This window comes from Streptomyces sp. NPDC090077, from assembly GCF_044747545.1.
In the GTDB taxonomy this organism is placed as follows: domain Bacteria; phylum Actinomycetota; class Actinomycetes; order Streptomycetales; family Streptomycetaceae; genus Streptomyces.
Genome location: NZ_JBIVEG010000020.1, coordinates 1 through 55,273, shown reverse-complemented (window position 1 = coordinate 55,273; position 55,273 = coordinate 1). Strand labels below are relative to the sequence as shown.

The 55,273-nt window shown below is 73.3% G+C and carries 50 protein-coding genes (1 of these 50 cut by a window edge); 18 read left to right on the top strand and 32 right to left on the bottom strand.

Translation table 11 applies throughout. The features are described from left to right. On the top strand, nt 1–238 hold the 3' portion of the coding sequence (locus ACIPW5_RS27720) for an SHOCT domain-containing protein (protein ID WP_401250284.1). Its footprint begins 221 nt before the window's first position; only the last 238 of its 459 coding nucleotides appear in the window; the start codon falls outside the window, past its left edge; the stop codon is at nt 236–238. A 505-nt stretch (nt 239–743) separates the two neighbouring features. Here ACIPW5_RS27720 and ACIPW5_RS27715 read toward each other — a convergent pair. The 8 genes from ACIPW5_RS27715 to ACIPW5_RS27680 all read right to left on the bottom strand — a co-directional run bounded on the left by ACIPW5_RS27715 (nt 744) and on the right by ACIPW5_RS27680 (nt 5,513). Continuing rightward, nucleotides 744–1,250 carry a GNAT family N-acetyltransferase gene (locus tag ACIPW5_RS27715; protein ID WP_401250282.1) on the bottom strand — a complete coding sequence of 169 codons (507 nt, stop codon included), beginning with the start codon at nt 1,248–1,250 and terminating at the stop codon, nt 744–746. A gap of 55 nt (nt 1,251–1,305) precedes the next feature. Further along, nucleotides 1,306–1,920 (bottom strand): hypothetical protein, encoded by a 615-nt coding sequence (locus ACIPW5_RS27710; RefSeq protein WP_401250279.1) that lies wholly within the window; start codon nt 1,918–1,920, stop codon nt 1,306–1,308. Between the two features lie 31 nt (nt 1,921–1,951). Then, entirely contained in the window at nt 1,952–2,158 is a 207-nt protein-coding gene (locus tag ACIPW5_RS27705) for a hypothetical protein (RefSeq protein ID WP_401250276.1), read from the bottom strand. Continuing rightward, the gene (locus tag ACIPW5_RS27700) at nt 2,151–2,282 is read right to left on the bottom strand and encodes a hypothetical protein (RefSeq protein WP_401250273.1); all 132 of its coding nucleotides are present in this window, start codon (nt 2,280–2,282) and stop codon (nt 2,151–2,153) included. Before ACIPW5_RS27700 ends, ACIPW5_RS27705 begins: the two co-directional genes overlap by 8 nt. A gap of 111 nt (nt 2,283–2,393) precedes the next feature. Beyond that, nucleotides 2,394–3,578: a helix-turn-helix domain-containing protein gene (locus ACIPW5_RS27695; RefSeq protein WP_401250270.1), complete on the bottom strand. Its 1,185-nt coding sequence runs from the start codon at nt 3,576–3,578 to the stop codon at nt 2,394–2,396. Nucleotides 3,579–4,166: 588 nt separating this feature from the next. Then, nucleotides 4,167–4,445, bottom strand: coding sequence for an SHOCT domain-containing protein (locus ACIPW5_RS27690; protein ID WP_401250268.1), 279 nt, complete (start codon nt 4,443–4,445; stop codon nt 4,167–4,169). Between the two features lie 81 nt (nt 4,446–4,526). Then, nucleotides 4,527–4,952 (bottom strand): DUF6325 family protein, encoded by a 426-nt coding sequence (locus tag ACIPW5_RS27685; RefSeq protein ID WP_401250486.1) that lies wholly within the window; start codon nt 4,950–4,952, stop codon nt 4,527–4,529. 195 nt (nt 4,953–5,147) lie between these two features. Continuing rightward, nucleotides 5,148–5,513 (bottom strand): amphi-Trp domain-containing protein, encoded by a 366-nt coding sequence (locus tag ACIPW5_RS27680; protein ID WP_401250265.1) that lies wholly within the window; start codon nt 5,511–5,513, stop codon nt 5,148–5,150. A gap of 296 nt (nt 5,514–5,809) precedes the next feature. Here ACIPW5_RS27680 and ACIPW5_RS27675 point away from each other — a divergent pair, with 296 nt between their 5' ends. The 4 genes from ACIPW5_RS27675 to ACIPW5_RS27660 all read left to right on the top strand — a co-directional run bounded on the left by ACIPW5_RS27675 (nt 5,810) and on the right by ACIPW5_RS27660 (nt 10,433). Beyond that, nucleotides 5,810–6,250, top strand: a complete 441-nt coding sequence (locus tag ACIPW5_RS27675; protein ID WP_401250262.1) for a hypothetical protein — start codon at nt 5,810–5,812, stop codon at nt 6,248–6,250. 89 nt (nt 6,251–6,339) lie between these two features. Beyond that, on the top strand, nt 6,340–7,308 hold the full coding sequence (locus ACIPW5_RS27670) for a CinY protein (RefSeq protein WP_401250259.1): 969 nt from the start codon (nt 6,340–6,342) through the stop codon (nt 7,306–7,308). A 96-nt stretch (nt 7,309–7,404) separates the two neighbouring features. Continuing rightward, nucleotides 7,405–8,505, top strand: a complete 1,101-nt coding sequence (locus tag ACIPW5_RS27665) for a glutamate--cysteine ligase (RefSeq protein ID WP_401250256.1) — start codon at nt 7,405–7,407, stop codon at nt 8,503–8,505. A gap of 620 nt (nt 8,506–9,125) precedes the next feature. Next, nucleotides 9,126–10,433 carry an NlpC/P60 family protein gene (locus tag ACIPW5_RS27660; RefSeq protein WP_401250253.1) on the top strand — a complete coding sequence of 436 codons (1,308 nt, stop codon included), beginning with the start codon at nt 9,126–9,128 and terminating at the stop codon, nt 10,431–10,433. Here ACIPW5_RS27660 and ACIPW5_RS27655 read toward each other — a convergent pair. The 5 genes from ACIPW5_RS27655 to ACIPW5_RS27635 are packed head-to-tail and all read right to left on the bottom strand — an operon-like array spanning nt 10,337 to nt 16,137. Further along, entirely contained in the window at nt 10,337–11,620 is a 1,284-nt protein-coding gene (locus ACIPW5_RS27655) for a styrene monooxygenase/indole monooxygenase family protein (RefSeq protein WP_401250250.1), read from the bottom strand. The two genes, ACIPW5_RS27660 and ACIPW5_RS27655, sit on opposite strands and share 97 nt — an antisense overlap. A gap of 33 nt (nt 11,621–11,653) precedes the next feature. After that, nucleotides 11,654–12,301, bottom strand: a complete 648-nt coding sequence (locus ACIPW5_RS27650; protein WP_401250247.1) for a GTP-binding protein — start codon at nt 12,299–12,301, stop codon at nt 11,654–11,656. Next, the gene (locus ACIPW5_RS27645) at nt 12,282–12,665 is read right to left on the bottom strand and encodes a DUF742 domain-containing protein (protein ID WP_361605209.1); all 384 of its coding nucleotides are present in this window, start codon (nt 12,663–12,665) and stop codon (nt 12,282–12,284) included. Before ACIPW5_RS27645 ends, ACIPW5_RS27650 begins: the two co-directional genes overlap by 20 nt. After that, entirely contained in the window at nt 12,662–13,138 is a 477-nt protein-coding gene (locus ACIPW5_RS27640) for a roadblock/LC7 domain-containing protein (protein WP_401250245.1), read from the bottom strand. The genes ACIPW5_RS27645 and ACIPW5_RS27640 overlap by 4 nt, the downstream gene beginning before the upstream one ends. Continuing rightward, nucleotides 13,135–16,137, bottom strand: a complete 3,003-nt coding sequence (locus tag ACIPW5_RS27635; RefSeq protein WP_401250242.1) for a nitrate- and nitrite sensing domain-containing protein — start codon at nt 16,135–16,137, stop codon at nt 13,135–13,137. The genes ACIPW5_RS27640 and ACIPW5_RS27635 overlap by 4 nt, the downstream gene beginning before the upstream one ends. A 378-nt stretch (nt 16,138–16,515) precedes the next feature. On the opposite strand from ACIPW5_RS27635, the gene ACIPW5_RS27630 reads away from it, so the two are divergent. Next, the gene (locus ACIPW5_RS27630; protein ID WP_401250240.1) at nt 16,516–17,289 is read left to right on the top strand and encodes a hypothetical protein; all 774 of its coding nucleotides are present in this window, start codon (nt 16,516–16,518) and stop codon (nt 17,287–17,289) included. 42 nt (nt 17,290–17,331) lie between these two features. Here the strand turns inward: ACIPW5_RS27630 and ACIPW5_RS27625 are convergent, their stop codons facing one another. Both ACIPW5_RS27625 and lon read right to left on the bottom strand, forming a co-directional pair. Beyond that, complete coding sequence (locus ACIPW5_RS27625; protein WP_050779716.1) at nt 17,332–17,772, bottom strand: MarR family winged helix-turn-helix transcriptional regulator; 441 nt, start codon at nt 17,770–17,772, stop codon at nt 17,332–17,334. 136 nt (nt 17,773–17,908) lie between these two features. Then, nucleotides 17,909–20,305 carry an endopeptidase La gene (lon, locus tag ACIPW5_RS27620; RefSeq protein ID WP_401250237.1) on the bottom strand — a complete coding sequence of 799 codons (2,397 nt, stop codon included), beginning with the start codon at nt 20,303–20,305 and terminating at the stop codon, nt 17,909–17,911. A gap of 125 nt (nt 20,306–20,430) precedes the next feature. Between lon and ACIPW5_RS27615 the strand changes: the two genes are divergently transcribed. After that, entirely contained in the window at nt 20,431–20,823 is a 393-nt protein-coding gene (locus ACIPW5_RS27615; protein ID WP_401250235.1) for a RidA family protein, read from the top strand. Here ACIPW5_RS27615 and ACIPW5_RS27610 read toward each other — a convergent pair. The 3 genes from ACIPW5_RS27610 to ACIPW5_RS27600 form a co-directional block, all read right to left on the bottom strand. Beyond that, nucleotides 20,820–21,584 carry a DUF4097 family beta strand repeat-containing protein gene (locus ACIPW5_RS27610; protein WP_401250232.1) on the bottom strand — a complete coding sequence of 255 codons (765 nt, stop codon included), beginning with the start codon at nt 21,582–21,584 and terminating at the stop codon, nt 20,820–20,822. The two genes, ACIPW5_RS27615 and ACIPW5_RS27610, sit on opposite strands and share 4 nt — an antisense overlap. 124 nt (nt 21,585–21,708) lie before the next feature. After that, nucleotides 21,709–22,545, bottom strand: a complete 837-nt coding sequence (locus ACIPW5_RS27605; RefSeq protein ID WP_401250230.1) for a sulfurtransferase — start codon at nt 22,543–22,545, stop codon at nt 21,709–21,711. Nucleotides 22,546–22,801: 256 nt separating this feature from the next. After that, nucleotides 22,802–24,202: a hypothetical protein gene (locus ACIPW5_RS27600; protein WP_401250227.1), complete on the bottom strand. Its 1,401-nt coding sequence runs from the start codon at nt 24,200–24,202 to the stop codon at nt 22,802–22,804. A gap of 36 nt (nt 24,203–24,238) precedes the next feature. On the opposite strand from ACIPW5_RS27600, the gene ACIPW5_RS27595 reads away from it, so the two are divergent. The 4 genes from ACIPW5_RS27595 (at nt 24,239) to ACIPW5_RS27580 (ending at nt 30,898) form a co-directional block, all read left to right on the top strand. After that, nucleotides 24,239–24,826, top strand: a complete 588-nt coding sequence (locus ACIPW5_RS27595) for a hypothetical protein (RefSeq protein ID WP_401250224.1) — start codon at nt 24,239–24,241, stop codon at nt 24,824–24,826. A 106-nt stretch (nt 24,827–24,932) separates the two neighbouring features. Beyond that, on the top strand, nt 24,933–25,673 hold the full coding sequence (locus ACIPW5_RS27590) for a response regulator transcription factor (RefSeq protein ID WP_401250222.1): 741 nt from the start codon (nt 24,933–24,935) through the stop codon (nt 25,671–25,673). Continuing rightward, nucleotides 25,670–26,761, top strand: a complete 1,092-nt coding sequence (locus ACIPW5_RS27585) for an ATP-binding protein (protein ID WP_401250219.1) — start codon at nt 25,670–25,672, stop codon at nt 26,759–26,761. Before ACIPW5_RS27590 ends, ACIPW5_RS27585 begins: the two co-directional genes overlap by 4 nt. Nucleotides 26,762–27,019: 258 nt before the next feature. Beyond that, entirely contained in the window at nt 27,020–30,898 is a 3,879-nt protein-coding gene (locus ACIPW5_RS27580; RefSeq protein ID WP_401250216.1) for a multifunctional oxoglutarate decarboxylase/oxoglutarate dehydrogenase thiamine pyrophosphate-binding subunit/dihydrolipoyllysine-residue succinyltransferase subunit, read from the top strand. Between the two features lie 94 nt (nt 30,899–30,992). Here the strand turns inward: ACIPW5_RS27580 and fxsT are convergent, their stop codons facing one another. The 7 genes from fxsT to ACIPW5_RS27545 form a co-directional block, all read right to left on the bottom strand. Further along, nucleotides 30,993–33,998: an FxSxx-COOH system tetratricopeptide repeat protein gene (fxsT, locus tag ACIPW5_RS27575; protein ID WP_401250213.1), complete on the bottom strand. Its 3,006-nt coding sequence runs from the start codon at nt 33,996–33,998 to the stop codon at nt 30,993–30,995. A 79-nt stretch (nt 33,999–34,077) separates the two neighbouring features. Further along, a complete protein-coding gene (locus ACIPW5_RS27570; RefSeq protein ID WP_401250211.1) occupies nt 34,078–35,394 on the bottom strand; it encodes an HEXXH motif domain-containing protein in 1,317 nt (438 codons plus the stop codon). Further along, nucleotides 35,391–36,659, bottom strand: a complete 1,269-nt coding sequence (locus ACIPW5_RS27565) for an FxsB family cyclophane-forming radical SAM/SPASM peptide maturase (RefSeq protein WP_401250209.1) — start codon at nt 36,657–36,659, stop codon at nt 35,391–35,393. Before ACIPW5_RS27565 ends, ACIPW5_RS27570 begins: the two co-directional genes overlap by 4 nt. Before the next feature lie 97 nt (nt 36,660–36,756). Continuing rightward, the gene (gene fxsA / locus ACIPW5_RS27560; protein WP_401250206.1) at nt 36,757–36,966 is read right to left on the bottom strand and encodes an FxSxx-COOH cyclophane-containing RiPP peptide; all 210 of its coding nucleotides are present in this window, start codon (nt 36,964–36,966) and stop codon (nt 36,757–36,759) included. Nucleotides 36,967–37,033: 67 nt separating this feature from the next. Further along, nucleotides 37,034–40,384: an SAV_2336 N-terminal domain-related protein gene (locus ACIPW5_RS27555; protein ID WP_401250203.1), complete on the bottom strand. Its 3,351-nt coding sequence runs from the start codon at nt 40,382–40,384 to the stop codon at nt 37,034–37,036. A 6-nt stretch (nt 40,385–40,390) separates the two neighbouring features. After that, nucleotides 40,391–41,407 carry an AAA family ATPase gene (locus ACIPW5_RS27550; RefSeq protein WP_401250200.1) on the bottom strand — a complete coding sequence of 339 codons (1,017 nt, stop codon included), beginning with the start codon at nt 41,405–41,407 and terminating at the stop codon, nt 40,391–40,393. A gap of 106 nt (nt 41,408–41,513) precedes the next feature. Continuing rightward, the gene (locus tag ACIPW5_RS27545) at nt 41,514–43,577 is read right to left on the bottom strand and encodes a trypsin-like peptidase domain-containing protein (protein ID WP_401250198.1); all 2,064 of its coding nucleotides are present in this window, start codon (nt 43,575–43,577) and stop codon (nt 41,514–41,516) included. A gap of 143 nt (nt 43,578–43,720) precedes the next feature. Here ACIPW5_RS27545 and ACIPW5_RS27540 point away from each other — a divergent pair, with 143 nt between their 5' ends. After that, a complete protein-coding gene (locus tag ACIPW5_RS27540; protein ID WP_007266501.1) occupies nt 43,721–43,906 on the top strand; it encodes a DUF6104 family protein in 186 nt (61 codons plus the stop codon). Nucleotides 43,907–43,990: 84 nt separating this feature from the next. On the opposite strand, the gene sodN is transcribed toward ACIPW5_RS27540, so the two are convergent. Then, nucleotides 43,991–44,386: a superoxide dismutase, Ni gene (sodN, locus tag ACIPW5_RS27535; protein WP_007266490.1), complete on the bottom strand. Its 396-nt coding sequence runs from the start codon at nt 44,384–44,386 to the stop codon at nt 43,991–43,993. A gap of 174 nt (nt 44,387–44,560) precedes the next feature. Here sodN and sodX point away from each other — a divergent pair, with 174 nt between their 5' ends. After that, entirely contained in the window at nt 44,561–44,983 is a 423-nt protein-coding gene (gene sodX, locus ACIPW5_RS27530) for a nickel-type superoxide dismutase maturation protease (RefSeq protein ID WP_401250194.1), read from the top strand. Here sodX and ACIPW5_RS27525 read toward each other — a convergent pair. Next, nucleotides 44,887–45,516, bottom strand: coding sequence for a CGNR zinc finger domain-containing protein (locus ACIPW5_RS27525; RefSeq protein ID WP_401250192.1), 630 nt, complete (start codon nt 45,514–45,516; stop codon nt 44,887–44,889). The two genes, sodX and ACIPW5_RS27525, sit on opposite strands and share 97 nt — an antisense overlap. Before the next feature lie 90 nt (nt 45,517–45,606). On the opposite strand from ACIPW5_RS27525, the gene ACIPW5_RS27520 reads away from it, so the two are divergent. After that, nucleotides 45,607–46,377: a methyltransferase domain-containing protein gene (locus ACIPW5_RS27520; RefSeq protein ID WP_401250189.1), complete on the top strand. Its 771-nt coding sequence runs from the start codon at nt 45,607–45,609 to the stop codon at nt 46,375–46,377. 69 nt (nt 46,378–46,446) lie between these two features. On the opposite strand, the gene ACIPW5_RS27515 is transcribed toward ACIPW5_RS27520, so the two are convergent. The 3 genes from ACIPW5_RS27515 to ACIPW5_RS27505 are packed head-to-tail and all read right to left on the bottom strand — an operon-like array spanning nt 46,447 to nt 49,138. Further along, nucleotides 46,447–47,199 carry an amino acid ABC transporter ATP-binding protein gene (locus ACIPW5_RS27515; RefSeq protein ID WP_401250483.1) on the bottom strand — a complete coding sequence of 251 codons (753 nt, stop codon included), beginning with the start codon at nt 47,197–47,199 and terminating at the stop codon, nt 46,447–46,449. Nucleotides 47,200–47,210: 11 nt separating this feature from the next. Then, complete coding sequence (locus ACIPW5_RS27510) at nt 47,211–48,158, bottom strand: amino acid ABC transporter permease (protein ID WP_401250186.1); 948 nt, start codon at nt 48,156–48,158, stop codon at nt 47,211–47,213. A gap of 29 nt (nt 48,159–48,187) precedes the next feature. After that, nucleotides 48,188–49,138: an ABC transporter substrate-binding protein gene (locus ACIPW5_RS27505; RefSeq protein ID WP_401250184.1), complete on the bottom strand. Its 951-nt coding sequence runs from the start codon at nt 49,136–49,138 to the stop codon at nt 48,188–48,190. A 526-nt stretch (nt 49,139–49,664) separates the two neighbouring features. On the opposite strand from ACIPW5_RS27505, the gene ACIPW5_RS27500 reads away from it, so the two are divergent. From ACIPW5_RS27500 to ACIPW5_RS27485, 4 genes are all read left to right on the top strand, one after another. Then, nucleotides 49,665–50,867 carry an NADP-dependent malic enzyme gene (locus ACIPW5_RS27500; protein WP_007266483.1) on the top strand — a complete coding sequence of 401 codons (1,203 nt, stop codon included), beginning with the start codon at nt 49,665–49,667 and terminating at the stop codon, nt 50,865–50,867. Nucleotides 50,868–51,258: 391 nt separating this feature from the next. Beyond that, nucleotides 51,259–52,221, top strand: a complete 963-nt coding sequence (locus tag ACIPW5_RS27495) for a zinc-binding dehydrogenase (RefSeq protein ID WP_401250181.1) — start codon at nt 51,259–51,261, stop codon at nt 52,219–52,221. A 67-nt stretch (nt 52,222–52,288) separates the two neighbouring features. Next, on the top strand, nt 52,289–52,498 hold the full coding sequence (locus tag ACIPW5_RS27490) for a helix-turn-helix domain-containing protein (RefSeq protein ID WP_362467998.1): 210 nt from the start codon (nt 52,289–52,291) through the stop codon (nt 52,496–52,498). Beyond that, nucleotides 52,498–53,058, top strand: coding sequence for a Clp protease N-terminal domain-containing protein (locus ACIPW5_RS27485; protein WP_401250177.1), 561 nt, complete (start codon nt 52,498–52,500; stop codon nt 53,056–53,058). The genes ACIPW5_RS27490 and ACIPW5_RS27485 overlap by 1 nt, the downstream gene beginning before the upstream one ends. On the opposite strand, the gene ACIPW5_RS27480 is transcribed toward ACIPW5_RS27485, so the two are convergent. Both ACIPW5_RS27480 and ACIPW5_RS27475 read right to left on the bottom strand, forming a co-directional pair. Next, nucleotides 53,055–53,939 (bottom strand): helix-turn-helix transcriptional regulator, encoded by an 885-nt coding sequence (locus tag ACIPW5_RS27480; protein WP_401250175.1) that lies wholly within the window; start codon nt 53,937–53,939, stop codon nt 53,055–53,057. The genes ACIPW5_RS27485 and ACIPW5_RS27480 overlap by 4 nt on opposite strands. 1 nt (nt 53,940) lies before the next feature. Then, nucleotides 53,941–54,855: a DUF4097 family beta strand repeat-containing protein gene (locus ACIPW5_RS27475; protein WP_401250172.1), complete on the bottom strand. Its 915-nt coding sequence runs from the start codon at nt 54,853–54,855 to the stop codon at nt 53,941–53,943. Between the last annotated feature and the right edge of the window lie 418 nt (nt 54,856–55,273).

Genomic DNA, 55,273 nt, shown 5'->3' with positions numbered 1-55,273 from the left:
TCCGGGCACTGCCGCTGAGGGGGCAACGCAACCGGCTCCGGCGGAGACCCCCTCCGCCCCCGCCCCGGGAACCCCGACGGCTCCACCGCTGCCCGGCAGCCTGGTGACGGAGCTGACCCAACTGGCGGACCTGACCCGGGAGGGGCTGCTGACCCCGGAGGAGTTCACGCAGGCCAAGGCGCGGCTGCTGGGGGGCGAGGGCGGCAGCGTCGGCGGGGGTACGGGGGCGGAGTCCTAGCGGGGCGGTCTCAGGGAGGGTTGGGGGCTTCCCGTCAGTCCCATCGTCCTTCCGGTTCGTGCCGGTCCCTCAAGGGCGCTCCCTGCGGTCGCGTCGCTGCGCGATCGCCTACGGCGACCCTTGACCGACCGGCCCGAACCGGAAAGCCGAAAGACTGCCGGGAAACCCCCAAAGAAACGGTCACCGGGCAAAGGCTGGAGGGACAGGCCCGTCAGCGACGAGCGAGGGGCCGGGCGCCGGCCCACCGGGCATCCGGGCCCCATATCCCCGTTCCGGGACCAGAGGTGCGGCTTTACCTGCACGAAAAGTCGACCAGAGCAGCCCAGGGAGCCGACAGGCGCAACAGATCGCTACGCGCTCCTCCCGGCTTGGCGTCCAGCGACCGCCCGGGGCTGATACCCGCACCAAAAGTCGACCAGAGCAGCGCGGAAGCGCACGGGCGCGTCAGATCGCTACGCGCTTCTCTCGTCTCGGCGGCTGACGCCCGCACGGGTTGATGACCGAATCAGCGAGGGGTCGGGGACAGGGACTTCTGGAACCAGGCCACGTCCCAGAAGCGGTCGAACTTCCGGCCGACCTGTTCGAGGAGGCCGACCTGCCGGAAGCCGAGGCGTTCGTGGAGGCGTTGGGACGGCTGGTTGGGGACGGCGATCCCGGCGAGCGCCGTGTGGACGTCCTCCTGTGCCAGGGCCTCGAAGAGCGAGGTGTAGAGCAGGCCGCCGACCCCACGGCCGACGTGCTCGGGCGCCAGGTAGACGCTGGTCTCCACGGAGGTCGCGTAGGCCGGCTTGGGGCGGAAGGCGCTGCTCGTCGCGTAGCCGAGGAGCTTCCCGCCCTCCTCGGCCACGAGCAGGCGGTGCGGGCCGGACGGGGGGTGGGCCAGCAGCCACGGCCGCCGCTCATCGGGGGTGAAGGGCTCGACGTCGAAGGTGATCGGCGTCTCGATGACGTAGTGGTTGTAGATGCGGGTCAGCTCGTCGAGGTCGTCCTCGACACCGGGCCGGATTTCCATCGCCCGACGGTACGCGGGACTCGTTACGCCGCCGTTTCGGCCGCCTTGGGCGATCTCACGGGGATGACTTCTCGACGAACCGTCGGACCTGCTCCTGGACCGGCTCGTGGGCGGACACCGGCATACTGCACCAGCTGGACCCGCTGTCCGTCTGGCGGTGCATCGACACGTACGCGGACTCGCCCCGGCCGCCGACGAACACGCCGTCGTACTGGTTGGAGTCGGCGAGCAGCCGGCAGGCGGTGTCCACGGGCTCTTCCCAGCCGTGATCCGCGACGCTGCGGGCGAGCTCGGCGTCGTACTGGCGGGCGTCGAACACGGCCTCGGGCGGAACGGGGACCCGGATGTCGTCGGTGTTCTCCCAACCGCTCCACACCACGCGGTCCCCCTCGCGCCGGATCGTGACGAACACGCCCCCGCAGCAGGAGGTCACGCAGTCGTTGTCCGACAGCTCGACCCGCCTCGGCTCCTCGGCCGCCCACAACGGCCACGTCTCCGGGGACCCGAACCACTGCTCCTGACGGCAGCTCGCATCGCCGTCGGGGTGGATCTCTGCCAGAACGTCCCGCCCGTCGATGAAAGGGCGTACGCCCACCGAGTAGAACGCAGCCTGGGGATGTGGACGGTCGGGGCGAAGGGTGAGGACGTTCACGGACGGGAGCTGCTCCATCGCCCCATCATCGCCCAGGGATGTTTCGCCCTCAGGCGGGTTCTACGTTGGTGACGGCCGTGGTGAATTCCCGGCCGGAGGCGCCACGGATGTAGGCGAGCTCCATCCAGCGTTCGATGCCGGTGTCGGAGACGTTCTCGTTGATCACTGCCATGAGCACGCCTTCGACACCCGAAGCGATGTCGCGGACGGGTCGGCGGAGGAGGCGGTGCGGGACGTACTCGTAGCACTCACTCATCGGACGCCGCCTCGAACGTGCCGAGGAAGCGCTCCCACCCGGCCGAGGCCCGGTCGAGCAGATCCGTACTGGGTTCCGCCACCACAAGGGTGTGCGAGGTCTCGTCGCAGGCACAGCTGCACATGATGCGGCCACTCCCTACCGTCTTCAGCGGATGGTGTGACCAGGGTGAGGGCACAAAAGGGCCCCAACTATCACGCGTTGGTGATAGTTGGGGCCATGGTCTGGCGGAGCGTTATACGCCCAGCCAATTGCCATAGGACAGGAAGTTGTCGGGCAACTGACGGCGGGCGGCCTCCAGGCCGGTGTACGTGTCTCTCACCGTCTGGTGATAGCGCGCTTGCTGCGGCGCGGCCTTTCTGGCTCGCAGCAGATTCTCGAACGACGCCTCCAGGTCGCCGGTCCACAGTTGCGCCCGGGCGAGTTCGGCGTAGTGATGCGCCTTCCGAGACTTCGGCCAGTCGCCCGGAATCCGCACGGACCGCCCAGTCCTTGCCGCTTCTCCGTACTCGTCGAGTTCCGCCAGGACACTCACGCGGTGGACCTGCACGTTCGTCGGTCCGAAGGACAGGTAGTGCACTGTGGGGCTCTCCCCCGTGCCCTCCGCAATCCGTTCTGCCTCGGTCAAGTGGACTTCGGCGGTGGCATGGTCCTTCGAGCGGCCGGCCATGACCGCCGCACCGAGGTGCAGCTGCCCGGTGGCGACCTCGCGCTCGTGACCCGGGTCGGCCTGTTCCAGCAGGCTCATGCCGAGAGCGGTGAGGCGCTGCCCGGTGCGGTACTGACCGTCGCGGAGATAGCTGAGGGCACGCATGTACCGGTAGATGCCACCCAGTGTGGCGCTGGAGGCCCGCTCGGCCGCCCAGTCCATGCGAGCCAGCGCGATGGCCGCCAGATCGCCGTAGCCGAGCTTGGTGGCAACGTCGTACGCGGTGCGATACGTACTCGCCAGCAGTAGCCACCGCTCGTGTCCGGGTGCCGCATGCGCTGCCGTGGTGGCTTCCAGAATGAGGCCCGGGACGGCGGTGGCCACCTGCTTGATCTCCCCCGCACGGACGGCGACGAGAAGTGATTCGGCGTCGTCCGCCAGGAGTTGATACGGACGAGGAGAAACCTCCGGGTCCACCCCGAGGTCGTAGACGTCCAGGGCTTCGCGGATCGGCTGGACGAGGACGTCCAGTTGGTCTTCACGGAGTTCGGAAACGTAGGGCTGGCCGATGACCGTGGCGACGTCGACACGGAGTGCACGGGCTACCTGGGCGATGACGTACGGCGATGCGGGCTTCACGCCCTGCTCGGCCTTCGTCAGTGTGGAGTAGGGGACTTGAGAGAGCTCGGAGAGAGCCGTCTGCGTGAGGCCGCGCTCCAGGCGCAGGCGCTTGATGCGTCCGCCGGTGTGGTCGTGCGGGAGAGCGTGCATGCTGTGCTCCGTTCTGACTCGACACGAGAACAGTATCCGGACACGCCGAATCCGCCCGCCCTCCTTGACAGCGCGGAACGAGACTGCTCATCCACCCAACTCGCCTGCGGTGAACGGTGATCGACCTCCAGCACAACAGATCGGCCGCACCCGAACGCTTCCTCGACTGCCCTGATCGACCCTTCTGCGGGTATCAGCCACGGACAGCCGGCGGACGCTGAGAACCCGTTGTCCTATCGAACGTGATCGTCGATTCTCCGCTGGTGGGAGTGGGTTCCGGTCGGGTGAGGCAGGGATATCGGCCTCACCCGCAACCGCTCGATCGAACTCGGGGAGGTCGAAGGCCGGCTGGAGCGGCTGGTCATCGCGCGTGAGACGGTCGCCGAGGTCTTGAACGGAACCGCAGCGTCGCGCCCGGCGGACGGGCATCGGCCGCCCGATTTGACCGCCCCGCGCCCGGGGTCGGAGTTGATGGCGGCCCGGTTGCCGTGGATCACGGTGCCAGGGCGAACCGGCGCGTACGAGGGCGGCCGCCGCTTGGACCACACGTCTTCCCCGACTTCCCCGGAGCTGCGCCGCCGGTGTCCGTCAGGAGTTGAGGATGCGGTCCTTCTGCACCGCGAGCTCCGCCTCGGTGAGCACGCCCTGTTCCTTGAGGGCGGAGAGCTCTTTCAGTTGGGCGATCTTGTCGTCCATGCTTGGTGCGGCGGGCGGGGGTGGTGCGGCCGGCGCCGGCTGGGCGGCGGCTGCTTGTTCCTCCTGCTGTGCCCAGCGGCCGGCCTGGCGGCGTGAGACACGGTTGGAGACGGCCGTGGCGGTTCCGGCGATGGCGGCGGTGCGTACGACGCCGCGAAGTAGTCCGGGCATGGTTTCCTGCCTCTGTTTCAGGTGTTTGTCTCAGGCTCGTCGGCCTGCGGTCCGAGGGCGCGGTGCCCGGGACCGGCGGATTCAGGCCGCCGCGTCGTCGAGCGCGTCCAGCACCTCGATCAGGTCCTGAGTCGGCACCCGCCCACTCGCGATCATCCGCGCGTCCGCGCGGCGCAGGGCGGCGGCCAAGGGGGCCGCCCACAGGTTTTCGTAGAGGAGGACGGCCGCGGAGTCCCCCGGCTGGAGGAGGGAGCCGGCCTCGGAGATGTCGTCCTGGCCGAGCAGGCCCGAGGAGGCCCCTTCGAAGAAGGTGAGGTCGAGGCCGCCGTCGCCCGTGACGTCCGCGAGGGCCAGACCCCGCAACGAGCCGTCCTCCTCCTTGGTGAAGAAAGTCAGGTCGAGGATGCGGATGATGCCGCGGTCCACGAGATCGACCAGCAGCGGCATCCCCTCACCGGTCAATCGGCTGCCCGGGAACTCGACGACGAGGTAGTCGATGGGCCCCATCTCGTCGAGGCCGTTCTCTCTGGTCACGTCAGCTCCTCTCGTGCTTTCTCCGGCAGCCCGGCACGCCCGTAGCGGCGCGCCGGCGCCGGAGATCACCCCCGCGGGGTGAAGTGGGGGGCCGGGGGCGGGCGCATGCCCGGGGCCGGAACAGGGTGATGGCACAGGTGCCGGTGGATCGCCGGCCGGGACCGCCGCTCATGCGCGTTTCGCCGCCGAACGCCTGGGCTTGGCCGTTGCCGCGGCCTTCCTGGTCCGTGGGGACCGCGCCTGCCCCGCGGGAGCCGGTTCGGGCTCCTGCGCGCCCTCGTGCGCGGGGCCGGCGGCCGTACGGGGCCGGCCGGTGGTCCACTTCAGCTCGACCTCCAGCTCGATCTCGTCTCCGTCCACCTCGATCTCCACCTCGCTGCGGAGTTCGTCGGGGACTCGTAGGCTCAGCACGCCCGAGCCCAGGTCGATGTCGGTCTTCCCGCCGTCCCGCAGCGCCTGGGCGAGTGCCGCGAGCTGGTCGGCGGCCTCGGCACGGGACAGCGAGCGCTTCTGTTCGAACTTGAGGTCCGTCACGGCTTCCTCCAGGGCGGCGCGAGGGGACGCATCTGACCGAACGGACCAGACGCCTGCCATGTTCCGTCCTGGACCGGCATCCCGCACGGCCGGGCCCGGCCCCGACGCGGTACGGCCCCCAGGCGGCGAGCTGCCCGGCGCGTACGCTCCACGGGCTGCCGAGGGGTCCGTGCGCCCCGGGGTGACGGACGCACGAATCACCCGAACGGACGCGTCCGGGTGTTCGCCCCTCAGGGGCAGGGCGACCATGAGGCTGGCGCCCGCTCACGGCGCTCTGGCCGATGAAGGAGCTTCTCGTGGCACAGGCATCCCCTTCCACCTCTCCTGCCGGTAGCGGCCCGCACGACGGCCGAAATGCCTGGGCAGCGGGCGGCACCGTGTTCGCCGGTGTACTCCTCCTCGTCGACGGCGCACTCGGCGTGATCAAGGGCATCGCCGGCGTTGCCGAGGATGAGGTCTACGCGCGCCTGGGGGACTACGTCTTCGCATTCGACGTGACCGCCTGGGGCTGGATCCTCCTGATCCTCGGCATCATCATGTTCATCGTGGGCATCGGGCTCCTCAAGGGCATGTTGTGGGCCCGTGCGATGGGCGTGGTGCTGGCCGGCTTCAGCATCATCGTGAACTTCATGTGGCTGCCCTACGCACCCCTGTGGGCCATCATCTCGATCGGCATCGGCATCTTCGTGATCTGGGCCCTGTGCACGGACGGAAGCCGGTCGCGTTCCACCACCTGACCGTACGGGCCAGCCGTCCGGACGTGTGCCGCTGCAAGGCGCCGGCACACGCCCGGACCTCCCGGCCCTCCGGACGACGGGAGCATCGCGTGTCGTACCGTCTGCTGCCCGGCGGCCCGGTGCGGACGGCCGTAGCGGCCGGTCTCGTGATCGCCCTGGCCACCGCGGCGCCCCACCCCGCACACGCCTTCACCGGCGGCAACCACGAGGACATCACACGGGCGGCCCTGCCCTGGGAGCCGGCCACGCTGACCGCGATGGCCGACGCCCGCGACGGGGCGGTCAACGCCAACGACCACGGCGGATACTTCCTCATGGGCCCGCTGCACTGCGACAACGCCGACTACCTCGCCCCCAGCCACGCACGCGACTACCCGCGCAGCCGGGACGAGGCCACGACCGAACTCCTCGCCTGCATCCGCACCTCCGTGGCCCGTTTCCGCAGCGCGGTCCGGGCGGCAGACGGCCTCGTCGACGCGCGGGGCCGGGTCCGGGCGGACCAGAGCGCCCTGTCCACGCCGTGCACGTGGGACGAAGCACCCGAGCGTGCCAAGTGCGAGGTCCTGGAACAGCTCGGCCGCGGCTGGCACCAGATCCAGGACTTCTACGCACACTCCAACTGGACCGACCGCCCGGACCCCGGCCCCCTCGGCGTGACCAACCCTCCCGGACTCGCGCGCACCGGCGTCGCTCCCTTCCTCGACATCCGCCGCTACAGCACCATGAGCGACGCGGACTGGACCCGGGACGCGCGTGAGCGCATCCCGCCGGAGCTGACGACCGGCTGCTACTCCGACCTCGACTCCACCGGCGTCAAGGCGGCCGACTGCACGGGCCGCGTCGCCCACAACCGCGACCTGAACAAGGACACCGACGCCTCCCGCCGCTCCAGGACCGGTGACAACTTCGGCCGCGCCGTGTCCGGGGCCACCGCCGAGACCACGCGCCAGTGGGACGACTTCAAAGCCGCGCTGCTCACTGCCTATCCCGACCACCGGCGCGGCGAGCAGATGGTCTGCGCGCTCGTCCACGACGACCCGCAGGCGAGCTGCCCCTGACCGCAGCGGCGCCCGGAGGGGGCAATTTCGCTACCCCTTGCACTAACGGAGCCGCATTGCCGGGGGATCAGGGCGCCTCCGGGGTACCCACCCTGCATGATCACTGTTGGTGTCGAGGAGGAGTACCTGCTGGTCGACCCGGCGACGCTCCTTCCCACTCCGCTCGTGCAGGAGGTGCGCGCCACGGCCCGCCTGGCACCGATCGCGGACGCGGACGAGGTCCAGGACGAGCTGCTCCAAGCACAGATCGAAGTCGCCACCCCGGTGTGCACGGCGCTGGAGGAGGTGGGCGGCAATCTGCTGCGCCTGCGTCACGCGGTCGCCTCCGCCGCCCAGGCGAACGGCTGCCGTATCGCGATCACCGCCACCGCCCCGGTCAGGGGCCCCCTCCCCGTGCCCGTGACCAGCACGGCGAGGTACCTGAAGATGCGGGGGGACGCCCGGCTGCTGGTCGACGAACAGCTGATCTGCGGGATGCACATCCACGTGGGACTTCCCGACCGGGAGACCGGCGTGGCCGTGCTGAACCGGCTGCGCGTCTGGCTCCCGACGCTGCTGGCCATGTCCGCGAACGGGCCCCTGTGGGATGGAAGGGACACCGGCTACGCGAGCTGGCGCACCATCATCTTCGGCCGCTGGCCGGTCAGCGGCCCGCCACCGTACTTCGCGGGAGCCGCAGACTACGAGGCGCGGGCCGAAGCACTGCTCAATTCGGGGGTGATCCCCGACCGGGGACAGCTGTACTGGCAGGCCAGGCTCTCCGAACGCTACCCGACCCTCGAAATCCGCTGCTGTGACGTACAGCTGGAGGCGGACGATGCGGTGATGCTCGCCGGCGTCGTCCGGGGGCTCGCCGCGACCGCGATCGCCGAGGAGAAGGCCGGGACCGTTCCCCCGACGTGCAGCCAGGAGATGCTCCAGGCCGCTACGTGGCACGCGGCGAGACACGGCTTGAGCGGCACGCTGGTGGACCCGGCAGGTCGGATGCGCAGCAGCGGAGACGTGCTCAGCCTGCTGTTGCAGTACATCGGACCCGCACTGGAGGAGAACGGCGACCACCGAGAGGTGACCTCGCTCGTCCATCGGCTCCTGCGGGAGGGCACGGCGGCCGACCGCCAGCGCCTGGCACTGGCCGAGGCGGGTCTGCCGGCGGTCGCGGCCCTGATCGCTGCGGGAACCACGGACTGTGAGAAATGAGGAGCGCGTAGCGCTCTGACGCGCCCGTGCGCCTCCTGGTCGACCTGGTCGACTTTTGGTGCAGGTATCAGCCCCAGGCGGCCGCCGGACGCCGAGAAAAGAGAAGCGCGTAGCGATCTGACGCGGGTGGCCGCGCCCCTGGCCCCGGAACGGGGACCATGGGCTCGGATGCCCGGTGGGCCGGCGCCCGGCCCGTCGTCTCGTCACTGACGGGCCCGTCCCTGTGTCCTTTGCCCGGTGACCGTTTCTTTGGGGGTTTCCCGGCAGTCTTTCGGCTTTCCGGTTCGGGCCGGTCGGTCAAGGGTGGCCGAAGGCCATCGCGTAGCGACGCGACGAAGGAGCGCCCTTGAGGGACCGGTGCGAACCGGAAGGACGATGGACTGCCGGGAAACCCCCAACCCTCCCTGAGACCGCCCAACGGGATCCCGCCCACCCGGCCCCCGCCCCGCACCCAGGGAGGCGGGTGGGCAGGCGCCGATCGACCGACGGGGGTCGAGGGGGAGACAGCGGGCCCTCACTGCAAGCCCCTCCCCCAACCAGGTGACGCCCCCCGACCCGCCCCCCGCCCTCGGCGTCCCTCCGTCCTCCCCGTGGCAGCATCGGGCGGCGGAGGTGATTACATGACAAAACGACTGCTGCGCATCGTCTGCCTCGCCGCCGTCTTCGTCGCCGCGGGCCCCCCGGCCGGCGTCCGTGCCGAGCCGCTCCCCCGTCCCGGACCCGCCGTCGCCGAAGGCCCCCTCCCCGAAACCCGTACCGCGGCCACCGCCGCCACCACACCCACCGCACCCACCACACCCACCGCACCCACCGCACCCCCGCGCGGGGTAGGGGAGTTGCTCACCCGGCTCCAGGGCCTGTACCAGCAGGCCGAAGAGGCCAGCGAGGCCTACAACGCCGCCGAGGCCGCCCTCCGGGCCCGCCGGGCCGACGAGGAGCGGCTCGCCACCGCGCTCGGGCGCACGCGTTCCGCGCTGGACGCCGAGCGGGCCACCGCCGGGCGGCTCGCCCGGGAGCAGTACCAGGGGGCGCGCGGCGGCAGCCTCTCCCCGTACCTGCGGTTGCTGCTTTCGGGCGACCCCCAGCAGGCCGTCGACCAGCGCCGGCTCGCCGCCCGCGAGGGCGCCCGGCGGGCCGGGGTCGTGGCGCGGCTGGAGCGGGACCGGAAGCAGGCGGGGGCGCTCGCCGGGGCGGCCCGCAAGGCCCTGGACGAGCAGGAGGCGCTCGCCGCGCGGCAGAAGGAGGCCCGGGGCGAGGTGACGGGCCGGCTCAAGGAGGTCGAGCGGCTGCTGGCGGCGCTCACCCCCGAGGAGCTCGCCGGGCTCGGGGCGCGCGAGGCGGCCGTGACCGCCGGGGCGCAGCGCGCCCTGCTGGACTCGGGCCGGCTGCCCGCCCGTACGACCACGCCGACGGCGGCGGGCGGGGCGGCGCTGCGGTACGCGGCGGCGCAGATCGGGAAGCCGTACGTGTGGGGGGCCGAGGGTCCGGGTTCCTTCGACTGCTCGGGGCTGACCTCGCAGGCCTGGGAGCACGCCGGGCGGTCGATCCCGCGGACCAGTCAGGAGCAGTGGGCGCAGTTGCCCCGGGTGCCGCTGGACCGGCTGCGTCCGGGTGATCTGGTGGTCTACTTCCCGAAGGCCACGCACGTGGCCCTGTACATCGGGGACGGCAAGGTGATCCAGGCGCCCCGGCCGGGGGCCTCGGTGAAGGTGTCCCCGATCGCGGCGAACCCGCTGCTGGGGGCGGTCCGCCCGGATCCGGAGGGGGTTCCGCTGGCGGAGTTCACCCCGCCGCCGCTGCCCGTGGCCGCGGCGGCGGGGGACGATGCGGGCTACTCGTCCGAGGACGCACCCGACGACGAGGAGACCGACGGGGACACCGACGCGGCGGCCTCCGCCAGCCAGTCGGCGGTGTCCTCGGGGTCGTAGAAGTACGCGTCGAAGTCGGCCGGGTTGTCGAAGCCGTTGGCGAATCGGTTCGCCACCGGCGGGAGCTCCCCGGCCGCGCCGATCAGGTTCAGCACGTGCTCCGGCGGGACGCCGAGCATGGCGTTGGTCCACTGGGTGACCGGCTTGCCGGTGGTGAACCAGTACTTGTCGAAGGTGGCCTTCATCCACGCCTCGTCGAACGGCTTGTCGCCGTGCATGAGGATCGAGGAGAGGTACGAGGCCGCGCACTTGGCCGCCGCGTTCGAACCCTGCCCCGTGATCGGGTCGTTCGCCACGACCACGTCCGCGACGCCCAGCACCAGGCCGCCGCCGGGCAGGCGCCCGATGGGGTTGCGGACGACCGGCGCGTAGCGGCCGGAGAGGGTGCCGCCCGCGTCGGTCAGCTCGACCTTCGTCGCCCGCGCGTATTCCCACGGGGTGTACTTCTCCATGAGCTCCAGCGTCAGCGCCAGGTGCTCGCCGGGGTCGTTGACGCCCTTGAAGACGTCCAGCGGCCCGCCCGGCAGGCCCTCCCAGAACAGGATGTCGGCGCGGCCGGAGGTGGTCAGGGTCGGCATGACGAACAGTTCGCCGACGCCGGGGACCAGGTTGCAGCGCACGGCCTCGGTGTCCGGGTGCTCGCGGCGCGGTCCGAGGCCGTGGACGTAGGCGACGGCGAGGGCCCGCTGCGGGGTGTCGTAGGGGGAGCGTGCCGCGTCCCGGCCGAACATCGACACCAGCTCGCCCTTGCCGGCGGCGACGAGCACGAGGTCGTAGGTGCGGGAGAAGAAGTCGAGGTCGGCGACGGAGGCGCCGTGGACGACCAGCTGTCCGCCGCGCTGGGTGAAGGTGTCGAGCCAGCCGGACATCTTCACGCGCTGGTCCACGGACTGCGCGTACCCCTTGAGGCGGCCGAGCCAGTCGACGGCCCGGGAGCCGTCGGGGGCGGCCACGGAGACGCCCAGGCCCTGGATCTTCGGGGCCTGCTTCTCCCAGAAGTTCAGCTGGAGGTCCCGCTCGTGCTGGAGCGCCGTGTCGAACATGCACTGGGTGGACATGACCCGTCCGGTGCGGATCTCGTCCGCGGTCCGGTTGGACATGAGGGTGATCTCGTAGCCCTTGGCCTGGAGGCCGAGGGCGAGCTGGAGACCGGACTGGCCGGCCCCGACGACGAGTATCTTGCGCATCACGTTCTCGATTCGGGGGGAGGGGGAGCGGGCCTACTCGGGGGTGGCGTCCAGGGCGTGGCCCACCAGGGTGAGCAGGGACTCCACGACCGTGGCCCGGCGCCGCGCGTCCATGATCACGACGGGGACGTGCGGCGCGATGGTGAGCGCCTCCCGCACGTCCTCCACGTCGTAGGAGCGCGAGCCCTCGAAGTGGTTCACGGCGACCGCGTACGGCAGCCCGCAGGTCTCGAAGTAGTCGAGCGCGGGGAAGCAGTCGCGCAGCCGGCGCGTGTCGGCGAGCACCAGGCCGCCGATGGCCCCGCGGACGAGGTCGTCCCACATGAACCAGAACCGCTCCTGGCCGGGGGTTCCGTACACGTAGAGCACGAGGTCGTCGTCAAGGGTGATGCGACCGAAGTCCATCGCGACGGTGGTCGTGCTCTTGTCCGGGGTCCCGGTCAGGTCGTCGGTGGGGACGCTGGCCTGGGTCATCACCGCTTCGGTGCGCAGCGGGGTGATCTCGGAGACGGAGGACACGAAGGTGGTCTTGCCGACGCCGAAGCCGCCGGCGACGAGGACCTTGACGGCGACGGGGGCGCGCGAGCGGTCGTACTGCCAGGGCTGGACGGGCTCGTCGTCCACGAGGCCGGTCACGTCGGCGGCGGGGCCGGTGACGAAATCAGAGACGGCGGAGGCCACTGAGCACCCTTTCCAGCAGTGCGCGGTCGGGGCGGCCGGTGCCGTGGCCCGTGCCGTAGACGCGTATCCGGCCCTGGTCGGCGAGGTCGCTGACGAGGACGCGGACGACGCCGAGCGGCAGCTTCAGCAGTGCGGATATCTCGGCGATGGTGCGCATCCGGCGGCACACCTCGACGATGGCGCGCATCTCGGGCATGCGGTCGGGCGTCTTGGCCGGGCCGCTGTCGAGGGTGGCGACGAAGGTCTCCACCAGCAGCACCTGCGGGAAGCGGGTGCGGCCGCCCGTCAGGGAGTACGGGCGGACGCGGGCGGGGCGGCGGTCGGCGCCGCGTATCGGCAGCCGGTCGGAGGCCGTACTCCTCACGGGTTTTTCTCCATCGACTGGCGCAGCTCGCTGCGGACTTCGGGGGTCAGGACGTGGCCGGCGCGGCCGACGAAGAGGGCCATGTGGTAGGCGACGACGCTCATGTCGCAGTCGGGCGTGGCGTGCACGCCGAGCAGGGAGCCGTCGCTGATGGACATGACGAAGACGGAGCCGTTCTCCATGGCGACCATCGTCTGCTTGACCGTGCCGAACTCCATGAGGGCGGCCGCACCGGTGGTGAGGCTGCCGAGTCCGGACACGATGGTGGCGAGGTCGGCCGAGGCCCCGCGGGGGCCCTTGGGACGGTCACCCCGGTCGGCTTCCGCCGCCGGCTCGGAGGAGAGCAGCAGCAGCCCGTCCGAGGACACGACGGCCACGGAGTTGACCCCGGGCACCTCCTCGACCAGGTCGGTCAGCAGCCACTGCAGGTTGCGGGCCTGGGTGCTCAGTCCGTACGTACTGGGCGCGGTCATGTGCGTGCCTCCTGTGCGGTGTCCCCCTGGTCGGTGTGCCCCTGCCCCCGGTCCTGCGGGTCCTGCCGGTCCTGCGCGAGCTCCGCCGCGACGACCCGGCGCCCGTCCTGGGCGCCCTGGTAGAACCCGCCGAGCCGGCGGCGCAGTTCCTCGGCGTCGACCCGGCGCGGCTCGGGGCGTGCCGCTGCGGGGTTTCCGATGCCGGGGGCCGCCACGGAGCGCGGGGTCCGCTTGGGCAGGCCCTTGGCGGTGACGGTCGGGGCGGCGGGCTCGGCCATGGGCTCGGGGTGGCTGCCCTGGCGGGGGACGAAGCCGTCCTCCGCGTCGGCGGCCCGCCGGTGGGCGGACTGGTCGGCGTCGTGCGCCGGTCCGGTGTGTGCTGCGTCCTGTACGGGTGCGCCGGCCGCGGGTGCGTCCTCGGGGGCCGACGCGGTGAAGACCTGGTCGGCGGGGGGCGGGGGTGCGTCCTCGAAGGCCTCGGCGAGGGTGACGACCTTGGCGGGCTCCGCCTCGGCGGGGGCCTGCTCGTCCTGCGCGGCTTCGGCTTCGGCTTCGGGGGCGGCGGCCTCACCGGCGCGGGTGAAGGCACCGGCTCCGAAGGCCTCGGCCACCAGGGAGCCGGCGTCGAAGGTGTCGGACTCGTAGACCTCGGACCCGGCCTCGGGGGCTCCGGTTCCGGCGGCGTCCACGGCATCGGCGTCGGCTGCGGCCTCCGCTCCGTCCGTGTCGCCCGCCCCGTCCGTGTCGCCCGCCTCCGGGTCGAAGGCCTCGGCGAGGGTGACCACCTTGGCGGGCTCCGCGTCCGCGGGGGCCGCGTCGGCGGGCTCGGCCGGCTGCGCGTCCTGCCGGTCCTGCGCGTCCTGCTCGGCGGCCGGCGGGCGCAGTCGCGGCGGCAGGGTGTTCTCGTTGGCCTCGGCGATCACGCCGGGCAGCTGGAACGCGGGGGCGCCCGGCGTGGCCAGGGTGTGCACCGGGGAGGACGGCGGGGCGTCCGGGAGCAGCGCCTCGGGGACGACGACCAGGGCCTCCAGGCCGCCGTGCCGGCCGGCGCGCAGCTCGGCGGTGACGCCGTGGCGTGCCGCGAGGCGGCCGGCGACGTACAGGCCGAGTCCCAGGCCGTGCTCGGCCTCGGGTTCCTCGTCGTAGGCGTCGGGGGTGGAGAGGCGGGTGTTGAGGGAGGCCAGGCGGTCCTCGGTGACGCCGATGCCCTCGTCGACGACGGACAGGACCACGTCGCCGGCGTCGTTGAGCCAGCCGGACACCTTCACCTTGGCCTCGGGCGGGGAGAACGTGGTGGCGTTCTCCAGGAGCTCGGCGAGGACGTGCGAGATGTCGTCGGCGGCGTGCCCGGCGACCTGGGTGTAGGAGGGCATGGCGGCGAGGTCGACGCGCTCGTAGCGCTCGATCTCGCTGACGGCGGCCCGCATGACGTCGACCAGGGGGACGGGCAGGCTCTGGCCGTGGCCGTGTTCCTGTCCGGCGAGGACGAGCAGGTTCTCGTTGTGGCGGCGCATGACCGTCGCCAGGTGGTCCAGCTTGAAGAGGGTGGCGAGCCGGTCCGGGTCGCCCTCCTTGGACTCCAGCTCCTCGATGACGGCGAGCTGGCGCTCGACGAGGCCGAGGGTGCGCAGGGAGAGGGAGACGGAGGTCGTCGACATGATGCGGCGGTGCTCTTCGAGCCCGGCGCGCAGCTTGGCGAGTTCGTCCTCCAGGGCCTCGCGGCCGCCGGAGAGGGCTTCGTTGCGGCCGATGAGGCGTCGGCGGTCGGCGTCGAGCCCGGCGAGCTTGGTGTGCAGGCCGACGGTCTGCTCGCGGACGGCGTTGAGGTGGCGCACGACCTCGGCGAACTCGTCGTTGCGGCCGGTGAAGCGGACGGGTTCCTGCGAGCCCTCGGGGGTCGCGAGGCGTTCCGCTCCGCGGCGCAGCACCGAGAGGGGTCTGGTGAGGGAGCGGGCGACGGCCGTGGAGAAGCCGATGACGAAGAGGAAGAGGACGCCGAGTCCGGTGACCATCAGCTCCAGCCGGGTCACGTCGTCGTCGCGCAGCGTGGTGAAGGCGGTGGCACGGTCGCCGGCGAGGGTGGACTCCACCGAGCGCATCCGGTCGATGCGGGCGGTGAGGGTGGTGGCGAGGGCTGCGGCGTCGGTGGCCTTGCGCTCGGCCGGGGTCAGGGTGGACCGCTCGGTGAGGCGCTTGAGCTGGTCGTCGGCGGCCTTGACCTCGGGGCCGGTGACGGTGGCGGCGAGGGTCTGGCGGACGGCGGGACGGGCGGCGCGCGCGAAGTCGTCGAGGGCGGCCTGTTCGCGTACGCGGGAGCGCTGGGCGGCTCCGGTGAGCTCGTCGGCGACGGCGGAGTTCGGGGCCTGGTCGGCGCGGGGGACGGCCAGGGCGGCGAGGAGCAGTCCGCGGGTGGCCGAGGCCTGGTCCACGGCCTGGCCGAGGGGGGCCATGGGCCGGGTGACCGCGAGGGCGGCCTCGGCGCGGGGCGGGGTGAGCTCGGCGAGGCGGTCGCCGGGGGTGAGGAGTTCGGTGAGGAGTCCGGCGTAGGCCTGCTGGGCGGCGAGGGCGGTGCCCTTGCCGTCGACGGCTTCGGCGCGGACGGCCTTGACCTTGCCGAGGGCGCGGGCGAGTTCCGCGTCGGCCTCCGGCTGGAGTTCGGCGATCTGCCGGTCGGTGCGCGCGGTGCGCTCGTCGACGGGTGCCTTGGCGTTGCCGGGCCGGCCCTTGGCCGCGTATTCGACGACGGCGTCGCGCTCGTCGCCGAGGAGGTGGGCCAGCGTCAGGGCGTGCTGGGTCTGCTCCGCCAGGGTGACCAGGCGCTGGGAGTCGTTGAGTTCCCTCGTGGCGGAAACGACGGCGGGGGTGCCTGCCGCGAGGACGGTGAGTCCGGCGACTGCTACTCCGACGACCAGCCTGCTGCGGACGCGTACGCGCCGTCCTGCGTTGGCGGGTGCGTCGGCGCTGGCGGTGCCGTTCTTCCGAGACCGCTTCTTGGACACCGGTGCTCGCAATCCTGTACGTGTGCTCGTGCTCGTCTACTCGTGTGGCCGAGGTAACGGCCGGTCAACAAGTAAACGCCCCCTGCCCCCTCGTACCGCCTCAGACCTTCGCAGTGTGTTGGGAGGAGAGCCGCACATCGCCCACCCGGCCACTCGAAGGAGTGAACATCACGGAGGAGTGGCCGACCAACTCGGGCACCGCGCGCCAGGGGTCCGGCGTGGACGGGCGGTTGAAAGAACGCGGCGGGCTTTGGCAGTATGCCCGCCCACGTTTCGCGGGGAGCGGGTGTGCGGGGCTCCGGGCGGCCGGCTCCGCCCCTCCCGGCATTGGTATGGACCTTCCGGCCCCCAGGGGGCCCCGGCGGGCAGAATGTCCGCATGCGCATCGACCTGGCCTCCGAACCCGGCAACCCGGAACACCCCAACCAGGACTGGGTGTCGGCGTCGGCACCTGCATCGGGAGGCGGCGTCGTGGTCGTCCTGGACGGGGTGACCCCGCCGCGCGGGGACGACGGGTGCGTGCACGGAGTGCCCTGGTTCTCCACCCGGCTCGGCGGCCGATTGACCGAACTGTCCGGATCGCGGCGGGACATGCCCCTGGAGGGGGTCCTGGCCCGGGCCATCGCGGACACCGCCGACGCCCACCGCGAAACCTGTGACCTTTCTCACGTCCGCACCCCGCAGGCGACGGTGGTCGTGGTCCGGTGGGACACGGCGTACGTGGAGCACCTCGTGCTCTCGGACTCCGTACTCCTGCTCCGCGCCCCCGGCGGCGCGGTCACACCGGTGCTGGACGACCGGCTGGACCGGGTCCCGGACGCGGTGCGCGGCTCGGTGGCGGCGACCGACGCGCTGCGCAACGCCGAGGGGGGCTTCTTCACGGCGGCCGCGGATCCGGCGGTGGCGGCCCGGGCCGTCACCGGGCGCACCCCCCGCTCCGAGGTGCTGGCGGTGGCCGCGCTCACGGACGGGGCGAGCCGCTGGACGGACACGTTCGGGGAGGGCGACTGGGCGGCCTGCCTGGACGTGCTGCGCAAGGAGGGCGCGCAGGGGCTGATCGGGCGGGTCCGGGCCGTGGAGTCGGATCCGCTGCGCCCGCCCGCCCGGCACAAGCGGCACGACGACGCCTCGGCGGTCTACGCGGAGCTCTGAGCCCCGCTCGGCCGCTCCCGCCCGCCCACCGCTCCCGGCCGCCTACTCCTCGCCGGAGTTGAGCTGGTTGAGCAGCCGGGCCAGTTCCGCGACCTCGCCGCGGTCCCAGTCGGCCAGCTTGCGCATGTACTGCTCGCGCCGGGCCCCCCGTACGCGCAGGAACCGCTCCCGGCCCTCCTCGGTGAGGCCGACGAGGAAGGCGCGGCCGTCGGCGGGGTCCGGCTCGCGGGCCACCAGGCCGAGTACCTCCAGGGCGCGCAGCTGCCGGCTCATGGTGGCCTTGCCGACGCCGAAGTAGGCGGCCAGCTCGGTGGCCCGCTGGCGGCCGGCGGCCTCCAGCCGGACCAGCAGCCCGTACGCGGCCGGCTCCAGCTCGGGGTGCAGGGCGCGGGCCATTTCCCCGGAGGAGGCCCGGGCGCGCCGCAGGAAGACGGACAGCTCCCGCTCCAGGGCGAGGAACTCCTGGTCTTCGCTGCCGTGCACGTGCCGCTCCCATCCGTGGCGGGGCACTCCGTGGCACCCCTGTTCGGGACCAGTATTTCGCAGCGGACGCGCCGAGGGCCCGGGGCCCCGCCGGTGGGGGTACCCGGGCCCTCGGCCCCTCGGCGCGCCTTCCGGATCAGGCGGCCTTGGTGAAGGAGACCACCGCCGGGGCGAGGGCGAGCTCCAGCACCTGGCGCACGTCGGTCACCGGGTGCACCTCCAGTCCCTCCAGCACCTCGCTCGGGACGTCGTCCAGGTCGGCCTCGTTCCGCTTGGGGATGATCACGGTGGTCAGCCCGGCCCGGTGCGCGGCGAGCAGCTTCTGCTTGACCCCGCCGATCGGGAGGACCCGCCCGGTGAGCGAGACCTCGCCGGTCATGGCCACGTCCGTGCGGACCTGGCGGCCGGAGAGCAGGGACGCCAGCGCGGTGGTCATGGTGATGCCCGCGCTCGGACCGTCCTTGGGGACCGCGCCCGCCGGGAAGTGGATGTGCACGCCCCGGTCCTTCAGGTCGGCGACCGGCAGCTCCAGCTCCGCGCCGTGCGAGCGCAGGAAGCTGAGGGCGATCTGCGCCGACTCCTTCATGACGTCGCCCAGCTGGCCCGTGAGGGTGAGCCCGGCGGCGCCGGTCTCCGGGTCGGCGAGGGAGGCCTCGACGAACAGGACGTCGCCGCCGGCCCCGGTCACGGCGAGGCCGGTGGCCACGCCGGGCACCGCGGTGCGCCGCTCCGCAGGGTCCTGGGCGGACTCCGGGACGTGGTGCGGGCGGCCGATCAGGCCGCGGAGCTCACCCGCGCCGATGGCGAAGGGGAACTCCCGCTCGCCCAGTTCGTGCTGGGAGGCCACCTTGCGCAGCAGCCGCGCGATGGACCGCTCCAGGGTGCGCACGCCCGCCTCGCGGGTGTACTCGCCGGCGAGCTTGCGCAGCGCGTCCTCCCCGAGGACCACTTCTCCGGCGGTCAGCCCGGCGCGCTCCAGCTGGCGGGGCAGCAGGTGGTCGCGGGCGATGACGACCTTCTCGTCCTCGGTGTAGCCGTCGAGGCGCACCAGCTCCATGCGGTCGGCGAGGGCCTCGGGGATGGCCTCCAGGACGTTGGCGGTCGCGAGGAAGACCACGTCGCTGAGGTCCAGCTCCACCTCCAGGTAGTGGTCCCGGAAGGTGTGGTTCTGCGCCGGGTCCAGGACCTCCAGCAGGGCGGCCGCCGGATCGCCCCGGAAGTCGGAGCCGACCTTGTCGATCTCGTCGAGGAGCACGACCGGGTTCATGGACCCGGCCTCCTTGATCGCCCGCACGATGCGGCCGGGCAGGGCGCCGACGTAGGTGCGGCGGTGGCCGCGGACCTCGGCCTCGTCCCGGACGCCGCCGAGGGCGACGCGGACGAACTTCCGCCCCATGGCGTGGGCCACGCTCTCGCCGAGCGAGGTCTTGCCGACGCCGGGCGGACCGACGAGCGCCAGGACCGCTCCCCCGCGCCGTCCGCCGACCACGCCCATGCCGCGCTCGCCGCGCCGCTTGCGCACGGCGAGGTACTCGGTGATGCGGTCCTTCACGTCGTTCAGCCCGGCGTGTTCGGCGTCGAGCACCGCCCGGGCGCCCTGGATGTCGTACGCGTCCTCGGTGCGCTCGTTCCAGGGCAGTTCCAGCACGGTGTCCAGCCAGGTGCGGATCCAGGAGCCCTCGGGGCTCTGGTCGCTGGACCGCTCCAGCTTGTCGACCTCCTTGAGCGCGGCCTCCCGCACCTTCTCGGGCAGGTCGGCGGCCTCGACGCGGGCGCGGTAGTCGTCGGACTCCTCGCCCTCCTTCTCCCCGCCCAGCTCGCGCAGCTCCTTGCGGACGGCCTCCAGCTGGCGGCGGAGCAGGAACTCGCGCTGCTGCTTCTCGACGCCGTCCTGGACGTCCTTGGCGATGGACTCGGCGACGTCCTGTTCGGCGAGGTGGTCGGAGAGCGCCTTGACGGCGAGCCGGAGCCGGGCGACCGGGTCGGTCGTCTCCAGCAGCTCCACCTTCTGGGCCGTGCTCAGGAAGGGCGAGTACCCGGAGTTGTCGGCGAGGGCCGACACCCCCTCGATCTGCTGGACCCGGTCCACGACCTGCCAGGCGCCGCGCTTCTTCAGCCAGCTGGTGGCGAGGGCCTTGTACTCCTTGACGAGCTCGGCGACCGCCCCGGGCAGCGGGTCGGGCACCTTTTCGTCGACGGTCTCCCCCTCGACCCAGAGCGCCGCCCCGGGCCCGGTGGTCCCCGCGCCGATCCGGACGCGGCCGCGGCCGCGGATCAGCGCCCCGGGATCCCCGTCGGAGAGCCGCCCGACCTGCTCGACGGTCCCGAGGACGCCGATCCCGGCGTACTTCCCGTCGACCCGCGGCACGAGCAGCACCCGGGGCTTCCCGCTGCCCACCGCCGCCTGCGCCGCCTCCACGGCTCCGCGCACCTCGGCGTCGGACAGGTCCAGGGGAACGACCATCCCGGGCAGCACGACCTCGTCGTCGAGCGGCAGTACGGGCAGGGTGAGCGTTACGGACGTCGAAGCCATGATCTTCCCTCCGGCAGTGAAGTTGAGCTATGCCGACTCAATGCTTCTGCGCCCGGCAATGTTCCCCAACACCCGTTCGCCGGGGGCGAACGCCCCCGGCGGGCCCCGGACGGCACCATGGCGGCATGACAGACATACGACGGACCGTCAGCTCGGGCTCGCCCCTGGAACCCCGGATCGGCTTCTCCCGCGCGGTGCGCAAGGGGGCGTACGTGGCCGTCGCCGGCACGGCGCCGATCGGCGACGACGGCTCCACGGTCGGCCCGGGCGACGTCCACGCCCAGACGGTGCGCTGCCTGGACATCGCGCAGCGGGCCCTGGAGGAGGCCGGCGCCTCGCTCGCCGACGTCGTGCGGACCCGGATCATGCTGACCGACATCACCGCCTGGGAGGAGGCCGCCCGGGCCCACGGCGAGCGCTTCGCCGGGATCCGCCCGGTGACGACCTTCGTCGAGGTGTCCCGCTTCATCGACCCGGCCTGGCTGGTGGAGGTGGAGGTCGACGCGGTGGCGGACTAGGAGGCACCGATGCGGATGTCCCCGGAGGTCGTGCGGACCGCGATGCGGGAGGTCGCGCCGGGGGCGTCCCCGAGGGTGACGTCCCGTTCGCCCGAGGCGGTGTCGGCGGACACCCGGTACGGGGCCTGCGGCGCCCGCAGGGTGACGTCGCCCGAGCTGGTGGTGACGGACACCGAGGCCGGGGCCTTCGCGAAGCCGACCGTGGAGTCCCCCGAGCTGCTGCGGAACTCGAACTCGGCACCGGCCAGATCGGCGGCCCGCAGGTCCCCGGAGGAGGTGCGCACCTTCAGCGGGCCCGTGATCCGCTCGGCCCGGACGTCGCCGGACGAGGAGTCCAGCTCGGCGGAGGCCACGCCCGTCACCGTGATGTCACCGCTGCTGCTGCCGATCTTGAGCCGCACCGAGGCCGGCACCTCCAGCCGGTAGTCCACCCAGCAGGAGTCCCCGTCGCCCCCGCAGCCGTCGGTGAAGCCCAGCACCCCGCCCGAGACCCGCTGCCCGGGCACGGGCGCGGTGTCACCCCGGTAGTGCGCGACGCGGCGCACGGTCACCCCGGGGCCGCTTCCCGGCGTGACCTCGACGGAACCCCGCCGGAGGCCCGTCAGCTCCACCGCCGTGACCGCATCGGTGACCGTGGCCTCGTCGGCGGCGGTCTTCAGCCGGGCCTCCTCCACGAAGGAGCAGCCCGACAGGAGCAGGGCGGCGGCAGCGGCGGTGGCAGCGGCGGCGAGAGCGGTGCGGGAGAAGGTGTGGAGTGCCATGCCGACGAGTCTGCCCAGCGGGAGGCCCGCCCGCGCTGGTGCAGGTATCCGTACCGGGGGTGGTGCTAGCCCCACCCCTCAGGGCCCCGCGACCTCAGGGTCCGCGGCCTCAGGGCCCGCGACCTCAGGGCCCCGTCACCACCGGCCGCAGCTCCGAGGGCAGGCCCCACTCGCTCCACGAGCCGTCGTACACCGCGGTCTCCCCGTACCCCGCGAGGGTCGCCCCCAGTGCGAGCACGCAGGCCGTGACGCCCGAACCGCAGCTGAAGTAGAGCCGCTCCCGCTCCCCGGCCAACGCCCCGAACGCCTCGCGGAGTTCCCCGGCGGGACGCATCAGGCCGCCCGGCCCCTGGAGCTCGCCGAACGGCAGGTTCAGCGCGCCCGGCATGTGCCCGCCCCGCAGCCCCGGCCGCGGCTCGGGGGCGGTACCGGCGAAGCGCTCGCGGGTCCGGGCGTCGAACACCGCCGCGGCCGGGTCGGCGAGTGCCCCGGCAACGGCGCCGGCGTCCACCAGCAGCCCGGGCCGGGGCCGCGCGGTGAAGGAGCCGCGCGGCCCCGCGTACGCCGCCGCCTCCGCCTCGACGGGCAGCCCGGCGGCCTCCCACGCGGGCAGCCCCCCGTCCAGCACGGCCGCCCGGTCGAAGCCCATCGCGCGCAGCATCCACCAGGCGCGGGCACTGGAGTAGATCCCGGCGCCGTCGTACACGACCACGGCATCGGCGTCGCCGACCCCGAGCCCCCGCACGGCCTCGGCGAAGTCCTCCGCGGAGGGCATGGTGTGCGGGGCCGCCGCCGCGTGGTCGGAAAGGGCGCCGTCCAGGTCGAAGGGCCGCGCACCGGGGATCCGCACGGGTGCCCCGCGGTGCGCCCCGACGGAAGCGTCGAACACCACGACGTCCCCGAGGTGTTGGGCCAACCAGGCGCTCCCGACCAACGGGCCGGGTATCTCGGGTACGGGCATGCGGGGCCTCCGGAAGCGGCATCGGACACGGTCTGCGGCCCATCCTGACCCATCCGCGGGCGGGAGGGGCCGTGCGGGCGAGGCGGGGCCGCGGTGGCGGTGGCCCCCGGACCGGATCAGGGAGGCGGGTGGGCAACCGCCGCCCGGCGGACGGGGGTCGGGGGTCGGGGGTCGGGGGTCGGGGGTCGGGGGTCGGGGGTCGGGGGTCGGGGGTCGGGGGTCGGGGGGAGATGGTGGGCCCGGGGCGCGAGCCCCCTCACCCGCACCCGCCCCGCCGTGCGTACACCGCCACCTGCGCACCGTGGACCGGGGTCAGGGAGCAGAGGTCGAAGCCGGCCGTCAGCGCCTCGCGCTTCGCCGCCTCGGCCGGGTGGGCGTCGAGGGGCTGGTCCGGGGGGTCCAGCAGGGCGATGACCCTCGGGGAGGCCAGGACCGCCGCCCGGACGGCCTCCGGCGGCAGTTCCGTACCGTGGAGGGTGCGGGAGGCGGCCGGGCTGCGGGACAGGGCCACGTCGCGGAGGGTGCCGTACACCCCGGGCGAGGACAGCAGCCACTCCCGTCGCCGTGACGGCATGAACAGCACCGCGTCCCCCGGCCGGGCCCGCTCCCGCACCGCCGCGGCGACCGCGAGGGCGTCGTCCTTGCGCGCCTCCGGGGTCCGCAGCCACGCCGACCACACCCCGAGCGGCACCAGCAGCAGCCCCACCAGCACCACCGCCCACGCCGGCCTCGGCCGCACCAGCCGTCCCCGCACCCCCACCAGGACCGCGAGGCCCGCCAGGGCGTAGAGGACGTACCGGTCGACGTACAGCGGGTGCACCAGGGAGACCGCCATCAGCACCCCGGGCGGCAGCAGCGCCAGCGGTACGGCGACCCGTACGGCCTCGCTCCCGGGGATCCCCCGCGCCAGGAGCAGCACCGCCGCCGTGAGCACCCCGTACGCGGCCCAGTCCTGCCACGAGGGCCGCCCCAGCCACCCCAGCTGCGCCGGGGCCTGTCGTGCGCTGACGAGGGCCAGCGGGAGCAGCCCCGCGAGGACGGCCCCCGCAGCCCACCGCCAGCCCCGTGCCCGCCGGGCGGTGAACGCGTGCGCGGGCAGGGCCAGTACGGCGAACTCGTGGAGCCAGCAGCCCAGCAGGAGCACCACCGCGTAGGCCGCCCACCGCTCGCGCAGCATCAGGTACGTCGCCCAGACCACGGCCGCCGCGACCAGGGCGTACGAGCGCCCCTCCTGCGCGTACGCCTGTACCGGCGGCAGTACGGCGTACGCGGTGCCGGCGATCAGTGCGGCCCGTTCCCCCGCCAGCCGGTGGGCCACCGCGGCCACTCCGGCGGCGGCGAGGGCCGTGCCGGCCACGGACGGCAGCCGCAGGGCCCACGGGCCGCCGTCCCACAGGGCGAAGACCCCGTGCATCAGCAGGTAGTGGAGGCCGTGCACCGCGTCGACCTGCCCGAGCAGGTCCCAGAGCCCGCCGAGGGGGCGGTGGGCCACCTGCCAGGTGGTGGACTCGTCGCGCCACATGCTGCCGCCGCCCGCGCCGCGCGGCAGCCCCCACAGCCCGAGGAGCACGGCGGTCAGCGGAGGGAGCGCGCGCCAGGGGGTGATGCGGCGGATGGCGGCCTCCGGGTGCTTTCGGTTGCGGGGCGGGAACTCCATACTCGGTGTTCGGTCGGAGTACCTGCGGAGGTGGGTGTGCGAGCGATCCGAGCGGCCGGGGCCGCGACGGTGGTGCTGTGGGGCGCGGTGCTGGTCCTGGCGGGCTGCGGCGGCGGGTCCGGCGGTCCCCCGGAGGCGACGGCGGCCCCGACGACGGCGGCCCCGACGGTGACGGCGCCCCCGCCCGGGAGCGCGCCGGCGGCCACCCCCACCGCCGCCCCCACCCCCACCACCGCCCCCACGGCGGCGCCCTCCCCCACTTCGGCGGCAACCGTGCCCGCCGGGCAGACCCTCGTCCGCGTGACCCGCAGCGGGGGGTTCGCGGGCCAGACCCGGACGGTCCTCGTCAAGGGCGACGGCTCCTGGGCGCTCCTGGACGGCAAGGCCCGCGAGATCCGCTCCGGGCGGCTGGAGCCGGCCCGGCTGGAGGCCCTGCGCACCGCGCTGCGGGAGGCGGACTTCGCGCACCTGCCCCGGGTGGCGACGGCCGATCCGCCGGTCTACGACGGGTTCACGTACGCCTTCGTGCACGGCGGTTTCGAGGTCGCGGCGGACCAGACGGAGCTGGCTCCGGGGCTCCGGAAGGTGCTGGACGCGCTGCCGGGGTTCGACGCGGCGGGATGAATCTCTGATTCCGGATGGCCCCGGCTCCTGTCCGAACCCCGCATGGCCGCAGGCCGGTGGCTCCTCTACGCTGCACCCCATCACGCGGGATCTTCAGGGGCGGGACATGGAACAGACACACACCACCCACAGCGTCGCCGCGGCCACTCCAGGTGCCCAGCGGCGCGTGCTCGTGGTCGAGGACGACCGCACGATCGCCGACGCCATCGCGGCCCGGCTGCGGGCCGAGGGCTTCCAGGTGCAGACGGCGTACGACGGGCCTGCCGCCGTCGCGGCCGCCGAGAGCTGGCAGCCGGAGCTGCTGGTGCTGGACGTCATGCTGCCCGGCTTCGACGGGCTGGAGGTCTGCCGCCGGGTCCAGGCCCAGCGGCCGGTTCCGGTGCTGATGCTCACGGCCCGGGACGACGAGACCGACATGCTGGTCGGCCTCGGGGTCGGGGCCGACGACTACATGACGAAGCCGTTCTCGATGCGCGAGCTGGCCGCGCGGGTCCACGTGCTGCTGCGCCGGGTGGAGCGGGCCACGCTGGCCGCGACGGCCCCGCGCGGGGCGACGCTGCGCCTGGGCGACCTGGAGATCGACCACGCGCAGCGCAGGGTGCGGGTGCAGGCGGAGGACGTGCACCTGACGCCGACCGAGTTCGACCTGCTGGTGTGCCTGGCGGGGACGCCGCGCGCGGTGCTCTCGCGGGAGCAGCTGCTGGCGGAGGTGTGGGACTGGGCCGACGCGTCGGGGACCCGTACGGTCGACAGCCACATCAAGGCCCTGCGGCGGAAGATCGGCGCGGACCGGATCCGTACCGTCCACGGCGTCGGGTACGCCCTGGAGACCCCGGCGCAGGCGTGAGCGGCCCGCCGCGCGGGCCGGGTCTGCGGCCCTATTCGCCGTTCTCGATCAAGACGAAGCTGGGCACGCTCGTCGTGGTGTCGGTGTTCATCACCACGGGGCTGCTGATGGTGGCCCTGCGCACGGCGACGGAGCTGCGGTTCATCACGGTCTTCTCGGTGATCGCCTCGATGCTGATCACCCAGTTCGTGGCGCACGGCCTGACGGCCCCGCTCGACGAGATGACGACGGTGGCCCGGGCGATCTCGCACGGGGACTACACGCGCCGGGTGAGCGGTGCCGGGCGCCGTGACGAGCTGGGCGATCTGGCCTCGACGATCAACCGGATGGCCGACGACCTGGAGGCGGAGGACAGGCACCGTCGAGAGCTGGTCGCGAACGTCTCGCACGAGCTGCGCACTCCGATCGCGGCGCTGCGGGCGGTGCTGGAGAACGTCGTGGACGGGGTCTCGGAGGCGGATCCGGAGACCATGCGGACGATGCTGAAGCAGGCCGAGCGGCTGGGCCGGCTGGTGGACACCCTGCTGGACCTGTCGCGGGTGGACAACGGGGTGGTGCCGCTGAAGGCGCGCCGGTTCGAGGTGTGGCCGTATCTGTCGGGGGTGCTGAAGGAGTCGGGGCTGGCGGCCGCCGGGCGGCCGGGGCTTGCTTCCGGTTCGGGCGGGCACACCCGCAATGACGTGCATCTTCACCTGGACGTACACCCTCCGGAACTGACCGCGTACGCGGACACGGAGCGACTGCACCAGGTGGTGGCGAACCTGATCGACAACGCGGTGAAGCACAGTCCGGCGCACGGCCGGGTCACGGTCCGGGCGCGGGCCGGGGCGGTGCCGGGGAGTCTGGCGCTGGAGGTCGTCGACGAGGGGCCGGGGATTCCGGAGGCGGAGCGGCACCGGGTCTTCGAGCGGTTCAACCGGGGTTCCGGCGCCGGCGGGGAGTCGGGCGGCGACGGGGGCACCGGCCTGGGGCTGGCCATCGCCCGCTGGGCCGTCGGGCTGCACGGAGGGCACATCGGCGTGGCCGAATCGTCACGGGGTTGCCGAATCCTTGTCACCCTTCCGGGCAGCTCACAGGTGCCGTCTTGACGTAGGGTTCGACTGGGAAGGACATGATCTCGGCCACACGTGCCCGGGGTCGTCAGGGGTGCGAGGCCTAGGGGGTCGCAACCTGGCTGTCCCCTACCCGAACCACGCTTGTTTCCCGCCATTCCGATGGGTGAAACCCGCCGTTCGGTGTGACCTGCACGACGGAAGTCCCGCCCGGCCTGCATCACACGCCCTGGGAGGCGTAGCCTTTATCCCCGCTGTCCATACCTTGTGAAGCGGAAGAGGGCGGTTGCCGCCGTGTCGCCACAGTCCCCCAGTAACCCGAGCACCACGACCGACGCAGCAGAGGGCGGGAAGAACCCTGCCTCAGGCTTCGGCGCGAATGAGTGGCTCGTCGACGAGATCTATCAGCAGTACCTCCAGGACCCGAATTCGGTCGACCGGGCCTGGTGGGACTTCTTCGCCGACTACAAGCCGGGGGGCGCTGTCGCCCCGGTGAAGGCGGACGAACCCCAGAAGACCCCGACGACGGACGGCGCCTCCGCACAGGCCGCCACCGCCACCGCCGGGGTACCCCAGGCCGTCGACGCCGCCACGGGGGCGGCGCCCGCCGCGCCCGCCGCCGCGCCCACACCTGTGTCAGCTCCTGCCCCTGCTCCTGCCACCCCCTCTGGTGCCCCTGCTGTGACTGTCACCTCCCAGGCCCCGGCCGCCGCACCGGCCGCGCCCGCCCCTCAGGCCCAGGCTCCGGCCGCTGCCACCACGCCGGCTCAGAAGACCGCGCCCGCCACCGAGGCCCCCGCCGGCCCCGAGCTGGTGACGCTCCGCGGCCCCGCCGCCGCCGTGGCCAAGAACATGAACGCCTCCCTCGACGTCCCGACGGCCACGTCCGTCCGCGCCGTCCCGGTGAAGCTGCTGTTCGACAACCGCATCGTCATCAACAACCACCTCAAGCGCGCCCGCGGTGGGAAGATCTCCTTCACCCACCTCATCGGCTACGCGATGGTGCAGGCCATCAAGGCCATGCCGTCGATGAACCACTCCTTCGCGGAGAAGGACGGCAAGCCGACCCTGGTGAAGCCGGAGCACGTGAACTTCGGCCTCGCGATCGACCTCGTGAAGCCCAACGGCGACCGCCAGCTCGTCGTCGCCGGCATCAAGAAGGCCGAGACCCTCAACTTCTTCGAGTTCTGGCAGGCCTACGAGGACATCGTGCGCCGCGCCCGCGTCGGCAAGCTGACGATGGACGACTTCACCGGCGTCACCGTCTCGCTGACCAACCCCGGCGGCCTGGGCACCGTCCACTCCGTGCCCCGCCTGATGCCCGGACAGTCGGTCATCATGGGCGTCGGCTCCATGGACTACCCCGCCGAGTTCCAGGGCACCTCGCAGGACACCCTGAACAAGCTGGGCATCTCCAAGGTCATGACCCTGACGTCGACCTACGACCACCGGGTCATCCAGGGCGCGGCCTCCGGCGAGTTCCTGCGCATCGTCGCGAACCTGCTCCTCGGCGAGAACGGCTTCTACGACGACGTCTTCGAGGCGCTGCGGATCCCGTACGAGCCGGTCCGCTGGAACCGCGACATCGACGCCTCGCACGACGACGACGTCACGAAGGCCGCCCGCGTCTTCGAGCTGATCCACTCCTACCGGGTCCGCGGCCACGTCATGGCCGACACCGACCCGCTGGAGTACAAGCAGCGCAAGCACCCCGACCTCGACATCACCGAGCACGGCCTCACCCTGTGGGACCTGGAGCGCGAGTTCGCGGTCGGCGGCTTCTCCGGCAAGTCGATGATGAAGCTCCGCGACATCCTCGGCGTGCTGCGCGACTCGTACTGCCGCACCACCGGCGTCGAGTTCATGCACATCCAGGACCCGAAGCAGCGCCGCTGGATCCAGGACCGCATCGAGCGCCCGCACACCAAGCCGGAGCGCGAGGAGCAGCTGCGCATCCTGCGCCGCCTGAACGCGGCCGAGGCCTTCGAGACCTTCCTGCAGACGAAGTACGTCGGCCAGAAGCGCTTCTCGCTGGAGGGCGGCGAGTCCGTCATCCCGCTGCTCGACGCCGTCATCGACTCGGCCGCCGAGGCCCGCCTCGAAGAGGTCGTCATCGGCATGGCCCACCGCGGCCGCCTGAACGTGCTCGCGAACATCGTCGGCAAGTCGTACGCGCAGATCTTCCGCGAGTTCGAGGGCAACCTCGACCCGAAGTCCATGCACGGCTCCGGCGACGTCAAGTACCACCTGGGCGCCGAGGGCACCTTCACCGGCCTGGACGGCGAGCAGATCAAGGTCTCGCTCGTCGCCAACCCCTCGCACCTGGAGGCGGTCGACCCGGTCCTGGAGGGTGTCGCCCGCGCCAAGCAGGACGTCATCAACAAGGGCGGCACGGACTTCACCGTCCTGCCGCTGGCCCTGCACGGCGACGCGGCCTTCGCCGGCCAGGGTGTGGTCGCCGAGACGCTGAACATGTCGCAGCTGCGCGGCTACCGCACCGGCGGCACCGTCCACGTCGTGATCAACAACCAGGTCGGCTTCACCGCCGCCCCGGAGTCCTCGCGTTCCTCGATGTACGCGACCGACGTGGCCCGCATGATCGAGGCGCCGATCTTCCACGTGAACGGTGACGACCCGGAGGCCGTGGTCCGCGTCGCGCGGCTCGCCTTCGAGTTCCGCCAGGCGTTCAACAAGGACGTGGTCATCGACCTCATCTGCTACCGCCGCCGCGGTCACAACGAGTCGGACAACCCGGCGTTCACGCAGCCGCTGATGTACGACCTGATCGACAAGAAGCGCTCGGTGCGCAAGCTGTACACCGAGTCCCTCATCGGCCGCGGCGACATCACCCTGGAAGAGGCCGAGCAGGCGCTCCAGGACTTCCAGGGCCAGCTGGAGAAGGTCTTCGCGGAGGTCCGCGAGGCCGCCACGCAGCCGGCGATCAGCGTGCCGGCCCCGGCGCAGGCCGCGGCCGTGTTCCCGGTGGCCGTGAACACGGCGATCTCCCAGGACGTCGTCAAGCGGATCGCCGAGTCCCAGGTCAACATCCCCGAGGGCGTCACCGTCCACCCGCGTCTGCTGCCGCAGCTGCAGCGCCGCGCGGCGATGATCGACGACGGCACCATCGACTGGGGCATGGGCGAGACCCTGGCCTTCGGTTCGCTGCTGATGGAGGGCACCCCGGTCCGGCTGTCCGGCCAGGACTCCCGCCGCGGCACGTTCGGCCAGCGCCACGCGGTCCTCATCGACCGGGAGACCGGCGAGGACTACACCCCGCTGCTGTACCTGTCGGACGACCAGGCCCGCTACAACGTCTACGACTCGCTGCTCTCCGAGTACGCGGCCATGGGCTTCGAGTACGGCTACTCGCTGGCCCGCCCGGACGCGCTGGTGCTGTGGGAGGCCCAGTTCGGTGACTTCGTCAACGGCGCGCAGACCGTCGTCGACGAGTTCATCTCCTCGGCCGAGCAGAAGTGGGGCCAGACCTCCGGCGTCACCCTGCTGCTCCCGCACGGCTACGAGGGCCAGGGCCCGGACCACTCGTCCGCGCGTCCCGAGCGCTTCCTCCAGATGTGCGCGCAGGACAACATGACGGTCGCGATGCCGACCCTGCCGTCGAACTACTTCCACCTGCTGCGCTGGCAGGTCCACAACCCGCACCACAAGCCGCTCATCGTCTTCACCCCGAAGTCGATGCTGCGCCTGAAGGCCGCGGCGTCGAAGGCGGAGGAGTTCACGAGCGGTTCGTTCCGTCCGGTCATCGGGGACTCCACGGTGGACCCGAACGCGGTCCGCAAGGTCGTCTTCTGCGCGGGCAAGGTCTACTACGACCTGGAGGCCGAGCGGGAGAAGCGCGGCATCACGGACACCGCGATCATCCGCATCGAGCGGCTGTACCCGCTGGCGGGTGCGGAGCTCCAGGCGGAGATCGCCAAGTTCCCGAACGCGGCGAAGTACATCTGGGCGCAGGAGGAGCCGGCGAACCAGGGTGCGTGGCCGTTCATCGCGCTGAACCTGATCGACCACCTCGACCTGGCGGTCGGCGCGGAGGTCCCGGCGGGCGAGCGCCTGCGGCGCGTCTCGCGTCCGCACGGCTCGTCGCCGGCGGTGGGTTCCGCCAAGCGCCACCAGGCGGAGCAGCAGCAGCTGATGAACGAGGTCTTCGAGGCCTAGTCGCTGACGCGCCCTGCACGTGACGGAAGGCCCGGCCCCCCACCTGGGGGGCCGGGCCTTCCGGCTTCCGCGCCGCTGCCGGGGCCGGATCCGGCTACGGCTGGGGTTCGAAGTCCCAGTAGGGCCTGGTCTGCTGGCGGGCCGAGACGGTGTGGACGTGCTGGGGGCCCAGGGTGCGGGTGAGGGCCTTGAGGCCGGCGTCCTCGTGCTTCGAGGCCTCCGCGTCCTCGCGTACCGAGCGGAGGTCGGCGGCGAGGGCGATCTGGGCGCTGAGGGCCATCGGGTGGTCGGGGCCCAGGACCCGTTCGGCTCCGCGGAGGGTTTCCCGGCTGAGGTCCAGGGCGGCTTCCAGGCGGCCGGTGATGTTGCGGTGGCCGGTGGCGTTGAGGGCGCAGCCCAGGGTCCAGGGGTGGTGGTCGCCGAGGGCGCCGCGCATGCCGACCAGGGCCTGTTCGGCGAGGTTCAGGGCTTCCGTGCGCTCGCCCTGGGCGCGGAGCACGAGGGCGAGGTTGCCGACGGTGCCGATGCTGTAGGGGTGGGCGAGGCCGAGCTGTGACTGGTAGCCGCGCACGACCTCCTCGGAGATCCGGCGGGCCTCCTCGATGTCCCCGTATTCGCGCAGGTAGGTGGCGTAGTCGGAGGCGACCATGAGGGTCCAGGGGAATTCGGCGCCGAACACCCGGGTGGAGCGTTCCAGGACGCTGCGGAGCCGGGATCCGGCGCCGGGGATGTCGCCGGTGCGGCGCAGGCACTGGCCGAGGTTGTGTTCGGCGCGCAGGGTCTGCGGGTGGTTGGCGCCGAGGACCTGGACGTGGAGCTTGAGGCCCTGTTCCTGGCGGGCGAGGGCTTCGCGGTAGCGGCCCATCAGGCGCAGGCCCATGGCGCAGCCGATGCCGGAGGAGAGGGTGGCGATGTGCCGGACGCGCAGGACCCGCTCGCGGCGTCGGAGGGTGTCGAGGTCGGTGTCGTAGGCCTCCTGGTAGCGGCCGAGGAGGCGCAGGGCGACGGCGACGTTGTTCTGGGCGCCGAGGGTGGTGGAGTCGTCCTCGCCGAGGAGTTCGCGGTAGGTGGCGAAGGCGTGTTCCAGCAGTTCGCGGGCCTCGTCGAACTTGGCGGTGCTGAGCAGGACTCCGGCGTAGGTACTGGTGGCGCGGAGGGTTTCCAGGTCGCGGTCGCCGCGTTCGGCGAGGAGCCGGTCGGCGACGTTGCGGGCGAGGGTCTCGGCCTGCCGGAAGTGGCCGAGCATGCGCAGGGCGCCGCCGTGGTGGTAGCTGAGTTCGCGGACCTGGTCGTGGTCGTCGCCGAGCATGGCCCGCCAGACGGCGTCGGTCTGTTCGGACAGGCGCAGGCAGGTGCGGTACTCGCCGGCGAGGATCAGGTAGCGCAGGCAGTGCAGCAGGAAGTTCTGGATGCGGGGGTTGCTGCTGGTGAGGACCCCGGCGTGGTCGAGGTGCGGGATGAGTTCGGCGTAGCGGGGCCAGAGCCGGGAGTCGGTGGGGCGGCCGGGGTCGGCGGCGGCGAGGACCTGGCGGACGGCGCGGGAGAGCCGGTCGGCCTCGTCCTCGGCGAGGTTCTCGCGGACGATGTTGTGGACCATGCGGTGGAGCTGGACGGTCTCCAGTCCGCCGCCCTCCTCGACGGAGAGGTCGGAGTACTCCAGGCGGACCACGGAGAACTGGACGAGCTTGTTGAGGGCGGCGTTCCAGCGGATCTGGTCGTTGAGGATCCCGGCGAGGTGTTCGGGGACCCCGTCGGCGGGGAATTCGCGCAGCAGGCGCAGCGGGACGCGGCCGGGGGCGAAGAAGACGAACAGCCGCAGCAGGGCGAGGGCGTCGGGGAAGTTCTCCCGGACGTTGTTGAGGAGTATGGCCAGCGCGGTCGGGAAGGGCAGCGGGTAGTCGTCGGAGAGGGTGACGGCCTCGTGGGAGTCGAGGCGGTGCTGGAGGAGGCTGAGGTACTCGCCGACGCCGAGCGGGGAGTCGGCGAGCCAGCCGGCGGTCTGGTCGAGGGCGAGGGGGTAGTCCTCCAGGGCCTCGGCGAGCTGGTCGGCCTCGTCGCCGGTGAGCCGGCGGGCCCGGCGGCGGATGAAGGTGACGGACTCGGGGCGGGCGTAGAGGGGGACTTCGACGAGGCTGGTGTGCCGGGTGGCCCATTCGCGGTTGCGGGAGGTGATGATGACGTCGCCGGCGCCGGAGGGCAGCAGGTCGGTGAGGTCGTCGGGGTTGTCGCAGCCGTCGAAGACCAGCAGCCAGCGGTGGTACGGGGAGCCGCGCCGCAGGGCCTCCAGGACGGCCCGGATCTGCTCGCCGTAGCTGCCGGCGCCGCGGGGCAGGCCGAGGGCGGGGGCCAGGTCGGCGAGGCGTTCGCGCAGGGTGGGCCGGTCCTCGGCGGGCACCCACCACACGACGTCGTACTCGGAGGCGAAGCGGTAGGCGTACTCGGTGGCGACCTGGGTCTTGCCGACGCCGGAGAGCCCGAGCAGGGTGGCGGTGGAGGCGCCGGGCGGGGCTTCGGTGAGGGCGGCGCGGAGCCGGCCGATGACGTCGTTGCGGCCGGTGAAGCGGGGGTTGCGGCGGGGGACGCGGCCCCAGATCTCGGGCGGGTCGTTGGGGAACCGGGGGCCGCGGCGGCCGCTCTCGGTGCCGATGCGGTCGGTGGGCAGGTCCAGCCGGCGCAGCACCCGGTATTCGGCCTCGTAGGCGTCCAGGCCCCAGAGGTCGGTCTTCTCCAGGGCGGCGACGGCGCTGGGCAGCGGGGCGTCGGTGAGGCAGACGGCGGCGAACCGGTCGGGGTGGGAGGCGGTGACGGTGCGCAGGGCGGTGTTCCACTCCTCGTCCGTGTGGGTGCCGGCCGAGAAGTAGCGCTCGCTGAGGACCACGAGGATCCGGCCGCCCGCGCGGGCCAGGTCGTCGAGGGCCTCGGTGAGCCCGCCGGGGCTGCTCTGCGGGTCCCAGCGCTGGAGGACGACGCGGTGTCCGTGTTCCTCCAGGCGGTGGGCGATCCACACCGCCCAGGGGCGGTTGAAGCCCGTGAAGCTGATGACGAAGCGCTGCGCGGGGGCGGCTCCGTCGCGGTCGTGACGCATGGCGGTACCGGTCATGCGGCCGTCTCCCTGGGGTCCGTGCGATGGACGGGGTGCGGGGCGGTGCGGCTTGAAAGGTACCGCAGGGGACGGGGCGTCATACCCGTACGAACGGGGCGAGTTCGGGGTGTGCCTCGCACCAGGCGCGGCGTTCGCGTTCGAGGGTGCGGCGGGCTCCGGCGTGCTGGTCGCCGGGGGGCGGGGTGGCGTCCATGGCCCGCTCGGCGGCGGCCATGCCGTCGACGAACTCCCTTCCGGTGACGGTGAGTGCGGGGTGGGCGCGCAGGGCGGGCAGGACGGCGGCGACCTGGGCGCGGATCCGGGCGTGCTGGGCCCAGGCGCCGCGGGCCCCGTAGAGGGCGGCGTGCTGCCAGTACCCGGCGAGGGCGAGGTGGGCGTAGGCGCCGTGCAGCAGGCCTTCCAGGGGGCGCGGGTCGGCGCGCCAGGGTGCCCAGTGGCGGGGGGTCCGGTCGGCGGTGTGCAGGGTGAGGACGTCGGCGAGGGCGGCGAGTTTGCCGTGCTGCACCTCGTGGACCAGGGTCGCGGCGAGGGCGGGCGGGGCCTGGGCGCGGGCCAGGACGGAGCCGGCGGCGGCGGGCAGGGTGGCGCCGGTGGAGCGGGAGCCGCCGGCGAGGGGGACCACGGAGCGCAGCAGGAGGCCGATCTCCTCGGCGCGGGCGGAGTCGTAGCGGCCCAGCAGGGTGTGCGCGCCGGACCACTGGATGTCCCAGCGCTTGTGCCCCTTGGGGGTGAGCCGGCGGGCCGGGCGGACGGCGGCGGGGCCGGTGTCGGGGCCGGGGCCGGTGTGCGGGGCCCGGTAGGGGTCGAGGTCGTCGAGGGAGGTGAGGGCTCCGCCGGGCAGGGCGTGCAGCGGGAGGGCGTCGGCGGTGTCCCAGGAGCGTTCGGTCAGGGCGAGCCGGCCGGGGCCGTGGGGGCGGAGCAGGCCGAGGGTGGGCAGGACGAGGCGGCCGTTGACGGGGCGCAGGGTGGCTTTGAAGCCGATTCCGGCGCGGAGTGCGGCGGCGACGGCGAGCGCCCCGAGGTGGCCGAGGTCGGGCGGGGGGCCCTCGGTGGCGTGCAGGCGGCGCAGGGTCTCCTCGGCCCACACGCCGGTGGCGGGGTAGTGCAGTACGTCGTGCACGGCCGCGGGGTCCTGGCGTTCGGCTTCCTCCAGGAGCGCCCAGTGCTCGGCGGTCTCTGCGCCGGGGGCGGCGTCCAGGACGGCGCGGAGCAGGAGCAGCCGCTTGGAGCGGCGTACGTCGTGGACGAGGCGGGTGCCCTCGTCGGAGGGTTCGGTGGAGGCGAGGGCGCGCAGGGTGTGGGAGCTGACGGCGAACCGGGCGAGCTCCTGCCCGGGTGTCCCGGGCGTCCGCTGGGCGGGGAGGCTCGTGCCGGTGTCGGTGCCGTGGGTCATGAGGCGGCCCGCCCGGGGGTGGTGGCGGCCTGGTGGAGGGCGCGGGCGATGTGCCGGATGAGGGCCTGGAGGTCGGCGCAGTACACGGACGGCTGGCGGAAGCCGTCCCCGGCCCGGTAGCGGTGCGGGTAGTGGCCGCCGCCGCACACCTCGACGAGTTCGCAGGCGCGGCAGCCGGCGGCGAGGGCGTCCCGGCCGAGCTGGCGGGCGGCGAAGCCGGGGTGGTCGAGGAGGTCGTCGAAGCTGTGGTGTTCCAGGGTCATGCCGGTCGCGGCGGCCCCCTCGTACGCGGATTTCAGCGAATCGGCCTGTTCGATGCTGCCGTCGGTCTCGACGACGGCGGTGGTGACGGGCGCCAGGCCCAGGGTTTCGGTGGCGGCGGGCAGGCCGAGCAGCAGGGCGATGACCTCCTCGAAGATGCGGATGCCGGTGCGCCGGGCCCGGTCGTGCCACCAGCGTTCGAAGACGGCGATGAGCCAGTCGGCGTACGGGCTGCCGGGGGCGGGGAGGCCGGGCGGCGGGGTGCTCCAGTTGGCCAGGGGCAGGAGCAGGCCGAGGCGGGGCGGGGCGAAGGCCAGGAGGGAGTCGTACGTCTCCACGGGGTCCTGGGCGATGTCGACCACGCACAGGATCCCGGCGTAGCTGTCGGGGTGGCGGGCGAGCAGGCGCAGTCCGCGCGCGGCGGCGGCGAAGCCGGGGCGGCCGGTGTGGTCGACGCGGCGGCGGTTGTGGGCGGGCAGGCCGCCGTCGAGGCTGACGCCGACCCGGATCCCGGCGGCGGCCAGGGCGGTGATCCGGCCGGGGGTGAGGAGGGTGCCGTTGGTCTGGACGGCGGCGGTGACGCGGGTGCGGGGGGCGTGCCGGGCGACGGCGGTCCGTACGGCTTCGACGGGGGCGGCGAGGGCGGCGGGTGCGGCGAGGAGGGGTTCGCCGCCGTGCAGGACGAGGTCGACGCGGGGCAGTGCGTGGGCGGCGGCGTGCTGGGCGATCCGCTCGGCGGCGCGCCGGGCGGTGGCGGGGGCCATGGTGGCGGGGCGGGTGCGCCAGCTGCCGTCGGCCATCTCGTACACGTAGCAGTAGGTGCAGGCGAGGTTGCAGCGGCTGTGGGTCTTGAGGACGAACTGCCGGATCGGCTGCGGACGGTGGCCCGCGGCGCGCAGGCCGGGGACGTCGAGCCGGGCGTAGGGCCAGCGGGCGTGGCGGGCGTGACCTGCGAGGGTCCGGTGCACGGGCGGCACGGGACCGCTCGTGATCGCTTGGCTCATCGCCTGTACCTCTCCCCTGCGGACGGTCCATCCCTGCCCTCCGCGGGGGCCCGGCTAACGGCGGAAAGTGGTCAACTCCGGCGCGGGGCGGGGGTGGTCAGGCGACGCCCGAGTCGAACGCGTTGAGGATTTCGGCCGGGTGCGTGACCCGGTCGACCAGGCCGTCGATGACCTCGGCGAGCACGGGGTGGTCGATCCCGCGCAGGGCGGCGAGGTCGATCCCGGTGAGGTCGGGGAGTCCGGGCCGCGGCCCGGGGCACGGGCGGGCCGGTGGGGGTGCTGCCGCTTCCTGACGTCCGGTCACCATGGGCTGCCCGTCCCCTTGTCGTGTGTGGTCCACTGCCCTTTCCCTGCGCCCGGCGGGGGGAAACGGTTCAGGTGCCTGCCTCCAGGGCCCGGACGCGGGCCCGGACGGCGCGGGCCGGTTCGCCGTCGGGGTCGCCCAGGCGCCGGCGGAGCTCCAGGGCGGCCCGGTAGGCGTCCAGGGCGGCGCGGGGGCGGGCGAGGCGTTCCAGGACCTCGCCGCGCAGTTCCTGGACCCGGGCGGCGAGCGGCAGCGCCCCCTCGGCGCCCTCGTCCCGGTCGGCTTCCACGGCGGCGCGCCAGGCGCGCCGGTAGGAGTCGGCGGCGCGGTCGAGGCGGTCGGCGGTGCGGGTGTGGGCGTGGATCTCCTGCTGGACGTCCCCGTGCTCGCGCCAGGCGAGGGCCCGTTCCAGCGGGCCGTGGCCCTGCCGGGCGGCCAGCTCCAGGAGGTACTCGGCCTCCCTGAGGTCGACGAGGTCGCCTTCGTGGGCGTGCCGCAGGCGCAGTCCGGCGGCCAGCCGCCGCAGCCGGTACGCGGCCCCGGGGGCGGACTGGGGCACGGCCGCGCGGCTCTCGCGGAGCACGCGGACGGCGGTGGAGACGAAGCCGCGGCCGTCGGCGGTGCGGGCCCGGTCGAGGAGTACGTCGCCCCATTCGGGGAGCAGCTCCGCGAAGGCCTCGCCGTCCCGGGGGATCAGCCGGCGGGCCCGGCCGTAGGCCTCGGCGGCTTCCTCCAGGGCCGCCGGGTCGGCGTCGCGCGCGTACCGGGCGCGGTGGACGCGGGCCAGGCACAGCAGGGCGGCGAGCCGCAGTGCGGAGTCCCCGGCCGCTTCCTCCAGGGCCTGCGCCAGCTGTGCGGAGGCTTCCTCCAGCCGGGCGGGCAGGTGGCGCAGCGCCGCGCCGAGCTCGACGCGGACCCGTGCGGCGAGGGCGGGGTCGGGGGCGGGGGCCTCGGGTCCGGGGTCCGGGCGGCCGGGCTCCGGAACGGCGGCGTCCGGGTCCGGGTCCGGGGAGGGGGCCGGGGTGGGGCCCGGGGTGGGGGCGAGGAGGGTCGTCAGGGCCGTGGTCAGGGTGTCCGCCGCCTGCTCCGCCAGGGCGGTGCGCTGCGCCGGGTCCGGGGTGCGCGGGAGCAGGGCGACCAGGACGCGGCCCAGGGTCAGGAGGAGTTCCGGGTCGGCCGCCCCGGCGTCGGCGGCGGCCGGTTCCAGGGCGGCCCGCGCCTCGTGCAGCGGCCCGGCGTCGTCGCGCAGCACGGCCAGCCGGAGCAGGGTCCGGGCCCGCAGGACGGCGCAGTCGCGGTGCAGGGCGGGGTCGGCGGCCGCGGCGGCGAACTCCCGGTCGGCGGCGGCCAGCAGCTCGGGGGCCGCGCCCGCCGCCACCGCCCGCTCGTACAGCACCCGGCCCAGGGCTGCCCGGCCGGCGGCGGTGTGCAGCCCGGTGACGGCCCGTTCGGCTTCGTCGAGGAGCTCGGGGTCCCGCTGGACGGCCCACAGCCGCAGCAGTACCCCGGCGAGTTCGGTTTCGGCCTCCTCGGGCGGGTCGTCCGGGGCGGGCGGGGCGGCGAGGGCCCGGCGCAGCAGTGCGGCGGACTCGTACAGGGGCCGTGCGTCGGCGTCGGGCGTGCCCGGCGCGAGCCGCTCCCGGGCGGCGCGGACCGCCCAGGCGCGGCCGGGCGGCGGGTCGGCGAGGGGGACGGGGACGGGCGGTGCGGGGGGTTCGGGGGCGTCCTCGGGCGGGCCGGGCAGGTAGCGGCGGACGACCTTCGCGGAGACCTGCGCGAAGGCCTGCGGGAGCCGGCCGGGCGGGATCCGGCCGCCGTTCCACGCGGCGTCCGGTCCGGGGGCGGGGGCGGTGTCCGGGTCGGCCGCGGGTTCGCCGGTGAGCTGGGCGACGGCCAGTGCGGGGAAGTTGCGCACGCCCCGGCCGAAGTGGGCGAGGACGTACTCGGAGCAGTGCTTGAGCACCAGTGCGGCCTCGTCCCGGCCCAGCGGCCCGAGCAGCACCTCCTGCACGCCGGGTACGAACTCGTACCACTGCCCGGCCGGTTCGCCGCTGCGCCGCAGCAGTCCGCTGAGCAGGACCTCCGCCAGGTCGGAGGGTTCCGAGTCGGGCAGCATGGTGCGCTGGACCAGCCGCATCACGGGCAGGGTCAGCGGTGCGGCCGACAGGTACACGGCGAGCTGGACGGCGCCGGGCGCGGCGGAGGAGCGGAACCGGCGGACGAGTTCGCGGGGCGGCCGGGCGGTGGGGGGCAGGGGTACGGGGGCGGCGGGGTGGCGGGCGAGGACGCGGCCCACCTCGGCGGGGACGGGCCCGGTGCCGAGGCCGGCGACGAGCCGGGCCCACGCGCCGAGGGCGATGGCGTTCGGCGGCAGCACGGGCACGGTGAGGCCGCCGGTGGGCCGGCCGGGGCGGGGCGGCCGGTCGGGCCGGAACCGCAGCCTGGGGCCGCCGCCGGTGCTGCCGCCCGGGCCGGTGCCGGCCCGTTCCAGCAGCCCGCGTTCGGTCGGCAGCCAGCTGCGGCCCCAGAGCCGCTGCGGCAGGGGCTGTACGACGGCGCAGGGCGCGCACTCGGCCCAGCGGTGCAGCAGCCGCTGGGCCTCGCCCTCCCGCCACAGTGGGCCGGCGCAGTCGGAGACCACGATGGTCAGGGCCCGCCCGGTGGGGTCGCGGAGCTGGTCGCCGGAGCGCAGTCCGGGGCCGGGGGCGGGGCCGCGGCCGACGGCGGCGGTGCCGTCGGGGAGCCGGTGGAGGTGGTGGGCCTGGACGTCCCGGAAGGCGCCGAGGCGTTCGCACACGGAGCGGAGTTCCTCGAACATCTCCTGCCAGACGGCCATGGAGGGCGAGGCGTCCATGACCAGCCGGACGGTCGCCTCGCGGCGGCTCTCCGGCCGGAACACCGGGATGACCAGTCCGAGGGCGCGGGCGCTGGCCTCGGCGGTGGCGGCCTCGTCGAGGACGGTGCGGGTGGGGCGGCCGGGGGGCCGGTGCCGCTGGAGGGCGCGCAGGGCCCGCTGGATCTCCAGGATCCGGGGCAGTGCGGCGGCGCCGGGGACGCGGACGGGTACCGCGCCCGCGACGGGGACCTCGGCGGCGGCCCCGGTGTCGGGGGCGGCGGGTTCCCCGGCGGGGTAGAGGCTGACCGGGTCCTCGGGGTCCGGTTCCTCCGCTTCCGGCTCCGGGGGCGGTTCGGCGGCGGCTTCGGGCCCGGCCGGGGCGGCGGGTTCCCCGGGCGCGGCGGGGCCGGGTTCCGGGGCGGCTCCGGCGGGCCGGGCCGTCGTGCTGCCGGCCTTCGCGGCCAGCCAGAGGGCGTCGGCCAGTTCCTCGGCGGAGGGGTCGAGGCCGGCGGCGCGCAGCAGCCCGGCGAGGGCGCGGATGTCCGCGGCCGCGGCCCCGTCGGGGCGGGCGGGTTCCTGGGGCACGGCGGCTCACCTCGGGCGGTCGAGGCGCTGGATGAGCAGGTCGGCGAGGTCGTCCCGGCTGGGCGGGGCGGCGTAGTGGGTGAGGTAGATGGCGTTGAGCAGCTGGTCGGCGGCGACCAGTTCGGAGCGGGAGCGGGTGAGGAACTCGCGGATCAGGTCGGCGCCGAGCTCGGCGGCCTCCTCGCCCAGGTGGGCGCGGACCATGGTGGCGAGGCGCTTCTCGCCGGGCTGGCCGAGCTTGAGCTGGATGCAGCGGCGCAGCAGGGCGGCGGGGAAGTCCCGTTCGCCGTTGCTGGTGAGGATGATGAAGGGGAAGGCGCGGCAGCGGACGCGGCCGTCGCGGACGGTGACCTTGGCCCCGTCGTCGGTGAGGACCTGCACCTCGGGTTCGGAGTCGGCGACGCGTTCGAGTTCGGGGAGGGTGAACTCGCCTTCCTCCAGCACGTTCAGCAGGTCGTTCGGCAGGTCTATGTCGCTCTTGTCGAGTTCGTCGACGAGCAGGACGCGGGGGCGTTCGGTGGGCAGCAGGGCGGTGCCGAGGGGGCCGAGGCGGATGTACCTGCCGATGCCGGGTGCCCCGGCCGGTCCGGCCGCGCCCGCTCCGGCGGCGATCTGCACGTCCTGGAGCCGGGCGAGGGCGTCGTAGCGGTAGAGGCCCTCCTGGAGCACGGTCCGCGACACGACGGGCCAGCGCAGGACCCGGCCGAGTTTCAGTTCGTGGGCGACGGCGTGGGCGAGGGTGGACTTGCCGGTGCCGGGGTAGCCGGTGACCAGGAGGGGCCGGCGCAGGTAGAGGGCGGCGTTGACGGCCTCCAGTTCCTCGGGCTCGGGCCGGTGGAGTTCGGCGGCCTGCCGGTGGGCGCCGAGGCGGCGGGCCACGTTGCCGTCGGCGGCCGCGGCGGGCCCGCCCGGTTCGACGGCGGGGCCGCCGTCGAAGTCGCGCCAGGGCGGGGGTTCGGGCAGGGCCTCGATCCCGTCGTGGGGTTCGCCCACGCCCCGGTAGATGAGCCATTCGTCGTTCACGCCCGCTCCCTCCCGCACGTCCCGCACCGCCCGCACCGCCCGTACCCCGCTGCCGCTGCCGCCCCTGCCCCCGGGGGCTCCGGTGGGACCGTCCCGGGGGCCCGCCTCACAGGTCCCCCCGCAGCGGCTCGTCCTCGGGCAGCGCCCGTGCCGGGTCGTCCCAGACGAGGGCCAGCCCGGCCGCCCAGTAGGCGTCGGGATCCGCCCCGTACGCCCGTTGCCGCAGGGCCTGGAGGCGCTGCGGCAGCACCGCGCCCCGGCCCGCCTCGGCGAGTTCCTCCCGCAGGCCCCGGTGGAAGGGGGCGCAGGAGGCCCCCGGGTCGGCCGGGGGTCTGCGGCAGACGGCCACCCCGTAGCCGGCCTCGTGTACGGAGTGCAGCGCGCCCAGGGTCGGTTCGGCGTCCGCGGCCCGGCAGAGCACCGGGACGGTGTTGTCGAGGAGCCCCGCGAGCCAGCCCGGGGAGGGGCTGCGGGGCCGGCCGCGCAGGCAGTCGGCCCGCTGGTCCAGCAGCGGGCCGGCCTGCACGCGCGCCCACCGTCCGGCGGCGACGGGTCCGCCGGAGCGGAACACCACCGGCCGCTGCACGCCGACCGGGGTGCCGCCCGACACGGTCCATTCGTCGACCGCGAGCCCGAACAGCTCGGGGGCGACGGCGACTTCGAGGAGCGCGGCCGCCTCGTGCGTGTCGCACCGCCGGAAGCCTTCGGCGAGCGGGGCGCGCAGGGCCTCGGGCAGGGCGGCCAGGGTGGCGCGCACGCCGGCGGCGACGGGGGTGACCCGGTCGGGCCGGGCCGGGCCGGCCAGGACGGACACCCGCCAGTCGTAGACCTCCTCCCAGCCGTGCGCCCAGGCCTCCAGCAGCACCGAGGGCCCCGGCGTCGGCACGGCGGGGCGGCGGGCGGGGCCGTGGACCTCCCGGCCTGCGGCGCGCCGGCGGCGTTCGCGTTCGGCGAGGCCGCGTTCGTGCCGTTCGCCCAGTTCCCGGCGCAGGGGGCGCCACAGCCGCTCGGCGGTGGCGCGCACCCAGTCCCACAGTTCCTCGTCCGCGCCGGGGGCGGGCGGCTCGCGGTGGTCGGCGACGCTGACGCCGGTCGCGTAGCGGAGCATGGCGGCGGCCTCGCCGCCCGCGCCGGGCGGGTCGTGCAGCAGGCCGAGGCCGTCGCGCCAGCTGAGGGGGGCGGGCAGGGTGGTGTCGGGCTCCTCGCCCCGCGCCTGTTCGGCGAGTTCCCGTACGGCCTCGGACGAGCCGGGCGGCGGGAGTTCGGCGAGCAGTCCGCACAGGGTGGTGCGCTCGCCGGGGGTGAGGCGGCCGCGGCCGCCGTAGGGGTCGCCGTCGCCGTCGGGCAGTTCGTCGTGCACGTCGGTCCAGGTCCGGCGGCTGTCGAGGTCGCTCAGGTGCCGGTCGTAGTGGTACAGGTCGTGGGCCTGCATGACCCTGCGGTAGAGGCCGGTCTGGCCGGTGGCCGCCATGGGCAGGGTCCGCAGCTGGGCCACGGACACGGCGAGGCCCCCGCCGGCTCCGCTGCGGCGTGCCTTGACCACTCCGACGACCTCGCCGCGGGCGAGGTCGACCACGGGCCCGCCGGACATGCCGGCCTCGATCTCGTCGTCGTCGCCGAGGCGGATCGCGGCCCCGCCCGCGGCGATGCCGCGGAGCCGGGTGGTGCGGCCGGTGATCTCGCGGAAGCCGAGTTCCTCGGTGCAGCCGAAGTAGGCGGCTTCGTCGAGGCGGGGTCTGGCCCGGTCGGTGAGCCAGACGCAGGCGTGGGTGACGGGGGCGAGGACGCGGACGAGCGCCAGGTCGGGCAGGTCCCACAGGGCGCGGCGGCCGGGCCGCCGCTCGTCGAGCCGTTCGGGCAGGACGCATTCCACCCGGCCCGTGACCGTCCCGGTGGCGCCGTCGGGGCCGGGGCCCCCGGTGCCGCCGGAGAAGAAGGTGATGCCGACCTCACGCCCGGCCAGCCGCACGGCAGCACCCCCTTCGCCGACCACGTGCGCGCACGTCAGGACCCAGCCCGGGGCGATGAAGAACCCGCTCCCCCACGTCGGCCCCGTCCCGGGGTTCTCATACCCGTCCGGGGGCGCGTGGACGCGTACGGTGGCGGCCCGGACGAGGGGTTCCAGGAGCTCGAAGGCGCGCGCGGATCCGGCCGTGCGCCCGTCCGGCATCTCTGGCCCCCCGTCCCCCGCTCGTCCCGTGAAGGGGCGTCCACGGTAGCGCCGGGTGACGGGTGGGCGGGAGGGTCTCGGGAGTAAGCGGATTATCCTGGCGGGAAACACCCCCATCACCACGACACGGCACGGAGCCCGACTTGTACTTCACCGATCGCGGCATCGAGGAGCTGGAGAAGCGGCGCGGCGAGGAGGAGGTCACCTTCGAGTGGCTCGCCGAGCAGCTCCGCACGTTCGTCGACCTGAACCCGGACTTCGAGGTCCCGGTGGAACGCCTGGCGACCTGGCTGGCCCGGCTGGACGACGAGGACGAGGACGACGAGTAGTCCGAGCAGCGCGTGAGCGCGGCAGAGGGGCCCGACCGCGTGCGGTCGGGCCCCTCTGCCGTGTGCTGCCGGGAGGGCGCCGGATCAGGCGGCCTTGGTCTCCCAGAAGATGCGGTCGATCTCGGCGATGAGCTCCAGGGCCTTGGCGCCGGTCGCCGGGTCGTTCGACGCCTTGGCGGCCGAGAGGGCCTTCAGGGTGTCGTTGACCAGGGTGTGCAGCTGGGGGTACTTCTCGAAGTGCGGGGGCTTGAAGTAGTCGCTCCACAGCACCGAGACGTGGTGCTTCGCGAGCTCGGCGCGCTGCTCCTTGATGGTGATGGCGCGGGCGCGGAAGTCGGCGTCCTCGTTGGCCTGGTACTTCTCCTGGACGGCCTTGACGGACTCGGCCTCGATGCGGGCCTGGGCCGGGTCGTACACGCCGCAGGGCAGGTCGCAGTGGGCGGAGACCTTCACCTTGGGGGCGAAGAAGCGGGAAAGCATTGGAGTGGGTCCTCCTCGTGATCGTCTTCTCAAGGGTGGAGATTACTCGCTGAGAATCCGGAAATCGCGGGCGCCCCCATGGGCTTAGGACAAAAGTCCAGCCCCGGCCGAGCGGGGGTGAGCGAACGTACGGGGCCGTGCGGCAGCATGCGGGGAGCGATGAGGAGGCCGGAGATGGCGGAGAGCGGGCGGGTGCGGGTGCGCGTGGGGATCACCGAGGTGACGGGGCCGTCGATGGTGCCGACGCTGGTGCACGGGGACCGGCTGCTGGTCCGGTACGGGGCGTTGGTCCGGCCGGGTGACGTGGTGGTGTTCCGGCATCCGCTCCAGCAGGACCTGCTGGTGGTGAAGCGGGCGGCGGGGCGCCGGCCGGGCGGCTGGTGGGTGCTCGGGGACAACCCGTTCAACGAGACCGGGGACAGCACCGACTACGGCGCGGTCCCCGAGGAGCTGGTGCTGGCGGTGGCCTTCCTGCGGCTGCGGCCGCGCCCGGCGGCGGCTCAGCGTTCGCTGAGGGCGTGGCTGTCCTGGGCGCTGTCGGCGGTGCGGCCGCTGCGTGCGGACGCCTCGGCCTCCAGCCGCTTGCGGGCGCGGTAGGCGGCGACGTTGGCGCGGGTGGCGCAGCGGTCGGAGCAGTAGCGCCGGGAGCGGTTGGTGGAGGTGTCGAGGTAGGCGTTGCGGCAGGGCGGGGCCTGGCAGAGGCCGAGGCGGTCGGGGCCGTGCTCGGTGAGGGCGAAGGCGAGTCCCATGGCGGCCATGGCGGCGTAGCCGGCGGAGGCGTTGGAGGGGTGCTCGGCGAGGTGGATGTGCCAGTCGGGGCTGCCGTCCTCGCGGACGGTGTCGTGGCCGGTGACCTGGGGGCTGACGGGGAACTCCATGAGGAGGGAGTTCAGCAGGTCGACGGCGAGGGCGTGGTCGCCGCGGTCGGCGGCCTCGAAGACGGCGCGCAGCCGGCCGCGGACGTTGCGGAAGCGGGTGACGTCGGTGTCGGTGACCCGGCGGGCCATCTGCACGCTGGCGCCGAAGAGGGCGCGGACGTCGTCCACCGAGGTGAGGGCGTCCTTGTTGCGGGCCGGCTCCTCGGTGTTGACCAGGCGCACGGCGAAGTCCGAGTAATGGGCCAGTTCCACTTGTAGTCCTTACGGCTGCGAATTACTGTCGACATCAGCCGGGTAACGGCTGCTTGACCTTCGAGGGTATTACGTGTGGAGGGGTTCGTGATGGCGGACGCGGTGACCGGCTCGTTCGGTACGGACTGGCGGGCCTGGCAGGAGAGCTGGGACCGCCAGCAGGAGTGGTACATGCCCGACCGCGAGGAGCGGTTCCGGGTGATGCTGGACATGGTGGAGGCCCTCACCGGGCCCTCCCCCCGGGTGCTGGACCTCGCGTGCGGTACGGGAAGTATCACGGACCGGCTGCTGCAGCGGTTCCCGGAAGCCTCCAGTACGGGCCTGGACCTCGACCCCGCGCTGCTGACGATCGCCCGGGGGCACTTCGCCGGGGACGACCGGGTCTCCTTCGTCACCGCCGACCTCAAGGACCCGGACTGGCGCGCGGCCCTCCCGTACGACGCGTACGACGCCGTGCTGACCGCGACCGCCCTGCACTGGCTGCCCAGCACGGAGCTGGCCGTCCTGTACGGGCAGATCGCCCCGCTGGTGCGCCCCGGCGGGGTCTTCATGAACGCCGACCACATGCCCGACCCGGCCACCCCCCGGATCGGCGCCGCCGAGCGCGCCCACCGGCACGCCGGGATGGACCGGGCGCGGGCGGCAGGGGCCCTGGACTGGCGGGAGTGGTGGAGCCTGGCGGGCTCCGACCCGGTGCTCGCCGACGCGGTGGCGGCCCGGTTCGAGATCTACGGGGAGCACGCCGACGGCGACACCCCCGACGAGGCCTGGCACGCCCGCACCCTGCGCGGGGCCGGCTTCGCCGAGGCCCGGACGGTCTGGCGCTCCCCCTCCGACGCCCTGGTCCTAGGACTCCGGTAGGAACTTCGGGCGCACGCGCCGCAGGGGCGGTACGGGAACCCGTACCGCCCCTGCGTCAGCGTTTTCCGGCTAGAGGACCTTCGACAGGAACGCCTTGGTCCGGTCGTGCTGCGGGTTGCCCAGCACGTCGCGCGGGTTGCCGGACTCGACCACGACGCCGCCGTCCATGAAGACGAGGTTGTCGCCGACCTCGCGGGCGAAGCCCATCTCGTGGGTCACCACGATCATGGTCATGCCCGACTCGGCCAGGTCCCGCATGACGTCGAGGACGTCGCCGACCAGCTCCGGGTCCAGGGCCGAGGTGGGCTCGTCGAAGAGCATCAGCTTCGGCTCCATGGCCAGCGCGCGGGCGATCGCCACGCGCTGCTGCTGGCCGCCGGAGAGCTGGGACGGGTAGTTCCCGCCCTTGGTGCCGAGGCCGACGCGGTCGAGGAGCTTGACCGCGCGCTCGCGCGCCACGGCCTTGCTCTCGCCCTTGACCAGGACCGGGGCTTCCATGACGTTCTCTATGGCCGTCATGTGCGGGAAGAGGTTGAAGCGCTGGAAGACCATGCCGATGTCCCGGCGCTGGGCCGCGACCTCGCTGTCCTTCAGCTCGTAGAGCTTGTCGCCCTTCTGCTTGTAGCCCACCAGCTGGCCGTCGACCGAGAGCCGGCCGGCGTTGATGCGCTCCAGGTGGTTGATGCAGCGCAGGAAGGTGGACTTGCCGGAGCCGGACGGGCCGACCAGGCAGAAGACCTCGCGGGGGGCGACCTCCAGGTCGATGCCCCGGAGGATGTGGGCGGCGCCGTACGACTTGTGGACGCCTTCGGCCTTGACCATCGGCTGGGCGGTCACTTCGCCACCTCCGTACGGCGGAACATGTTCAGGTTGGCCTTGAGCCGCTCGAACGGGGTGGGCGGCAGGCTGCGCAGCGAGCCGCGGGCGTAGCGGCGCTCCAGGTAGTACTGGCCGACGCTGAAGACGCTGGTCAGCGCGAGGTACCAGATGGAGGCCACGAAGTACATCTCGATGACCGCGCCGGCGGTGCTGCCGATGTTGGAGCTGGCCCGCAGGAGTTCGGTGTACTGCACCGCCGAGACCAGGGACGAGGTCTTCAGCATGTTGATGAACTCGTTGCCGGTCGGCGGGATGATCACGCGCATCGCCTGCGGCAGCACGACGCGGCGCATGGTCTGCACCTGGGTCATGCCGAGCGCGTGCGAGGCCTCGGTCTGGCCCTCGTCGACGGACTGGATGCCCGCACGGACGATCTCCGCCATGTAGGCGCCCTCGTTCAGGCCGAGGCCCAGCAGGGCGACCATGAACGGCGTCATGACGTCGACGGTCTCGTTCTTGTAGATCGGCCCCAGGTTGATGTACTGGAAGATCAGCGGGAGGCTGAACCAGACCAGCAGCTGCACGTAGACCGGGGTGCCGCGGAAGAACCAGATGTAGATCCAGGACACGAAGCTCGTGACCGGGTTCTTCGACAGCCGCATCACGGCGAAGAGGATGCCCAGCGCCAGGCCCAGCGCCATGGCCGAGATGCTGATGATGATGGTGTTGCCGAGGCCGCTGAGGACCGCGGGGTCGAACAGCTTGTCGCCGACCGTCGCCCAGATGATCTTGCCCTGGGAGAAGGCGTAGACGAGCCACGCCAGGATGGCGGCGACGGCCACGGCGCTGATCCAGCGGCCGTAGTGCCGTACGGGGATGGCCTTGATGGCCTCGTAGGGGGAACCCGAGGCGCCGGGTCCGGCCGGAGCGGCGGCCGGACCCTTGTCGATCTTGTCAGTCACAATGACTGCCCTTCAGTGGAGCTCTCGGATCACTTGCCTGCGTTGACCGTGGCGGACTGCACGGCGCTGTCCTTCACGTTCCACTTCTCCAGGACCTTGGCGTAGGAGCCGTCCTTGATGATGGCGTCGAGGGCTTCCTTGAGCGCGTCGCGCAGCTGGGTGTTCTCCTTGGAGACCGCGATGCCGAACAGGCCGACGTCGGCCTGCGCGCCGCCGACCTCGAAGTCGTTGCCGCCGCCGGAGGTCTTCGCCGTGTAGGCGGTGACCGGGAAGTCGTTCAGGTCGGCCACGGCGCCGCCGGCCTTGACGCGGGTCTGGGCCTCGGCGTCGGTGTCGAAGGCCTCGATGGTGAGCTTCTTGTCACCGCACTTCTCGGCCTGCGCCTTGAAGGTGTCCTCGTACGTGGTGCCGCGCTGGACGGCGACGGTCTTGCCGCAGAGGTCGTCGAGGGACTTGATGTTGTCCGGGTTGCCCTTCTTGACCAGGAGCGAGACGCCGGAGGAGAAGTAGTCGACGAAGTCGACGCCCTTGCCGATCTTCTGGCCCTTGTCGTCGAGGCCTTCCTGGCGCTTCTTGTTGTCCGTGATCGAGGACATCGCGATGTCCTGGCGACCGGTCTCCAGGGAGGTGATCAGGCCGTCGAAGGTGCCGGAGGTGAACTGGAACTTCACGCCGAGCTGCTTGCCGAGGGCCTCGGCGATGTCGGGGTCCACACCGACGATCTTGCCGCCGTCGACGAACTCCATCGGCGCGTAGGCCGTGTCGGAGCCGACCTTGATGACACCCGCGTCCTGGATCTTCTTCGGGAGCTTCGAGAACAGCGGGGCGCTGTTGTCGGCCTTGCCCGAGTTCGAGGAGCCGTTGCCCTCGGTCTGGTCGCCACATCCGGTGAGGATCAGGGCGCCGGCGACCGCGATCGCGCCGACCGCGGCGATCCGGGACCGGGCGGCGGTCGTACGACGGGTGGTGCTTGCGGTCATGAGCGGTTCCTCCGACAGGGGTGGAAAAGCATCCGAGAGAAGGACGGACACGCACCATCGAGTGTCGCGACCTTGTGTGATTACGGCATCTTGCCATTCGGACTGACGCATTCAGGGTGCCCGTCAGGTCAAAATCAGATAACGGGCGCCCCCGACTACCCAACAGGACTGCGGGCAAGGCCCGTCGGAGCCGCACAAACCGCCGTGACCTGGCGCTTTCGCCTCACTATTTACGGTGCGTCTCGACTGCTGGACAGAGAGATTTGGACTTTTAGCCAAAACCGGGGCAAGGACCCTACGATCAGTCCGGAATCGACTCGTCTGGGCGAGTGTTCTTCGGGTAGAACAGATCCTTACACCCCTCATCCGGGGCTCAGGGCGCGCGTGCGGCGCGCCCGCGCGTACGAACCTCCCCTCCGCGGAGGCGGTCCAACCGTCGATGCGGAGTACGGACGCGGTGCCCGCCCACCCCTTAACCAGGAGTGGCCACCCTCAACGATTCAAAGGACTTAAGGGGTCACACGAAGTGGCAGCGGAGATCGTCAACCCTCGCAGCGACAGTGCGACGGACAACAACCCCGATGCGGTGTTCGCACTGCACCGGGGCGGCAAGATGGCCATTCAGGCCACGGTGCCGGTGAACGACAAGGACGACCTGTCCCTGGCGTACACCCCCGGCGTGGCGAAGGTGTGCACCGCCATCGCCGAGCAGCCGGAGCTCGTGAACGAGTACACCTGGAAGTCGAACGTGGTCGCCGTCGTCACCGACGGTACGGCCGTGCTCGGACTCGGTGACATCGGTCCCGAGGCCTCCCTCCCCGTCATGGAGGGCAAGGCGATTCTTTTCAAGCAGTTCGGCGGCGTGGACGCGGTTCCGATCGCGCTCGCGACCAAGGACACGGACGAGATCGTCGAGACGGTCATCCGTCTGGCGCCGTCCTTCGGCGGGGTGAACCTGGAGGACATCTCCGCCCCCCGCTGCTTCGAGATCGAGCGCCGCCTCCAGGAGGCGCTGGACATCCCGATCTTCCACGACGACCAGCACGGCACGGCCATCGTGACGCTGGCCGCCCTGCGGAACGCGGCGAAGCTCACCGGTCGCACCCTCGGCGACCTGCGCGCCGTGATCGCGGGTGCCGGCGCGGCGGGCATCGCCATCGCCAAGATCCTGGTCGACGCGGGCATCGGCGACGTCTGCGTCACCGACCGCAAGGGCGTGGTCTCCTCGGACCGCTCCGACCTGACGGACGTCAAGGCCGAGATCGCGGGCCTGACCAACAAGACCGGCCTGAACGGCACGCTGGAGGAGGCCCTCGCGGGCGCGGACGTCTTCATCGGCGTCTCCGGCGGCACCGTGGGCGAGGAGGCCGTGGCCACGATGGCGGAGAACTCCTTCGTCTTCGCCATGGCCAACCCGAACCCGGAGGTCCACCCCGACGTCGCGCACAAGTACGCGGCCGTCGTGGCGACCGGCCGTTCGGACTTCCCGAACCAGATCAACAACGTGCTGGCGTTCCCGGGCATCTTCGCGGGTGCCCTGAAGGTCCGCGCGACCCGGATCACCGAGGGCATGAAGATCGCCGCCGCCGACGCCATCGCCGGTGTCGTGGGTGACGAGCTCGCCGCCGACTACGTGATCCCGTCGCCGTTCGACGAGCGCGTCGCCGAGGCCGTCACGGCCGCGGTCGCCGCCGCGGCGAAGGCCGACGGGGTGGCCCGCCTGGCCTGAGCGCCACGCTGAGTCACCGTGCCACGAGTGGGGCCCGGCCGGATCCTTCCGGCCGGGCCTCTTCGCGTGCGCGTCGTCCCCCCGCGGGAACGCACCCTCCCCGCCCCCGAACCGGGAGGGGTCGTTCCGCCCCCCTTGCCGGGCGCGCGGAAGAACGCGGGAACGCAAAGCGAGAACGCGACGGGAATGACAGGCTCATGTCGAGCGCGCCGCATGGCTTGAATCCTACCCCTCCCCAGGGTCCCTCCCGACGTTCCGGTTAGCCCTATGCGGGGCGCAAACCGCCTGGTACGGAGGGTAGTTGAGCGTCGAACCACCACTTCCACTCCGGCCGGTCCGCGATCACCCGCCCCTGGTCAGGAAGGCCTACCGACCGGTAGCGTCTGGCGCCATGTTCGCTGCCTATGCCGCCCGAATCGACCGAGACCAGCCGCTGAGCGGCCTTGAGCTGGGCGAACGCCCAGCCCCCGAGGCCCGTCCCGGCTGGGTGACCGTCAACGTCAGGGCCGCCTCGCTCAACCACCACGACCTGTGGTCACTGCGCGGAGTCGGCCTCGGCGAGGACAAACTGCCCATGATCCTCGGCTGCGACGCCGCCGGGACCGACCAGGACGGCAACGAGGTCGTCCTGCACTCCGTGATCGGCCAGAGCGGCCACGGCGTCGGCCCGGACGAGCCCCGCTCCATCCTCACCGAGCGCTACCAGGGCACCTTCGCCGAGCAGGTGACCGTCCCCGCCTGGAACGTGCTGCGCAAGCCCGCCGGGCTGTCCTTCGAGGAGGCCGCCTGCCTCCCGACGGCCTGGCTGACGGCGTACCGGATGCTCTTCACCAACGCCGGGGTCCGCCCCGGGGACTCCGTGCTCGTCCAGGGCGCCGGCGGCGGGGTCGCCACCGCCGCGATCGTCCTGGGCAAGGCCGCCGGCCTGCGGGTCTTCGCCACGAGCCGGGACGAGGCCAAGCGCAAGCGGGCCGTGGAGCTGGGCGCGCTGGAGGCGTTCGAGCCGGGCGCCCGGCTCCCGCACCGCGTGGACGCGGTCATCGAGACGGTGGGCGCCGCGACCTGGTCGCACTCGGTCAAGAGCCTGCGCCCCGGCGGCACCCTGGTGATCTCGGGCGCGACCAGCGGCGGCACCCCGCCGTCGGGCGAGCTGCACCGGATCTTCTTCCTGGAGCTGAAGGTGGTCGGCTCGACCATGGGCACCAAGGACGAGCTGGAGGACCTGCTGTCCTTCTGCGCGGCCACCGGCATCCGCCCCGTCATCGACGAGGTCCTGCCGCTGGACCGCGCCCGCGAGGGCTTCGAGAAGCTCGCATCGGGCGACCTCTTCGGCAAGATCGTCCTCACGACCTGAGGCCGGGCGGCCGTGCGGACGTCAATCAGGGTTGACACCCCTCCCGCGTCAACCTAGATTGACAAGCATGACCGAAGCGACCGACCTCGCCGCACGGGCCGGTGACCGGGACCCGCGCGTGGGCCTGCGTGCCGTGGCCGCCCTCCGCAGGCTGCTGGAGCAGCTGGAGGCCGTACAGGTGCGCAGCGCCCGCGCGCAGGGCTGGTCCTGGCAGGAGATCGCGTCCGAGCTGGGCGTCAGCCGGCAGGCCGTACACAAGAAGCACGGGAGGCTGTGATGTTCGAACGCTTCACCCGGGACGCGCGGTACGCGGTGGCGGGTGCGGTGGCCCAGGCCCGGGCCGCGGGAGCCGGGGCCGTCACCGAGGAGCACCTGCTCCTGTCGCTGCTGGACGGCGGCGCACTGGACCCGCTGCGCGTCGACGGCACGGCGGTCGCGGCCGACCTCGAAGCGGCCCGCCGCCGGGGCGGGATGTCCAAGGCGGACGAGGAGGCCCTCGCGGGCCTCGGCATCGACCTCTCGGAGGTCGTCGCCCGGATCGAGGAGACGCACGGCACGGGCGCCCTCGCGGCCCCCGCTCCCCGTAGGCCGGGGCTGGGCGCCTCGCTCCGCGAGGCCCTGGGCCGGCCCTCCCCGGACCGGCGCCACTTCCCCCTCACCCAGGGCGCGAAGAAGACCCTGGAGCAGTCCCTGCGCATCGCCCTGGGCCGCAAGGACCGTCACATCGGCACCCTCCACCTGCTCCTGGCCCTGGTCTCGCGCCCCGGCCCGGCCTCCGAGGCCCTCGCGGACCACGGAGTCACCTACGCCACGGTGGAGACCGCCCTCGCGGCCTAGGCCTTCAGCCCCGCCGCGATGCGGGCGGCGGCGGCCGCCAGGTGGGCGCGGGCCTCGGCGAGCTGTGCCGGGGTCACGCCGTGGTCGCGGGCCGCGTCGCGCACGTCGTCGCGGAAACGGTCCAGCAGCCGGTCCAGGTCCCGCGCCGGGTCCTCGGTGGGCGCCAGGTCCTCGGCCCACCCCGAGCCCGCGGGCCCCGGCGCGCTCGGCGTCTCGGCGGGGCCGGCCGGGGTGCCGTTGCCCAGCCAGGCCCCGGCCAGGCTGCCCAGGACCCCGCCGGACTTGGAGAACTGCTCCTGGAGCTGCGCGGCGATCCGCTGGACCTCCTCGCGGGCCCGCTCCTGGGCCTCCTTGGCCTGGCGCCGGGCCTGCTGGGCCTCCTCGCGGGCCCGGCGGCTCTCGTCCTTCGCCCGGCGGGCCTGCTCCTTCCACTCCTGTCTGGCCTTGCGGAACTCCTCCTTGGCCACCTTCCAGTTCTCGTCCTCGACCTGCGTCGCCGTCGCGGACGCCGCGGCCCGCATCTCGCGGCGCAGGTCGCCGGCGGCGCCCCGGACGTCGTCCCGGATCTCGGCGGCCAGCTCGGAGACCGAGTCCCGGATCTCCAGCTCCAGGTCCGCCAGCTCCCCGACCCGGCCCGCCAGCTCGGCGCGGCCCGCCTCGGTGATGGAGTACACCTTGCGCCCGCCCTCGGTGGCGTACGTGACCAGCCCCTCGGCCTCCAGCTTGGCCAGCCGCGGGTACACCGTGCCCGCGGAGGGTGCGTACAGCCCCTGGAAGCGCTCCTCCAGCAGCCGGATCACCTCGTACCCGTGGCGGGGCGCCTCGTCCAGCAGCTTGAGCAGGTAGAGGCGGAGGCGGCCGTGGGCGAAGACGGGCGGCATGTCAGAGCACCTTCTTGTCGAGCTGGAGGGGAGCGGCCGCGGCCTGCGGGCGGCTCAGCAGGGCGATCGCCCCGGAGACGGTGGTGGCGCGAAGGGTGCCGGAGCCGGAGCCGAGGGTGCCGGTGATCCGCTTGGCGCCGAACTGGCCGGTGACCCGCAGGTCCGCGAAGCCGTTGGAGACGCTGCCGGTGGCGGTGTTGGCCTCGACCTTGGCGTCGGCGGGGTGCGGGAGGCGGATCGCCACCTCGCCGGAGACGGAGTTCAGGAAGATGTCCACCGGCCGGGCGGCGTCCGGGTCCGGGACGAGGTCGATGAGCATGTCCCCGCTGACCGAGTCGGCCCGTACGCTGCCGGCCGCGCCGTCGACCACGGTCAGCCCACCGGAGACGGAGTGGAAGCCGAACTCACCCGCGACGGACTGCGCCTCGACACCGCCGGACACCGTCCGCGCCTCCACCCGCCCGGAGAGCCCGACCAGCGTCGCGTCGCCCGAGACCCCGTTGACCTCGGTCCCGCCGGAGATCCCGGACACGAAGGCCGCGGCGCTGACGGTGGCCAGCTGTACGCGGGTGCCGGCGGGGACGGTCAGCGTCACCGTGACGCTGCGCTCCCAGGCCTTGCGGCCGTCCGGGGAGGAGCCCGCCCAGGCCTTCCAGGGCTTGCCCTCGATCCACTTCCGGAAGCCCTGGGAGCCGTTCCAGGGGAGGTCCTCGTACGACAGCGTGAGGGTGCCGCCCTCCTGGACCACGTGCAGCGGGGGCCCGTCGACCTCGGCGACCTCCAGCCGGGCCGGGCCCTCCTCGGCGGCGACCACGTTGACGGTGCCGCCGACGACGCGTACGCGGAGGTCGCTGACCGGCTCCTCGAAGGTGAGCTTCTGCGGTGCGGCGACGGACCACGTCATCTGCTCTGGCATGTGCTGCTCCTCTTCAGGCTGACGCACGCAACATATCGCGTCTTCTTGCAGACACGATATATCGCGCTAGCCCGAAGTCAAGCACCCCCGCTCTCCCCGCCGCGCCGCTCGCGCCGCCCGGCCCCTGGGGGGCCTGCCCGGCTTCGCGCCGCTGCGCCGGACTCCGTCCGTCGGACCTGGGCGGGGCCGGTGCGGGGGGCTGGGGCCGGTGGGCCGAGTGCGGGTGGCCGTACCTCTGCGCGGGGCGAGGTCCCCCACCCACCCTTCGCCCGTTCCCCGGGCTCCGCCCGGACCCCTCCTGGGGGCTCCGCCCCCAGACCCCCGCGCCTCAATCGCCGGCGGGGCTGAGTTGTGCCGGCCACCGCTGGATGTGCCGGGCCGGTCGCCCGGCGGGCTGGAGTGCGCGCAGCGCACTCCA

Bases quoted from the DNA above. Each gene is read 5' to 3' on its own strand.
- ACIPW5_RS27715 (WP_401250282.1), bottom strand. From the start codon at position 1,250: ATGGAAATCCGGCCCGGTGTCGAGGACGACCTCGACGAGCTGACCCGC.
- ACIPW5_RS27710 (WP_401250279.1), bottom strand. From the start codon at position 1,920: ATGGAGCAGCTCCCGTCCGTGAACGTCCTCACCCTTCGCCCCGACCGT.
- ACIPW5_RS27705 (WP_401250276.1), bottom strand. From the start codon at position 2,158: ATGAGTGAGTGCTACGAGTACGTCCCGCACCGCCTCCTCCGCCGACCC.
- ACIPW5_RS27700 (WP_401250273.1), bottom strand. From the start codon at position 2,282: ATGTGCAGCTGTGCCTGCGACGAGACCTCGCACACCCTTGTGGTGGCG.
- ACIPW5_RS27695 (WP_401250270.1), bottom strand. From the start codon at position 3,578: ATGCACGCTCTCCCGCACGACCACACCGGCGGACGCATCAAGCGCCTG.
- ACIPW5_RS27690 (WP_401250268.1), bottom strand. From the start codon at position 4,445: ATGCCCGGACTACTTCGCGGCGTCGTACGCACCGCCGCCATCGCCGGA.
- ACIPW5_RS27685 (WP_401250486.1), bottom strand. From the start codon at position 4,952: ATGGGGCCCATCGACTACCTCGTCGTCGAGTTCCCGGGCAGCCGATTG.
- ACIPW5_RS27665 (WP_401250256.1), top strand. From the start codon at position 7,405: ATGATCACTGTTGGTGTCGAGGAGGAGTACCTGCTGGTCGACCCGGCG.
- ACIPW5_RS27660 (WP_401250253.1), top strand. From the start codon at position 9,126: ATGACAAAACGACTGCTGCGCATCGTCTGCCTCGCCGCCGTCTTCGTC.
- ACIPW5_RS27655 (WP_401250250.1), bottom strand. From the start codon at position 11,620: ATGCGCAAGATACTCGTCGTCGGGGCCGGCCAGTCCGGTCTCCAGCTC.
- ACIPW5_RS27640 (WP_401250245.1), bottom strand. From the start codon at position 13,138: ATGACCGCGCCCAGTACGTACGGACTGAGCACCCAGGCCCGCAACCTG.
- ACIPW5_RS27630 (WP_401250240.1), top strand. From the start codon at position 16,516: ATGCGCATCGACCTGGCCTCCGAACCCGGCAACCCGGAACACCCCAAC.
- lon (WP_401250237.1), bottom strand. From the start codon at position 20,305: ATGGCTTCGACGTCCGTAACGCTCACCCTGCCCGTACTGCCGCTCGAC.
- ACIPW5_RS27615 (WP_401250235.1), top strand. From the start codon at position 20,431: ATGACAGACATACGACGGACCGTCAGCTCGGGCTCGCCCCTGGAACCC.
- ACIPW5_RS27610 (WP_401250232.1), bottom strand. From the start codon at position 21,584: ATGGCACTCCACACCTTCTCCCGCACCGCTCTCGCCGCCGCTGCCACC.
- ACIPW5_RS27605 (WP_401250230.1), bottom strand. From the start codon at position 22,545: ATGCCCGTACCCGAGATACCCGGCCCGTTGGTCGGGAGCGCCTGGTTG.
- ACIPW5_RS27600 (WP_401250227.1), bottom strand. From the start codon at position 24,202: ATGGAGTTCCCGCCCCGCAACCGAAAGCACCCGGAGGCCGCCATCCGC.
- ACIPW5_RS27590 (WP_401250222.1), top strand. From the start codon at position 24,933: ATGGAACAGACACACACCACCCACAGCGTCGCCGCGGCCACTCCAGGT.
- fxsT (WP_401250213.1), bottom strand. From the start codon at position 33,998: ATGACCGGTACCGCCATGCGTCACGACCGCGACGGAGCCGCCCCCGCG.
- ACIPW5_RS27570 (WP_401250211.1), bottom strand. From the start codon at position 35,394: ATGACCCACGGCACCGACACCGGCACGAGCCTCCCCGCCCAGCGGACG.
- ACIPW5_RS27565 (WP_401250209.1), bottom strand. From the start codon at position 36,659: ATGAGCCAAGCGATCACGAGCGGTCCCGTGCCGCCCGTGCACCGGACC.
- fxsA (WP_401250206.1), bottom strand. From the start codon at position 36,966: ATGGTGACCGGACGTCAGGAAGCGGCAGCACCCCCACCGGCCCGCCCG.
- ACIPW5_RS27545 (WP_401250198.1), bottom strand. From the start codon at position 43,577: ATGCCGGACGGGCGCACGGCCGGATCCGCGCGCGCCTTCGAGCTCCTG.
- sodN (WP_007266490.1), bottom strand. From the start codon at position 44,386: ATGCTTTCCCGCTTCTTCGCCCCCAAGGTGAAGGTCTCCGCCCACTGC.
- sodX (WP_401250194.1), top strand. From the start codon at position 44,561: ATGGCGGAGAGCGGGCGGGTGCGGGTGCGCGTGGGGATCACCGAGGTG.
- ACIPW5_RS27520 (WP_401250189.1), top strand. From the start codon at position 45,607: ATGGCGGACGCGGTGACCGGCTCGTTCGGTACGGACTGGCGGGCCTGG.
- ACIPW5_RS27515 (WP_401250483.1), bottom strand. From the start codon at position 47,199: ATGGTCAAGGCCGAAGGCGTCCACAAGTCGTACGGCGCCGCCCACATC.
- ACIPW5_RS27505 (WP_401250184.1), bottom strand. From the start codon at position 49,138: ATGACCGCAAGCACCACCCGTCGTACGACCGCCGCCCGGTCCCGGATC.
- ACIPW5_RS27495 (WP_401250181.1), top strand. From the start codon at position 51,259: ATGTTCGCTGCCTATGCCGCCCGAATCGACCGAGACCAGCCGCTGAGC.
- ACIPW5_RS27490 (WP_362467998.1), top strand. From the start codon at position 52,289: ATGACCGAAGCGACCGACCTCGCCGCACGGGCCGGTGACCGGGACCCG.
- ACIPW5_RS27485 (WP_401250177.1), top strand. From the start codon at position 52,498: ATGTTCGAACGCTTCACCCGGGACGCGCGGTACGCGGTGGCGGGTGCG.
- ACIPW5_RS27480 (WP_401250175.1), bottom strand. From the start codon at position 53,939: ATGCCGCCCGTCTTCGCCCACGGCCGCCTCCGCCTCTACCTGCTCAAG.
- ACIPW5_RS27475 (WP_401250172.1), bottom strand. From the start codon at position 54,855: ATGCCAGAGCAGATGACGTGGTCCGTCGCCGCACCGCAGAAGCTCACC.